Raw genomic sequence first — 57,102 nt, 5'->3', positions numbered from 1 at the left:
AGCTGACCGGCGGTCTGGCTGGCATGGCCAAAGGCCGTAAAGTGAAAGTGGTCAACGGCCTGGGCAAGTTCACCGGCGCTAACACCCTGGTTGTGGAAGGCGAAAACGGCCCAACCACCATCAACTTCGACAACGCCATCATCGCCGCAGGTTCTCGTCCGATCCAACTGCCATTCATTCCTCATGAAGATCCACGCGTGTGGGATTCTACCGATGCGCTGGAACTGAAAACCGTCCCAGAGCGTCTGCTGGTTATGGGCGGCGGCATCATCGGCCTGGAAATGGGCACCGTATACCATGCGCTGGGTTCACAGATCGACGTGGTTGAAATGTTCGATCAGGTTATCCCGGCGGCAGATAAAGACGTGGTGAAAGTCTTCACCAAACGTATCAGCAAGCAGTTCAACCTGATGCTGGAAACCAAAGTGACCGCGGTAGAAGCCAAAGAAGACGGCATCTACGTCACGATGGAAGGTAAAAAAGCGCCGGCAGAACCACAGCGTTACGACGCGGTGCTGGTGGCGATCGGCCGCGTGCCGAACGGCAAACTGCTGGATGCCGGCAAAGCCGGTGTTGAAGTTGACGAGCGTGGCTTTATCAACGTCGACAAACAGCTGCGCACCAACGTGCCGCACATCTTCGCCATCGGCGACATCGTCGGCCAGCCGATGCTGGCGCACAAAGGCGTGCACGAAGGCCACGTCGCCGCAGAAGTTATCGCCGGCATGAAGCACTACTTCGATCCGAAAGTGATCCCATCCATCGCTTACACCGAGCCGGAAGTGGCGTGGGTGGGTCTGACCGAGAAAGAAGCGAAAGAGAAAGGCATCAGCTACGAAACCTCCACCTTCCCGTGGGCGGCTTCCGGCCGTGCGATCGCTTCCGACTGTGCAGACGGCATGACCAAACTGATCTTCGACAAAGAAACTCACCGCATCATCGGTGGCGCGATTGTCGGCACCAACGGCGGCGAGCTGCTGGGTGAAATCGGTCTGGCTATCGAGATGGGCTGCGACGCGGAAGACATCGCGCTGACCATCCACGCTCACCCGACCCTGCACGAATCCGTGGGCCTGGCGGCGGAAATCTACGAAGGCAGCATCACCGATCTGCCTAACCCGAAAGCCAAGAAGAAGTAATTCTGCTGGTTTGACCGGTCATCAAGCGGCTCCTGAAAAGGGGCCGTTTTTTTTTGCTCAGATGCAGAACGCGGTTTTTTGTGGCCGCTGCGCCAAATTCCGATCCTTATGCTTATATCCACCCTAATTATATGGATATAATGTCCTGCTAGTCCGGCAGCCGATTACGCTGCGCTCAACGATTCAGCAAAGATTTAATGTTGCTTTTATGTGAACGAATTAACAACCGTTTCAAATCCTGATATGCTGGCTGAGCGGAACCGGGCACTGTACCTTACAGTCCAGGACATCGACAGCAGTGCCCCGTCAGGATAGATGGCATCAATATCGCCGTGCGCTCTACCCATCAGTCTTTCATGCTGTAACGCTGTTTGACCGTGCTTGTTTGCCCCAATCACCGTTTCGGGGCCTTTACGGGCCGATCGCCTAGCCACAGAGTGAAACCCAAAGGGTATAAACCCGGTTTGCATATACGCCAGGCACAATAAATGACAATGAGAGCGAGGAGAACGTCGTGCTAGAAGAATACCGTAAGCACGTAGCCGAGCGTGCTGCTGAGGGCATCGCCCCTAAGCCGCTAGACGCCACCCAAATGGCCGCGCTGGTCGAACTACTGAAGAATCCGCCAAAAGGCGAAGAAGAATTCCTGTTAGACCTGCTGATTAACCGTGTTCCACCGGGCGTCGACGAAGCCGCCTACGTCAAAGCAGGTTTCCTGGCGGCCATCGCCAAAGGTGAAGCGACATCCCCCCTGGTTACCCCCGAGAAAGCCATTGAACTGTTAGGCACCATGCAGGGTGGCTATAACATTCATCCGCTGATCGAAGCGCTGGACAACGAGAAGCTGGCGCCGATCGCCGCCAAAGCGCTGTCCCACACGCTGCTGATGTTCGACAACTTCTACGACGTGGAAGAGAAGGCCAAGGCCGGTAACCCGCACGCCAAACAGATCATGCAGTCCTGGGCCGACGCCGAATGGTACCTGTCGCGCCCGGAGCTGGCGGAAAAGATCACCGTCACCGTGTTCAAAGTCACCGGCGAAACCAACACCGACGACCTGTCTCCGGCGCCGGACGCCTGGTCGCGCCCGGACATCCCGCTGCACGCGCTGGCGATGCTGAAAAACGAACGTGAAGGCATCGTGCCGGATCAGCCTGGCAGCGTCGGCCCGATCAAACAGATCGAGCTGCTGAACAAGAAAGGCTTCCCGCTGGCCTACGTCGGCGACGTGGTCGGCACCGGCTCCTCCCGTAAATCCGCCACCAACTCGGTGCTGTGGTTCATGGGCGACGACATCCCGCACGTGCCGAACAAGCGCGGCGGCGGCGTGGTGCTGGGCGGCAAGATTGCGCCTATCTTCTTCAACACCATGGAAGATGCCGGCGCTTTGCCGATCGAAGTGGACGTGTCCGAGCTGAACATGGGCGACGTGATTGACGTTTACCCGTACAAAGGTGAAGTGCGCAACCACGAAACCGGCGCGCTGATCGCCAACTTCGAGCTGAAAACCGACGTGCTGCTGGATGAAGTGCGCGCCGGCGGCCGTATCCCGCTGATCATCGGCCGCGGCCTGACCACCAAGGCGCGCGAAGCGCTGGGCCTGCCGCACAGCGACGTGTTCCGCATCGCCAAACCGGTTGCCGCCAGCAGCAAAGGCTTCTCGCTGGCGCAGAAAATGGTCGGCCGCGCCTGCGGCGTCGCCGGCATTCGCCCTGGCGAATACTGCGAACCGAAGATGACCTCCGTCGGCTCTCAGGACACCACTGGCCCGATGACCCGCGATGAGCTGAAAGACCTGGCCTGCCTCGGCTTCTCCGCCGATCTGGTCATGCAGTCGTTCTGCCACACCGCCGCGTACCCGAAACCGGTCGACGTGACCACGCACCACACGCTGCCTGATTTCATCATGAACCGCGGCGGCGTCTCGCTGCGCCCGGGCGACGGCGTGATCCACTCCTGGCTGAACCGCATGCTGCTGCCTGACACCGTCGGCACCGGCGGCGATTCCCACACCCGCTTCCCGATCGGCATCTCCTTCCCGGCCGGTTCCGGCCTGGTGGCGTTTGCCGCCGCGACCGGCGTGATGCCGCTGGATATGCCTGAGTCGGTGCTGGTGCGCTTCAAAGGCAAAATGCAACCGGGCATCACCCTGCGCGATTTGGTGCACGCCATCCCTTACTACGCGATCCAGCAAGGTCTGCTGACCGTCGAGAAGAAGGGCAAGAAAAACATCTTCTCCGGCCGCATTCTGGAGATCGAAGGCCTGCCGGATCTGAAGGTCGAGCAGGCGTTTGAGCTGACTGATGCGTCCGCCGAACGTTCCGCCGCCGGTTGTACCATCAAGCTGGACAAGGCGCCGATCGAAGAGTACCTGAACTCCAACATCGTGCTGCTGAAGTGGATGATCTCCGAAGGCTACGGCGATCGCCGTACGCTGGAGCGCCGTATTCAGGGCATGGAAAAATGGCTGGCGGATCCGCAACTGCTGGAAGGCGATGCGGATGCGGAATACGCAGCGGTGATCGACATCGATCTGAACGAGATCAAAGAGCCGATCCTGTGTGCGCCGAACGATCCTGACGACGCACGCCTGCTGTCCGACGTGGCCAACAGCAAGATCGATGAAGTGTTCATCGGCTCTTGCATGACCAACATCGGCCACTTCCGCGCGGCCGGCAAGCTGCTGGATCAGCACAAGGGCCAGTTGCCGACCCGTCTGTGGGTGGCGCCGCCAACCAAGATGGATGCGGCTCAGCTGACCGAAGAAGGCTACTACAGCGTCTTCGGCAAGAGCGGCGCGCGTATCGAGATCCCGGGCTGCTCACTGTGCATGGGCAACCAGGCGCGCGTGGCGGACGGCGCGACGGTGGTTTCCACCTCAACCCGTAACTTCCCGAACCGTCTGGGCACCGGCGCTAACGTCTATCTGGCGTCTGCCGAACTGGCCGCGGTAGCGTCCCTGCTGGGCCGCCTGCCGACGCCGGACGAGTACCAGACCTATATGGCGCAGGTCGACAAGACGGCGGCGGATACCTACCGCTACCTGAACTTTGACCAGCTGGGGCAGTACACCGAAAAAGCCGACGGCGTGATCTTCCAAACCGCCGTTTAAGCCGCTATATTGCGCAACTGTTTAACGGGAGGCCTTGGCCTCCCGTTTTATTTTGCTCAGTTGCCAACTTTGCGAGCGCTCACTGAGTTAGTCCGCCATTTATGTTTACACTAAGAAAAAGGGCTCAGGAGGGCATGCTATGGATTACGAATTTCTGCGTGACGTCACCGGTCAGGTGATCGTCAGATTTTCGATGGGGCATGAGGCGATTGGCCACTGGATCAACGAAGAAGTCAAAGGCGATTTCAACCTGCTGGACCGCATTGAAGCCGGTGCGGCCGAGGTCAAAGGCAGCGAGCGTCAATGGCAGCTGGAAGGCCATGAATATACGCTGCTGATGGATGGTGAAGAAGTGATGATCCGCGCCAATCAGCTGGAGTTCGAGGGCGATGAAATGGAAGAGGGGATGAACTATTACGACGAAGAAAGCCTCTCATTCTGCGGCGTTGAGGATTTCCTGCTGGTGTTGAAAGCCTATCGTTCTTTCATGCTGAAGTACTAAGCATCAGGGCGCGGCGTGCCGCGCCCTTTCCATCACAGATGCGGAATATTGCGGCCGTAATAGATTTCCTGCATCTCTTTCCATAACAGATCGGTGATCTGCTTGCGTTCGGCGGCGCTCAACGCCTCCGGCTCCGCGTTAAACAGGTAGTGCTTCAGATCGAAGTCCTTCAGCAACATCTTGGTATGGAAGATATTTTCCTGGTAAACGTTCACGTCCATCATGTGGTACAGCGCCTTGATGTCTTCCGACATAAAGTTCTGGATCGAATTGATCTCATGATCGATGTAATGTTTCACGCCGTTCACGTCGCGGGTAAAACCGCGCACGCGATAGTCCATGGTGACGATGTCGGATTCCAACTGGTGAATTAAGTAGTTCAGCGCCTTGAGGGGCGAAATGACGCCGCAGGTCGAGACCTCGATATCGGCGCGGAAGGTGCACAACCCGCCTTCCGGATGGCTTTCCGGGTAGGTGTGCACGCAGATATGGCTCTTGTCCAGGTGCGCGACGACCGTATTCGGCAGTGGACCGGGGTGTTCCGACGTATCGACGTCTTTCGGATCGATCGGCTCTTCGCTGACCAGGATGGTGACGCTGGCGCCCTGCGGCTCGTAGTCCTGACGCGCGATGTTCAGAATATTGGCGCCGATGATCGAGCAGGTTTCGCTCAGGATCTCGGTTAACCGGTTGGCGTTATATTGTTCGTCTATGTAGGCGATATAGCCGTCGCGATCGTCCGCGGTTTTGGCGTAACAAATATCGTAAATACAAAAACTCAGGCTCTTGGTCAGGTTGTTGAAGCCGTGCAGTTTTAGCTTATGCAATTTGGGCCACCTCCTTTATCTTCTCGCTTAACGTGTTACGTTCAGGGCATTGAGCAAATATTGCGGCAGGGCAAAGCTGCCGACGTGAATTGCCGGGTTGTAATAACGGCAGTGTAGGCCGCTTTGGTTAAAGCGCTGTTGCAGGGCAGGCAGATCGCGCTGGCGCAGCGCCGGGTCCTGGCTCGCCCAGGCAAAGGTCATGATGCCGCCGTAATAGGTCGGGATCGCCGCCTGATAGAAGCTGACGTCGCTAAAGTAGCGGCTCAGTTTGGCGTGGCTGTTGACCGCCTCGTCCTGCTGCAGGAAACAGACGCCGTTCTGCGCGACGAAAATGCCGCCCTCATTCAGGCAGCGGGCGCAGCCTTCATAAAACGCCGAGGTGAACAGGCTTTCGCCGGGGCCGATCGGATCGGTGCAGTCGGAGATGATCACATCGAACGTTTCGTCGGTTTGATTCACGAAGTTGACGCCGTCGTCGATCACCAGCTTGAAGCGCGGATCGTCATAGGCGCCGGCGCTGTGGTTGGGCAGGTATTGGCGGCAGAACTCGACGACGCCGGCGTCGATCTCGACCATGGTGATCTGCTCCACGCCAGGGTGCCGGCTGACTTCGCGCAGCATGCCGCCGTCGCCGCCGCCGATGATCAGCACTTTCTTCGCCCGGCCGTGCGCCAGCAGCGGCACGTGGGTCAGCATTTCGTGATAGATGAACTCGTCACGCTCGGTGGTTTGCACCACGCCGTCGAGCGCCATCACGCGCCCCAGCTCCGGGTTCTCGAAGATCACCAGATCCTGATGATCGGTCTTCTCGCGGTACAGCACCTTCTCTACCGAGAAGTACTGGCCGAAGCCCGTATGCAGCGTTTCGTACCAAATTTCTTTCTGGGTCATGTGCGGGAAACTCCGTAATAACAGCCATGAAAAATCGGCGCAACATCATAGCTAACTCTGCCTGGCGATGCACGGTTGAATTTCAGACAGAGAGAGCGTTAAGCGGATGGGAGAAGGGGAAAGAATTAATTGGCGTAGGCCAGCAGGCTCAACGAGTCGCGCGCCAGCGATTTGCACTTCTTGGGCGTTGGAATGGCGATGCCGCTGAGATCGCGATAGCTGTCTTCGCCCAGCGCCTTCATATTGAAACTGTTGTAGTTGCTCAAATCCCAGCGGTTTTGTTGCGCGAAATAGACAATGGCGCGTTTGATTTGCGCGTTTGGCAAATCGTTGTAGCCGCAATCATTTTTCAAATAAATAAATACCGCCGTCAGATCGGCCAGATCTTCCGCCTCGGATTCATTCAGCGCCAGACTGGCGTTGGAGAAGCCCAGCATCGCCAGCAACAGCATCGATAACGTTGTTTTTTTCATCATGAAATAGGCCTGTTTGTCGTCTGCTGACGTTACCACACTTGTCTGTAAAGGCACCAAATTTTATTGCCGGCGGGCCGGCGTCGCGCTTGCCAGTCACACTCTCTTGATTGTGAGGCATAGCTTAAAATACCGCCAGGAAAGGCTTGACCTTCCGCCAGGGGGAAGGTTTAGGCTGGCGGCATTGAGTTATGTCACTGAGAAAAGGGAGTCAGCGATGTTACGCCGTGATTTTATTAAATTAACCGCCGCGCTGGGCGCGGCGAGCGCATTGCCGTTATGGAGCCGAGCCGCCTGGGCGGCCGATAGGCCGGCCCTGCCGGTACCGCCGTTGTTGACGCCCGACGCGCAGGGAAAGATTGCGCTGGCGCTGCAGGCGGGGGAAACCCGCTGGTTGCCCGGCGCCGTCACCAAAACCTGGGGATTCAACGGCGCGCTGCTCGGGCCGGCGGTGAAGCTGCAGCGTGGCCAGCCGGTGACGGTCGATATCAAAAACCGCCTGGCGGAGGCCAGTACCGTCCACTGGCACGGCCTGGAAATTCCCGGCGACGTCGATGGCGGCCCGCAGGCGCTGATCCATCCCGGCGCGACGCGCACGGTGAATTTCACCGTTGATCAACCGGCGGCCACCTGCTGGTTCCACCCGCATACCCACGGTAAAACCGGCAGTCAGGTGATGATGGGGCTGGCGGGGCTGGTGCTGCTGGAAGACGATGAAAGCGCCAAACTGCCGCTGCCGAAAACCTGGGGGCAGGATGACATTCCGGTGATCCTGCAGGATAAGCGGCTGGGCAAAGACGCGCAGATCGAATACCGCCTGGACGTGATGAGCGCGGCGGTGGGCTGGTTTGGCGATCGCATGTTCACCAACGGCGCGCAGTATCCGCAACATCTGGCGCCGCGCGGCTGGCTGCGTCTGCGTTTCCTCAACGGTTGTAACGCCCGCTCGCTGAATCTGGCTGCCAGTGACAACCGTCCGCTGTACGTTATCGCCAGCGACGGCGGTTTCCTGGCGGAGCCGGTGAAGCTGACCGAGCTGCCGATGCTGATGGGCGAACGCTTTGAAGTACTGGTCGATGCCTCGGATGGGAAAGCATTCGATATCGTGACGCTGCCGGTGAAGCAGATGGGCATGACGTTGGCGCCGTTCGATCAACCGCTGCCGGTGCTGCGCATTCAGCCCTCGCTGGCGCAGGGCATTAAAGCCATGCCGGATAGCCTGGTGAAGCTGCCGACATTGCCTGCTATCACCGGCATCCAGGAGCGCTGGCTACAGCTGATGATGGATCCGCAGCTGGATATGCTCGGCATGCAGGCGCTGATGGATCGTTATGGCCACCAGGCGATGGCCGGCATGAGCATGAATCATGGCGCGATGGGCGGTGGCGACATGAAAGGCATGGAAAAGGGCGGCATGCAGGGCATGGATCACGGCAACATGAAAGGCATGGATCATGGCAAGATGGCCGGGATGGATCACGGCGGCGCGCAGGGCAAAGCCAAACCGTTCGACTTCAGCCACGGCAACATGATCAACGGCAAGGCCTTCGACATGACCAAGCCGATGTTCGCCGCCAAACGGGGCCAGTATGAGAAATGGACCATTTCCGGCGAGGGCGACATGATGTTGCACCCGTTCCACATTCACGGCACCCAGTTCCGTATCCTGTCGGAAAACGGTAAACCGCCGGCGGCGCATCGCAGCGGCTGGAAGGACACGGTGCGCGTCGAAGGGTGGCGCAGCGAAGTGCTGGTGCGCTTCGATCATCCGGCAAGCAGCGAACATGCGTATATGGCCCACTGCCACCTGTTGGAACACGAAGATACCGGCATGATGATGGGCTTCACCGTCGCCGATTGATCGCGGTCCGGCGCTCATGTGGCGGCGCGCTCGCGTCGCCACCGGCGAAAGGCTATGCTAAACTCCGCACCTTTCTTCCGGCAACTGACCTGAATACTATGAAACACACTGTAGACGTAATGATTTCCGAGCAGGAAGTTAAGACCCGTATCGCCGAACTTGGCCGCCAGATCACCGAGCATTACCGCGACAGCGGCAGCGACATGGTGCTGGTCGGGCTGCTGCGCGGCTCCTTCATGTTCATGGCCGATCTGTGCCGCGCGATCGACGTGCCGCACGAAGTCGACTTTATGACCGCCTCCAGCTACGGCAGCGGCATGTCCACCACCCGCGACGTGAAGATCCTCAAGGATCTGGACGAAGACATTCGCGGCAAAGACGTGCTGATCGTGGAAGACATCATCGATTCCGGTAACACGCTGAACAAAGTGCGCGAGATTTTGGCGCTGCGCGGGCCGAAGTCGCTGGCGATTTGCACCTTGCTGGACAAACCTGAGCGCCGTGAAGTGCAGGTGCCGGTTGAATATGTCGGCTTCTCGATCCCGGATGAGTTCGTGGTGGGGTATGGCATCGACTACGCTCAGCGTTATCGTCACCTGCCGTACGTCGGCAAAGTGGTGCTGCTGGACGAGTAATTGGATGTGGGGCGCGGCAAGCCGCGCCCGCGGCGGGGTTATACGCCTTTATCCTGCTTCAGTTTGGCTATCGCTTTGCGGTAGCCCATCTCCAGGCTCTCGCGGCTGGTCGCCAGCACTTCCATATCGCGCAGGCGGCCGTCCTGAATGCCGTACACCCAACCGTGGATCATCACCTTCTGGCCGCGCTTCCAGGCCGATTGCATGATGGTGGAGTGGCCCAGGTTGTACACCTGTTCAATGACGTTGATCTCGCACAGCATGTCGAAACGCTGTTCCGGCGGCAGCTCGCCCAGCAGCGAGCTGTGCTTGTACCACAGATCGCGAATGTGCAGCAGCCAGTTGTCGATCAAACCCAGCTCCGGGTTTTCCACCGCCGCCTGCACGCCGCCGCAGCCCAGGTGGCCACAGATGATGATGTGTTCGACTTCCAGCACATCTACCGCATACTGCACCACCGACAGGCAGTTAAGATCGGTGTGGATAACGAGGTTCGCCACGTTGCGATGGACGAACAGTTCACCCGGCTCGAGGCCGGTCAGGCGTTCTGCGGGAACGCGGCTGTCAGAGCAACCAATCCATAAGAAGCGGGGCTTTTGCGCCTGGGCTAAACGTTCAAAAAAATCCGGGTCTTCCTGACTGATATTGGCCGACCAGGCCTGGTTGTTGGCGATAAGCTCTTCGATTTCTTTCATGGAGGTGATTGACCCGTAACGGACAGATTGCGTTGGGGTAATATAGGGTAAGCGTCACAATTTGGAAATCGGAACAGTGGTGCAGCCTCATTTAGCGCACGGATTCGACGCAGTGAAAACGTCGCCGATGCTAGGATTATCGTTAGTGTTTCAAGCCTCGCAAACAGGGGAGTGGCGGCATACTCATCGTTATAAGGTACTATTTTACATATGAATTATGCACTGGAATTAGCGCAGCTGACCAAGACTTACGCCGGTGGCGTCAAGGCGCTGCGCGGCATCGACCTGAGCGTCGAAGCGGGGGACTTTTATGCCCTGCTGGGGCCAAACGGCGCCGGAAAGTCCACCACCATCGGCATCATCAGCTCGCTGGTGAACAAAACGGCCGGCAGCGTACGGGTATTCGGTTACGACATCGATAAAGACATCGTCAACGCCAAGCGCCAGCTCGGCCTGGTGCCGCAGGAGTTCAACTTCAATCCATTTGAGACCGTGTTGCAGATCGTGGTGAATCAGGCGGGCTACTACGGTGTCACGCGGCGTGAAGCGATGGCGCGCGCCGAAAAATACCTCAATCAGCTGGATCTGTGGGGCAAGCGCAACGAGCGTGCCCGCATGTTGTCCGGCGGCATGAAGCGCCGCCTGATGATCGCCCGCGCGCTGATGCATCAGCCGAAGCTACTGATCCTCGATGAGCCGACCGCCGGGGTGGATATTGAGCTGCGTCGCTCGATGTGGGGCTTCCTGAAAGATCTGAACGCCCAGGGCACCACCATTATCCTCACCACCCACTATCTGGAAGAGGCGGAAATGCTGTGCCGCAACATCGGCATCATCCAGAACGGGGAACTGGTGGAAAACACCTCGATGAAGGGGCTGCTGGCCAAGCTGAAGTCGGAAACCTTCATCCTCGATCTGGCGGCGAAGAGCCCGCTGCCGAAGCTGGACGGTTACCACAGCCGCCTGACGGATACCTCGACGCTGGAAGTGGAGGTGATGCGCGAGCAGGGGCTGAACGGCCTGTTCGCCCAGCTGAGCGCGCAGGGCGTGCAGGTGCTGAGCATGCGCAATAAGGCGAACCGCCTGGAAGAGCTGTTTGTCACCCTGGTTAACGGCAATGGAGAGAAAGCATGACGCGTTTGTATTGGGTGGCCTTACAGAGCATCTGGGCCAAAGAGGTAAACCGGTTCGCGCGCATCTGGATCCAGACCCTGGTGCCGCCGGTGATCACCATGACGCTGTACTTCATCATCTTCGGTAACCTGATCGGCTCGCGCATTGGCGATATGCACGGCTTCAGCTACATGCAGTTCATCGTGCCCGGCCTTATCATGATGGCGGTGATCACCAACTCCTATGCCAACGTCGCCTCGTCGTTCTTCAGCGCCAAGTTTCAGCGCAACATTGAGGAACTGCTGGTGGCGCCGGTGCCGACCCACGTGGTGATCGCCGGCTATGTCGGCGGCGGCGTGGCGCGCGGCATCTGCGTCGGCGTGCTGGTGACCATCATCTCACTGTTCTTCGTGCCGCTGCAGGTGCACGCCTGGTGGGTGATTGCGCTGACGCTGCTGCTGACGGCGATCCTGTTCTCGCTGGCGGGGCTGATCAATGCGGTGTTCGCCACCACTTTCGACGACATCAGCCTGATCCCGACCTTCGTGCTGACGCCGCTGACTTACCTGGGCGGGGTGTTCTACTCGCTGTCGCTGCTGCCACCATTCTGGCAGGCGGTGTCCAAGCTGAACCCCATCGTTTATATGATCAGCGGCTTCCGCTACGGTTTCCTCGGCATCAACGACGTGCCGCTGGCGTTCACCATGGCGGTGTTGGTGGCGTTTATCGCGGTGTTTTACCTGCTGTCCTGGTACCTGATCGAGCGTGGCCGCGGCCTGCGCAGCTGATCGTATCGCGCCCTCGCTTTCCCGGCGGGGGCGCTTTTCTTGATTTGGCGCAGGCGGCGCGTAAATCAATAGAATTGCTCAAATAACCGCTAGTTCCCCGCTGTTCAAATCGTGCTATGCTGGCGCTCCACATTTCCTCCACTTTTGTCATTACGCACTCGTAAGCAGAACATCATCATGCGGTCTCAATACACGTTAACGGCTGGGTTGCTCGGCATTCTGATGTCGTTGGTTTCCCCTGTGAGCCTGGCTAGTCTGCTGTCGGAAGACAGCGCGGTTAAATCTGAATACATGGAAGCGCAGCGCGATAGCGAAGTCTATGCGTTGGTGGGCGAGCATGTGATCCCGGTAGGGGAAGTGAAGCGCGGGCAACTGCTCCAAGTCTTCCCGGCGGATGCGGAATACTACGAATTCAAATTCGGGCACGGTACCGGCTTTATCGATAAAGACGACGTGCGTGAATTGAAGAAGTCGCGCAAGGTGCAAGACGATCTGGGCGAGCTGAACAAACCGCTGACCAACCAGAATCTGATCACGCAAAAAACGATCGACGTATACACCGCAGCGGACAAGGACAGCGAGGTATTGGGCACGCTGGAAGGCAACCTGCGCTATCCGATCATCGGCAAGCTGAAGGATCGCCTGAACAACACCTGGTACGAAGTCAACATCGGCGAGCGGCTGGGGTTCATTAATGAGTTGGACTGCGAGATCGATAACGGCATACCGGTGCTGACTTACCACCACCTGCTGAAAAACGAAGAGAACAAACGCTTCCGCCACACCTCGACCACCACTTCAGACGTGGCGTTCAGCAACCAGATGACCTACCTGAAGCAGGCGGGCTACGACACCATTTCGCTGTACCAGCTGGAAGCTTACCTGAAAAATCAGATCAACCTGCCGGGCAAGGCGGTCGTGCTGACCTTCGACGACGGGCTGAAATCGGTGTATCGCTACGCTTACCCGGTATTGAAGGATTACGGTTTCCGCGCCACGGCGTTCATCATCTCTTCGCGCATCAAACGCCATCCGCAGAAATGGAACCCGGACTCGCTGCAGTTTATGAGCGTCTCGGAGCTCAAGCAGATTCAGGACGTGTTCGACGTGCAGTCGCATACCCATTTCCTGCACCGCACCGACGGTAATCGCCAGCCGATTTTGCTGAGCCGTTCGCTGCACAATATCGAGTTTGATTTTGAGCGCTCACGCCGCGCGCTGTCGCAGTTCAATCCGCACGTGCTGTATCTGTCTTACCCGTTCGGCGGCTATAACCAACGGGCGATTCAGGCGGCGCAGGACGCCGGTTTCCATCTGGCGGTGACCACGGTGCAGGGCAAGGTAAAGCCGGGGGATAACCCCTATACGCTAAAGCGGCTGTATATTCTGCGCACCGACTCGATCCAGACCATGGCGGATCGGATAGCCAACAAGCCGGGCACGGTGGTGGTGCAATAAGGAAGAACGGGCGCGCAAGGCGCCCGTTTTATTGTCAGGCGACCTGAACCGGCACGGCTTTCGCCTTGCGCTGCAGGTTGTTGTCACCTTCGAAATAGGCGACTTTCGGGTGGTGTTGGCGGGCGTCGGCGTCGGTCATTTGCACATAGGAGCAGATGATCAGTTTGTCGCCGACGCAGGCGCAGCGCGCGGCGGCGCCGTTGACCGAAATGATGCGCGAACCGCGCTCGGCGGCGATGGCGTAGGTGGAGAAGCGCTGGCCGTTATCCACGTTGTAAATATCGATCGCTTCATATTCCAGAATGCCGGCGGCCTCCAGGAAATCCTGGTCGATGGCGCAGGAGCCTTCATAGTGCAAGTCAGCCTGAGTGACTTTGACGCGATGCAGCTTGCCTTGCAGCATAGTACGTATCATAGCTTTACCTAACTGAATATCGGCCTTCACAGGCGCTGGGGTTGAACATCTCTCCTGCATCCCTGCAATCTCTATCGTCACCGATTGCTCCGCCATTGTCTACCAATGGTCAGGTATTCTGGGTGACGATAGTATAAAAAACGGCTTACAGCGTCAGGTCGACCTGCTGGTTGTCGATAAGACGCGCCTTGCCCAGCCAGGCTGCCATCAGCACCACCGCTCGCCGGCTGTCCACCGTCAGCGGCTGCAGGCTGTCGGCGTCGCGAATAAACAGCTCATCCGGCGTAAAGCCGGCGGCGCGCAGCTGCTCGGCGGTCTGCTCCAGCAGCGCTTCGATCTGGCGCTCGCCATTGGCCAGCTGTTGCGCCAGCGCGTTCATGATCTTGCTTAGCTGCGGCGCTACCTTGCGCTCTTCGGCGGTCAGGTAGCCGTTGCGCGAGCTGAGGGCCAGGCCGTCTTTGGCGCGCACGGTCGGCACGCCGACGATATCGATGTCGTAACCCATGTCCGCCACCATTTTGCGGATCAACGCCAGCTGTTGGTAATCCTTCTCGCCGAAACAGGCCAAATCAGGCTGCACCAGGTTGAACAGCTTGCTGACGATGGTGGAAACGCCGCGGAAGTGGCCCGGCCGGCTGGCGCCTTCCAGGATGGTGGAGATGCCCGGCACGTCGACGTAGGTCTGCTGCTCCAGGCCCTGCGGATAAACCGCGGCCGGGGCCGGCGCGAACACCAGATCGACGCCGCGGCGGGTCAGCTTTTCGCTGTCTTCCTGCAGCGTGCGCGGGTAGCGCGCCAGATCGTCCGGGCGATCGAACTGCATCGGGTTAACGAAGATGCTCACCACCACCACGTCGGCGCGGGCGCGCGCTTCATCGACCAGCGTCATGTGGCCGTCGTGCAGGTTGCCCATGGTCGGCACCAGCGCGATGCGTTTGCCTTCCTGGCGCCAGCGGCGGATCTGCTGACGCAGCATCGGCAGGGTTTCGATAATAATCATTGGGTGACTCCTGGAACCATCGCTTAGTTAAAAGAGTGTTCAGCCGCCGGGTAGAGGCCTTGCTCCACTTCCTGAATGTAGTGCTGCACCGCCGTGCGGATATCGCCGCTCTGCGCCAGGAAGTTCTTGGCGAACTTCGGCGTGTGGCCGCCGGTGATGCCGAAGGCGTCGTGCATCACCAGGATCTGGCCGTCGGTGCCGTTGCCGGCGCCGATGCCGATGACCGGAATGGACAGCGCTTCGGTGATCTGGCGCGCCAGCTCGGTCGGCACGCATTCCAGCACCAGCAGCTGAATGCCGGCCAGTTCCAGATTCTGCGCGTCCTGCAACAGCTGCTTGGCGGCCAGTTCGTCGCGCCCTTGCACCTTATAACCGCCGAACACGTTGACCGACTGCGGCGTCAGGCCCAGGTGGCCGCATACCGGCACCGCGCGCTCGGCGAGCATTTTCACCGTGTCGCACAACCAGCTGCCGCCTTCCAGTTTCACCATGTTGGCGCCGGCGCGCATCAGCTCGGCGGCGTTGGCGAAGGTCTGTTCCGGGGTGGCGTAACTCATGAACGGCAGATCGGCCAACAGCAGGCAGGCCGGCGCGCCGCGGCGCACGGCGCGCGTGTGATAGGCCACGTCGGCGACGGTGACCGGCAGCGTGGAGTCGTGGCCCTGCAGCGTCATGCCCAGCGAATCGCCCACCAACAGGACTTTGATGCCTTGCTCTTCAAACAGTTTGGCAAAGCTGGCATCGTAGGCGGTAAGGGTAGCAAACTTGCGTTGCTCCTGTTTCCACTGGCGCAAGTGGGTCACGGTGGTGGGTTTCATCACAACGTCTCCTGAAACGGGCCGTGCGGCGTACGCAGGCCCAGGCTGCAAAAAAGTGCAGTCATTCTACTGTAACCCGATCGGGGTGGGTAGCGCGGATCGCCATGCTTAAGCGGTTCTTAAGAACCTTGTGGTGCAATGGCGCCAAGACTCAAAAGGGATACTCATGCGAATTCTGTTGATCGAAGATGACAAACTGATCGGGGACGGCATCAAGGCCGGGCTGACCAAACTCGGCTTCAATCTGGACTGGTTCACCGACGGCGCCGTCGGCAAAAATGCGCTGGACAGCGCGCCGTACGACGCGGTGATCCTCGATCTCAGCCTGCCGGGCCTCGACGGCCTGGATCTGCTGCGCCAGTGGCGCCAGGCCGGGCAGGACGTGCCGGTGCTGATCCTCACCGCCCGCGATGCGCTGGAGCAGCGGGTCAGCGGGCTGCAAAGCGGCGCCGACGATTATCTGTGCAAGCCGTTCGCGCTGGCCGAAGTGGCGGCGCGCCTGCAGGCGCTGATCCGCCGTCGCCACGGCCAACTGATGCCGCAGCTGACGCACGGCAACGTGGTGTTCGACAGCGCCACCCGCAGCGTGAGCTGCAACGGCGAACCGGTGACGCTGACGCCGCGCGAATTGGCGGTGCTGGAGCTGTTTTTGCACAACAAAGGGCGGGTGCTGGCGCGGCCGTTGATTCAGGAGAAACTGTACAACTGGGACGACGAGGTGAGCAGTAACGCGGTGGAGGTGCATATTCACCACCTGCGGCGCAAGCTGGGCAACGGCTTCATCCGTACCATCCACGGCGTGGGTTACACGCTGGGGGATGCGCCGTGAAGCGTCTCAGCCTGCGGCTGCGTCTGATCCTGATCTTCAGCCTGCTGGCGCTGCTGACCTGGTGCACCGCCAGCGTGGTGGCCTGGGTGATGTCGCGCAACACCATCAACGAAGTGTTCGACACCCAGCAGATGCTGTTCGCCAAACGGCTGGCGACCGCCAACCTCGGCGATCTGTTGGCCGATGAAAGCGCGCGCAGCCTGCCGAAAACCAAGAAGCTGGTGCATCACGGCAAGCGCGGCGAACAGGACGACGACGCGCTGGCGTTCGCCATCTTCGATCGCCAGGGCAAGATGCTGCTCAACGACGGCGAGAACGGTGCCGACTTCCTGTTTGACGGGGAGCGTGAGGGTTTTACCGACGGCGAGCGCAAAGGCGATGACGACAGCTGGCGCCTGGTGTGGCTGACCAGCCCGGACGGGCGCTATCGCATCGTGGTCGGCCAGGAGTGGGATTACCGGCGCGATATGGCGCTGGGCATGGTGACCGGCCAACTGGTGCCCTGGCTGGCGACGCTGCCGGTGCTGATGCTGCTGATCGCGCTGATGGTCGGGCGCGAGCTGCGGCCGTTGCGCACGGTAGCCGCCGGTTTGCGCCGGCGCGCGCCCGATGATGCGACGCCGCTGGACGCGCGCCAGGTGCCGCCCGAGGTGCGCCCGCTGGTGGATGCGCTCAATGCGCTGTTTGCCCGCATCAACGCTTTGCTGGTGCGGGAGCGACGCTTCACCTCCGATGCCGCGCACGAGTTGCGCAGCCCGCTGGCGGCGCTGCGGGTGCAGACCGAAGTGGTGCAGCTGGCGGGGGACGATGCGCCGATGCGCGAGCACGCGCTGGACAATCTGACGCTCGGCATCGATCGCGCCACCCGGCTGGTGGATCAGCTGTTGACGCTGTCGCGGCTGGATTCGCTGTCGGATCTGGCCGAACTGGCGCCGATCGACTGGAACGATCTGGTGACGATGACCCTGGCGGAACAGGATCGGCAGGCGCATGCGGCGGGCGTGACGCTACGCTATGAACATCGGGGAACGCCGCCGCCGCGTCAGGGAGAAACCTTGCTGCTGTCGCTGCTGTTGCGCAATCTGCTGGACAACGCGGTGCGCTATACCCCGCAGGGCGGCGTCGTCACCGTGACGTTGAGCGAACGTTCGCTGACGGTGGAGGACGACGGTCCGGGTGTCACCACGGAGCATCTGGCGCGGCTCGGAGAGCGCTTCTATCGCCCGCCGGGGCAGGAACAGACCGGCAGCGGGCTGGGGCTCTCGATCGTACAGCGTATTGCCGGCTTGCATGGTTTACAGATCAGTTTCGCCAATCGCCCGGCGGGGGGATTTGTCGCGCGGTTGGCGCTGTAGGCGGGTCAGGATTTCGGTTTTGGCGAGTGCCACAGCGCCATGCCGTTTTCCGGCACGCGCTTGAGGCAGCTGGCGAGCGGTTCGCCATCGGGGAAAATCAGATCGGGGGCGATTTCCGCCAGCGGGTAGAGCATGAATTCGCGCTCTTTCAGGCCGTAATGCGGCACCGTCAGGCGATCGGTATGGATCACCTTGTCGCCGTACAGCATGATGTCCAGATCGAGCGTGCGCGGCCCCCAGCGTTCATCCTTGCGCACGCGACCCTGATTGCGTTCTATCGCCTGGGTATGGTCGAGCAGCTGTTCGGGCGGCAACAGGGTATCCAGCGCCACCACCGCATTGAGAAAGTCCGGCTGGTTTTGCGGCCCCAGCGGCTTGGTGCGGTAAAACGAAGAACAGGTGACCAGCCGGGTGCGCGGGAGATGCTCCAGCGCCTCCAGCGCGGCGTTAACCTGTTGCAGCGGCTGCGCCAGGTTGCTGCCCAGCGCGATATAAACGCGGATCATTATGCCCCTTCTTTACGCGGTGCCCGGCGGCGAGGGCGGCGTTGGCGCGCGCGACGCGGCGCCGGATCGTCACCCAGGGTGCTCAGCATGGCTTTCTGCCGCGCCGGCGTGGCATCCTGGAACTCGCCCCACCACTCGGCCAGACGCAGCATTTCCTGATTGTCTTCCACTTCCGCACGCAGCGCCAGCAAATCATAGGCGGCGCGGAATTTCGGATGTTCCATCAGTTTGTGCGCGCGTTTGCCCTGGCGGCGGGACAGGCGCAGCTGCAGCTGCCAGATATCGCGCACCAGCGTGGTGATGCGTTTCGGGATGGCCAGCGAGCGGCACTGCTCGTCTAGTACGTCGTTCATTGCCAGCGCGAAGGCGTCGTAGTAGGCCAGGCCGCTTTCCTGCGCCAGCTTCTGCGCGTGCTCCAGCAGCGGGTACCACAGCATGGCGGCGAACAGGAACGCCGGGTTGACGCGCATGTCGTTCTGCAGACGGTGATCGGTGTTCTTCAGCACCTGCACCAGAATGCGCTCCATCGGCGTATCGTGGTTCGGCGTGAAGTTACGGGCGATCAGCGGGAACAGCGGTTGGAACAGCTGGTATTCGCACAGCTTCAGGTAGGTCTGGAAACCGTAACCCGCCTGCAGCAGCTTGAGGGATTCTTCGAACAGACGCGCCGGCGGGATCTCATGCAGCAGCGAGGCCAGGCGCGGGATCGGCTCGGCGGTCTCTTCGCTGATGCGCATGTCCAGCTTGGCGGCGAAGCGCACCGCGCGCAGCATACGCACCGGATCTTCGCGGTAGCGAGTTTCCGGATCGCCGATCAGGCGGATCACGCCTTGCTTCAGATCGTTCAGGCCGCCGACGTAATCGCGCAGGGTGAAATCCGCCACGCCGTAGTACAGGCTGTTGATGGTGAAATCACGGCGCTGGGCGTCTTCCTCGATCGAACCGAAGATATTGTCGCGCAGCAGCATGCCGTTTTGCGCCTGCTGGGAGGAATTCTTGTCGGATTCCTGATTCTGTTCGTGGTGACCGCGGAAGGTGGCCACTTCGATGATCTCCGGCCCGAACATCACGTGCGCCAGGCGGAAACGGCGGCCGACCAGGCGGCAGTTGCGGAACAGCTTGCGCACTTGCTCCGGCGTGGCGTTGGTGGTGATGTCGAAGTCTTTCGGCTTTTTGCCGAGCAACAGATCGCGCACCCCGCCGCCGACCAGATAAGCCTCGTAGCCGGACTTGTTCAGGCGATAAAGCACTTTCAGCGCATTTTCGCTGATGTCTTTACGGGAGATCGCGTGCTGTTCGCGCGGGATCACGGTCATCGAGTCGTTGCTCTCGGCGATAGGAAAAGGCGGACGCTTGCGCGGCGTTGAGCGGCGGGCAGGGGCGTTGCTGCCGTTATCGGCGGCGCGCGGCTGCGGCGCAGGGCGGCTTGGCGCCGCGGCACGCTCTTCGCGGACTACGTTTTTATCGCCGGCCGCCGCGTCGTCGCGGGGCAGCTTGTCATCGCGGGTCAGTACCTTACGACAGAAGTTGGCTACTCGGGTAAAAATGGTACACCTCGATAGTGACTGATAAAAATGGAGCTAACAAAAAATAGCGGCTAATCATAGCTCACCATGGCTCCTTTGAGAATGCCGGCGTGTTTTCATCCAGAGGGATAGCCTCCTGACGCGGCACGTTTTCCAACCGCCAGTGTTCGATCGCCCAGCTCAATAATAATGGCAGGTCAAGATCTTGCCAGCTTTCCGGCAGCGGTTGGCGCAGAAATTTCAGCGCGGCGATCAGCACCGGGCGCGGATCGCCGGCGGGCAACGCCGGCGCATGATTTTGCTTCGACAGCTTGATGCCGTTGGCGCCCAGAGCCAGCGGCAGATGCACATAGGCGGGCACCGGCACCTGCAGCTGGCGGTAGAGGGCAATTTGGCGCACCGTCGGTTCGATCAGATCGGCGCCGCGGACAATCTCGGTCACGCCCTGAAAATGGTCGTCGATCACCACCGCCAGGTTGTAGGCGAACAGCCCATCGCGGCGGCGAATGATAAAGTCTTCCCCCGCCAGCGCCGGATCGGCGTGCAATTCTCCCTGCAGGCGATCGTTGAACCGGTAAACGGGGGCGGTCTGACGCAAGCGGATAGCGGCACCCTGCGGGCCGAGCTGCAAATCGCGGCAGTGGCCGTCGTACAATCCGCCGATGTGCTGGATGCGGCTGCGGGTGCAGGTGCAGTAATAGCTGAGCCCCTGGCGCTGCAACAGATCCAGCGCGGCGCGATAGGCGTCGTGACGTTGGGATTGATAGATGACCTGGCCGTCCCAGTGGAGACCATAATGTTCCAGCGCGGACAGGATGCGAGCGGCGGCGCCGGGGACTTCGCGCGGCGGGTCGATATCTTCGATGCGAACCAGCCACTGCCCACGTTGGGCGCGAGCCTGAAGGTAGCTTCCCAGAGCGGCAATCAGCGAACCGAAATGCAGATCCCCGGAAGGCGATGGGGCAAAGCGCCCCACATAATGACTTTCTTGCATATCAGAGGGGAGAGGTTCCCTTTTCTCTGTGCGGCGCACGCGGGTGCGCACGCCGCAGCGATAACAACGGTATTAGCCGGCCATCTGCTTTTCGCGGATCTCAGCCAGCGTCTTGCAGTCGATGCACAGATCGGCGGTCGGACGCGCTTCGAGGCGACGAATCCCGATCTCCACGCCACAAGATTCGCAGTAGCCGAAATCATCGTCTTCCACTTTCTTCAGCGTTTTTTCGATCTTTTTGATCAGTTTGCGTTCACGGTCACGGTTACGCAGTTCAAGGCTGAACTCTTCTTCCTGAGTGGCACGGTCGGCCGGATCAGGGAAGTTGGCTGCCTCTTCTTGCATATGCGATACAGTACGGTCCACTTCGTCCCTGAGCTGGTTGCGCCACGCTTCAAGAATGCGCTTGAAATGCGACAACTGGGCGTCGTTCATGTACTCTTCGCCCGGCTTCTCTTGGTACGGCTCCACCCCAGCGATGGCGAGAATGCTCAAGGACGAGGTTTTACGGTTTTGCCCTTCTTGCATGTTGCTTCTCCTACATACACACGCACTATCGAATCCCCAATGCGGGGGAAAAACAGGCCGCTATAAATAACAGAAGGAAGGTAGGTTGGCAATTATTCCTGTCGCCCGCTTGACAATCGTGTGAAGGAGGGCGTATTTGGCGATCGTGCTGGCCGGTTGTCTATTTATAGGGACCCGACTGCGCTAATCGATAAAAAACGGCAGCTTATCGCAGAGATAAATACCGTCAGGTGATAACTTTGCCCCGTAGCAAACCACTTCCACTCCCAACTGCCGGACCTGTGCCAACAGCGCCGCATAGCGCTCATCTATATGATGTGCCGGTGCGACCTGCTCAATACCGCTGTGTAACACGGCAAAGAACAACACCGCCCGTTGCCCGCTTTCAACCACGCTGAGCAACTCACGCAGGTGCTTTTGCCCTCTGAGCGTTACCGCATCAGGAAAGTAACCACGTTGTTGTTGCAGTAATGTGACTGACTTAACTTCAATATAGCAGTTAACCCGATTTTCTGCCTGTAATAACAAATCGATACGGCTGTTTTCACCGCCGTATTTCACCTCGCTGCTGATTTTACTGTAACCGGATAATTCATTGATTGAATTATGTTCAATCGCCTCGCGCACCAGCGCGTTGGCGCGCAGGGTATTGACGCAGATCCAGTGCCCCTGTTGGGTATGGGTCAACTCCCAACTGTGGGCGTATTTGCGCTTGGGATTGTCCGAGGTGGAGTACCAAACGGTGTCGCCGGGCGTGGCGCAGCCGGTCATGGCGCCGGTATTGGCGCAGTGCAGCGTAAAGGTTTCCCCTTCCGGGGTGATCACGTCCGCCAGAAAGCGTTTGTAACGTTTGATCAGCGTAGCGGAACGCAGCGGTGGAGAGAAAATCATGCGGATGCCTGTTTGGCCAGCGGCCACTGTTCGAGGTGTTGATAGCGGGTGCGGCCGTTTTCGAACACCGACTCATATAAGGAAAAGGCGTCGGCGCTGAACGCCCAGCCCGGCGTCGCCGGCGGGAGCGCCACCGGCTGAGTGGCGGCGCGCAGCAGCGTGATGTGCGGATGGAACGGCAGCGCGCTTTGATGGCAGCCGTTGCGGGCGGCCTGCGAACGCAGCAGCTCGGCCAGCTGCAGCAGCCCGCGCGGCGCGCGGCGGGTGCCGAGCCAGACCACGCCGGGGCGCGGCCAATGGCCGAGATCGTCGAGCCGCATGCTGAAGCCGGGTTGCACGATGCGGCCGGCCAGTTTGCGCAGCGCCAGTTCTTTCTGCGCGCTGACCTCGCCGAGAAACGCCAGCGTCAGGTGCAAATTGGCCGCCGCCACCGGCCGGCCGGCCCCCGGCGCAAACGCCTCGGCGCGCCAGCGGATCACCTGCTGTTGCAGGGCGTCAGGCAAGGACAGGGCGAAAAACAGGCGGCGCGAATTGGACATAAGGACTCGGCAAATGCATGACAAAACGGTCGGGAACAGCGGTAAACGTTACTGGCAGCGGCCCCGCGAGCGGCGCGGCGCACGAATGAGCTCCGTACTATAGCTAACGACGCCGCAGTTTGAAAGGCTACGGGGACAAAGCTAATGCTACACTGTACGCCGTTTAACGTTAACCACTACGGAGAATTCAGTGTCTTCATTGCCCGTCAGCGCAGTGCTCGATGAGTTGCTGGCTGCGCTGCAGTCTGCCCCGCAGGTGCTGTTGCACGCCCCGACCGGCGCCGGTAAATCCACCTGGTTGCCGCTGCAGATCCTGGCTAAGGCCGGGTTGCCGGGGCGCATTATCATGTTGGAGCCGCGGCGGCTGGCGGCGAAAAACGTCGCCTATCGCCTGGCGCAGCAACTGGGGGAGGAGCCTGGTCAGACCGTGGGCTACCGCATGCGCGCCGAAAGCAAAAGCGGGTCGCAGACTCGGCTGGAAGTGGTGACGGAAGGCATTCTCACCCGCATGCTGCAGCAGGATGCCGAGCTGCAGGGCGTGTCGTTGGTGATCCTCGATGAGTTCCATGAACGCAGCCTGCAGGCCGATTTGGCGCTGGCGTTGCTGCTCGACGTGCAGCAAGGGCTGCGCGACGATCTGAAACTGCTGATCATGTCGGCCACCTTGGATAACGCTCGCCTGTCGCAGTTGCTGCCGGAAGCGCCGGTAGTGGTGTCTGAGGGGCGCAGTTTCCCGGTTGAACGCCTGTATCAGCCGTTGGCCAGCCATCAGCGGCTGGAGGACGGCGTAGCGGCGGCGGTGAAGCGGTTGCTGGCCGAACAGCCGGGATCTTTGCTGCTGTTCCTGCCGGGCGTGGCGGAGATCAATCGGGTGCTGGAGCGATTGACCGGCGAGGTGGAGAGCGATACCGATCTTTGCCCGCTGTATGGTGCCTTGCCTCTGGCGCAACAGCAAAAAGCGATTCAGCCGGCGGCGCCTGGCCGCCGCAAGGTGGTGCTGGCGACCAACATCGCCGAAACCAGCCTGACGATCGAGGGCATTCGGCTGGTGGTGGACAGCGGCCTGGAGCGCGTGGTGCGTTACGACGTGCGCAACGGTTTGACACGGCTGGCGACGCAGCGCATCAGTCAGGCCTCGATGGTGCAGCGCGCCGGGCGCGCCGGGCGCCTGGAGCCAGGCCTTTGCTGGCATCTGTTCGTCAAAGAACAGGCGGAACGCGCGGCGGAACATGCCGAACCGGATATTTTACAGAGCGATCTCACCGGCTTCTGGCTCGAACTGTTGCAGTGGGGTTGTCACGATCCGGCGCAGCTGACCTGGCTTGATGCGCCGCCGGCGGCGGCATTGGCGGCGGCCAGGGCGTTGTTGCGCCGGTTGGGGGCTACGGATGACGGCGACAAACTCACCGCGCCGGGGCGCCAGATGGCCGCGTTGGGATGCGAGCCGCGGCTGGCGGCGATGCTGGTTGCCGGCGCGACGCTGAGCGCCGACGGCCTGGCGACGGCGGCGTTGTTGGCGGCGTTGCTGGAAGAACCGCCGCGCGGCGGGCAGATGGATATCGGTTATTGGCTGAGCCGCCCGCAAGCGAACTGGCGGCAGCGCGCCGCGCAGTTGGCCAAACGCCTGCCGCAACGTGCGGGGCAAGTCGACGTCGAGTTGGCGCCGCGCCTGTTGGCGTCGGCATTTGCCGATCGCATCGCCCAGCGCCGTGGCCAGGACGGCCGCTACTTGCTGGCTAACGGCATGGGGGCGGCGATGAACCAGGATGAGGCGCTGTCGCGCGCGCCCTGGCTGATCGTCCCCAGCCTGTTGCAGGGCCACAACAGCCCCGATGCGCGTATCCTGTTGGCGTTGCCGGTGGACATCGAAGCGCTGGCGGCGCAGCTGCCGGCGATGGTCATGCAGCGCACGGCGGTGGAGTGGGATGAAGAGAAGGGCACGCTGCGCGCCTGGAAGCGCCAGCAGATCGGCCGTCTGACGCTGCGTGCCCAGCCGCTGGCCAAACCGGCGGACGAAGAGCTGCAGCAGGCGCTGCTCGATTGGGTGCGCGCGCAGGGGCTGGCGGTGCTCAACTGGGAGGGCGCCGCCGAACAATTGCGGGTGCGCCTGCAGTGCGCGCAAGCCTGGCTGCCGGAGGCGGAGTGGCCGGCGATGGATGAAGAGCCGCTGCTGGCGGCGCTGGATCAGTGGCTGCTGCCGTCGCTGAATGGCGTGCGCGATCTGCGCGGCTTGAAGCAGGTCAACATCGCCGAGGCGCTATCCCGCCTGCTGGACTGGCAGCAAAAGCAGCGGCTGGATAATGCGCTACCCACTCATTACACTGTGCCGACCGGCAGCCGCCTGCCGATCCGTTATGAGGCCGGCAAACCGCCGGCGCTGGCGGTGCGTTTGCAGGAGATGTTCGGCGAGCAGCGCAGCCCGATGTTGGCGGAGGGTCGCATCCCGGTGGTGCTTGAGTTACTCTCACCGGCGCACCGGCCGTTGCAAATCACCGGCGATCTGGCGGCCTTCTGGCAAGGCGCCTACCGCGAGGTGCAAAAAGAGATGAAGGGCCGCTACCCGAAACACGTGTGGCCGGACGATCCGGCCACGGCGGTACCGACGCGCCGAACGAAGAAATATCAGTAGGTCGCGATCATTCAAGGTTTGGAATTCAGATGTTTCTTCTGGTCAGCGCTGCGGCGTCGGCACAGATTAAGCGACTAATCACGGCCGGCAGTGTCGGCAAGCTCGGAGAACAACAGCCATGGCTGGGGATGACCGCGAGCCCATCGGGCGCAAAGGAAAACAACCAAAAAGCACCGCGTCGCGCAAGCCGCCGCGCCGTCGCCGAGACGACGATTATGACGATTACGAAGAAGACGAGTATGACGATGATGAGTATGAAGAGGAGGAGGAACGCATGCCGCGTAAGGTAAAAGCGACTCCGCCGCGTAAAAAACGCCGCTGGCTCGGCCTGATTATCAAACTGATCCTGGTGCTCGCCGTCCTGTTGGCGATCTACGGCGTCTATTTGGATTCCCAGATCCGCAGCCGCATCGACGGCAAAGTCTGGCAATTGCCGGCGGCGGTGTACGGCCGCATGGTCAACCTGGAACCGGGCATGCCGTACAGCAAGAAGGAGATGGTCAACCTGCTGGAAGGCATGCAGTATCGCCAGGTCAGCCGCATGACGCGTCCGGGCGAGTTTACCGTACAGGCCAACAGCATCGAGATGCTGCGCCGCCCGTTCGACTTCCCGGATGGTAAAGAAGGGCAGATCCGCGCCCGCCTCGATTTCCAGAACAACCGCCTGGCGAAGATCGAAAACCTGGACAGCGGCCGCAGCTTCGGCTTCTTCCGCCTCGATCCGCGTCTTATCACCATGCTGCAGTCGCCGAACGGTGAACAGCGCCTGTTCGTGCCGCGCTCCGGTTTCCCGGATCTGTTAGTGGATACGCTGATTGCCACGGAAGACCGCCACTTCTATGAGCATGACGGCATCAGCCCGTACTCCATCGGCCGCGCGGTGCTGGCCAACCTGACCGCCGGCCGTGCGGTGCAGGGCGGCAGTACCCTGACGCAGCAGCTGGTGAAGAACCTGTTCCTGACCAACGAACGTTCGTTGTGGCGTAAGGCCAACGAAGCCTATATGGCGCTGTTGGTCGATTACCGTTACAGCAAAGACCGCATCCTGGAGCTGTATCTGAACGAGGTGTACCTCGGCCAGAGCGGCAGCGACCAGATCCGCGGCTTCCCGCTGGCCAGCCTGTATTACTTCGGCCGCCCGGTGGACGAGCTGAGCCTCGATCAACAGGCGCTGCTGGTCGGCATGGTCAAGGGCGCGTCGCTGTACAACCCGTGGCGTAACCCGAAACTGGCGCTGGAACGCCGCAACCTGGTGCTCAAACTGCTGCAGAACCAGGGTGTGATCGACGGCGAGCTGTATGACATGCTGAGCGCGCGTCCGCTGGGCGTACAGCCGAAAGGCGGCGTCATTACGCCACAGCCGGCGTTTATGCAGATGGTGCGTCAGGAACTGCAAACCAGGCTGGGCGATAAAGTGAATGACTTGTCCGGGGTGAAGATCTTCACCACGCTGGATCCGGTGTCGCAAGACGCGGCGGAAAAAGCGGTCGAAGACGGCATCCCGGCGCTGCGCGCCGCGCGTCACCTGCAGGATCTGGAGGCGGCGATGGTGATCGTCGATCGCTTCAGCGGTGAAGTGCGCGCCATGGTCGGCGGCGCCAACCCGCAGTTCGCCGGTTTCAACCGCGCCATGCAGGCGCGCCGTCTGGTCGGCTCGTTGGCCAAGCCGCCGACGTACCTGACCGCGCTGTCCGAACCGGATAAATACCGCCTCAACACCTGGCTGGCGGATGCGCCGCTGTCGCTGAAACAGCCGAACGGCGCCGTCTGGCAACCGAACAACTATGATCGCAAATTCCGCGGTCAGGTGATGCTGGTGGATGCGTTGGCCAACTCGCTGAACGTGCCGACGGTGAACCTCGGCCTGTCCGTCGGGCTGGATCAGATCAGCGCCACGCTGCAACGCCTCGGGATCCCGAAAGCGGAGATCAACCCGGTGCCTTCGATGCTGTTGGGAGCGATTGGCCTGACGCCGATGGAAGTGGCGCAGGAGTACCAGACCATCGCCAGCGGCGGTAACCGTGCGCCGCTGTCGGCGGTGCGTTCGGTGATCGCCGAAGACGGCACGGTGCTGTACCAGAGCTTCCCGCAGGCGGAGCGCATGGTGCCGGCGCAGGCCGCTTACCTGACGCTGTACGCGATGCAGCAGGGCGTGGCGCGAGGAACCTCCCGTTCGCTGTCGGTGAAGTTCCCGAACTACAACCTGGCGGCGAAAACCGGTACCACCAACGATCTGCGCGACAGCTGGTTCGCCGGCATCGACGGCAAGGAAGTGGCGATCGCCTGGGTCGGGCGCGATAACAACGGCCCGGCCAAACTGACCGGCGCCAACGGCGCGTTGACCCTGTATCGCCGCTATCTGGAAAACCAGACGCCGCTGCCGCTGATGCTGCAGCCGCCTGAAGGCATTAACCAGATGAGCATCGACTCTGCCGGCAACTTTATCTGCGGCGGCGGCAGTTGGCGCACCATCCCGGTCTGGACCGACAATCCGCAGGGATTGTGCCAGGCCAGCCAGGCGGCGGTGCAGCAACAGCAGCAACAGCAACAACCGGCGGCGGGTGAGCAAAAAGATGGCGATGGCGTCGCCGGCTGGATCAAGGATATGTTCGGCCAGTAATCGCTACCGGGGCGTCGGCCCCGGTGAAAGTTTTTTCTTTGTTATTAAGCCCGTAACCTTGGTTGCGGGCTTTTTTATTTTTCCGCTCGTTTTATTTCCCTGTTAACTGCAAGGCTAAGCGCCTAATCCTTAACCTATTTGCCCTATGAATTCGGCTTGCAGTTTAATTTGGCTTCTGCATAAAATGTGACGCTTATAATAATTATTATCGTTTACATTCGTCATTTAATAATTCATCAGAGAAATAAATCATGCTGACCAAGCGTCTTTCATCATCCGCGGCCAAGCAGGGCCGTCTCCCCGTCAGCGCGTTAGCGATCACCGTCGCCGCGGCGCTGGGCACGCTGGCGATGCCGGCCTTTTCCGCCGACGCCAAGGAAGACACGATTACCGTTGTGGGCGGTAGCAACACCGCCCAGCAGGAAAGCGCCTGGGGGCCGGTTGGCACCTATGTCGCCAAGCGCAGCGCCACCGGCACCAAAACCGATACGCCGATCGAGAAGAACCCGCAGTCCGTTTCCGTGGTAACGCGTGAAGAGATGGACATGCGCCAACCGGATACGGTGAAGGGCGCACTGGCCTATGCGCCGGGCGTATTCGCCAGCCGTGGCAGCTCCACGACCTATGACGCGGTGGCAATCCGCGGCTTCCCGGCCACCAACACCACCCAGTATCTGGATGGCCTGCGGTTGCTGGGCGACAACTACAGCGAAGCGTCCATCGATCCTTATTTCCTCGAACGCGCCGAACTGCTGCGCGGCCCGGTCTCGGTGCTGTACGGCAAAAGCAACCCGGGCGGTTTGGTCTCGATGGTCAGCAAGCGGCCAACCACCGAGCCGCTGCGCGAAATCCAGTTCAAGATGGGCAGCGACAACCTGTTCCAGACCGGTTTCGATTTCAGCGACGCGCTGGACGATCAGGGCATCTATTCCTATCGCCTGACCGGTCTGGCGAAAGACAGCGATACGCAGCAAAACATGAGCAAAGAGAAGCGCTATGCGATCGCGCCGTCCTTTAGCTGGCGCCCGGATGACAAAACCAACTTCACGCTGCTGGCCAACATTCAAAACGATCCCTATACCGGTTATTACGGCTGGCTGCCGAAGCAGGGCACGCTGATCCCGTTGCCGGACGGCAGCAAACTGCCGACCGATTTCAACGAAGGTGAAGCCAGCAACTATATGGCGCGCAAGCAGCGGATGATTGGGTACAGTTTCGAACACGCCTTCAACGATACCTGGGCGGTGCGCCAGAACCTGCGTTATATGCAGGTGGACACCGATATGAAGAGCATCTACGGATTTGGCTTGTCATCACCGACGACGATCAATCGCGCTTATGTTCAGTCGAAAGAGCACCTGAACAATTTTGCGGTTGATACTCAGGCGCAGGCGAAGGTGAAAACCGGCGATATCGACCATACGCTGTTGTTTGGCGTAGATTATTCGCGTATGCGCAACGATATCAATTCCGACTATGGTTCCGCAGACGGCCTGAGCATGACCCAGCCGCAGTATGGCAATGATGTGGTCAATATCAACTTCCCATACAAGTATTTGAACCGTCAGGAGCAAACCGGCCTGTATGTGCAGGAGCAAGGGGAGTGGAACCAGTGGCTGTTGACGCTGGGCGGGCGCTATGACTGGGCGAAAACGTCGGCCAATAACCGCGTTCTCGGGTACACCAACGAACGCTCCGATGGGCAGTTTACCTGGCGCGGCGGATTGAATTACCTGTTCGACAACGGCGTGACGCCGTATTTCAGCTACAGCGAGTCGTTTGAACCGACCCTCGATACGTCAATCAACGGCCAGACCTTTAAGCCCTCTATCGGCAAGCAGTATGAAGCCGGTGTGAAATACGTGCCGAAGGATCGCCCAATCGTGCTGACCGGCGCGCTGTACCAACTGACTAAGAACAACAACCTGACGCCGGATCCGGATAACGCGCAGTTCAGCGTGCAGAGCGGCGAGATCCGCTCGCGCGGCGTGGAGCTGGAAGCCAAGGCGGCGTTGAACGCCAACGTCAACCTGATCGCCTCCTATACCTATACCGATGCGAAGTACACCAAGGACAACACTTACCAGGGTAAACCGACCGTCGAGGTGCCGAAACACATGGCTTCGCTGTGGGCGGATTATACCTTCCACGAAACGGCGGTGAGCGGCCTGACGCTGGGCTCCGGCGTGCGTTATGTGGGTTCCAGCTCGAGCTTCAACAGCGATAACTCCGCCTTTAAGGTGCCGGATTACACGCTGGTGGACGCTACCATTAAATACGATCTGGCGCGCTTTGGCCTGCCGGGTTCGTCCGTGGGCGTCAACATCAACAACCTGTTCGACAAGACCTACGTATCGAGCTGCTACCGCGACTACGCCTGCTACTGGGGCGCAGAACGCCAGGTGGTCGCCACCGCAACCTTCCGTTTCTAACCGGATAGCCGGGGCGGCGCCGCGTCGCCCCGGACAAAGCAGGATCTATGCAGGACAAACTTCTTAATCCCGGCGCGACCTTCGCGCTGGATAACGCCAGTTTCGCCGTCCCCGGCCGGGTGCTGCTGCAACCGCTGTCGCTCAGTTTTCCCCAGGGCAAAGTCTGTGGCCTGATCGGCCATAACGGTTCCGGTAAATCCACCCTGTTGAAACTGCTCGGGCGGCACCATGCGCCCAGCGGCGGCCAGGTCTTGCTCAATCAGCAGCCGTTGGTGCAGTGGGACAGCAAATCCTTCGCCCGCCAGGTGGCCTACCTGCCGCAGCAGTTGCCGGCGGCGGAAGGCATGACGGTGCGCGAGCTGGTGGCCGTCGGCCGTTATCCGTGGCATGGCGCGCTGGGGCGTTTTGGCGCCAACGATCGTCAACAGGTGGAAGAGGCCATCGCGCTGGTGGGCTTGAAGCCGTTCGCCAACCGGCTGGTGGACAGCCTTTCCGGCGGCGAGCGCCAACGCGCCTGGCTGGCGATGATGGTGGCGCAGGACAGCCGCTGCCTGCTGCTCGACGAACCGACCTCGGCGCTGGATATCGCGCACCAGGTCGAGGTGCTGGCGCTGATCCAGCGCTTGAGCCGCGAACGCGATCTTACGGTGATCGCCGTACTGCACGACATCAACATGGCGGCGCGCTACTGCGACCATTTGGTGGCGCTGCGCGGCGGTGAAATGATCGCCCAGGGCGGCCCGCTGGAGCTGATGCAGGGGCCGGTGCTGGAGCAAATTTACGGTATTCCTATGGGCACGTTGCCGCATCCGAGCGGCGGCGCGCCGGTGAGTTTTGTCTACTGATGTCCTCTGCATTCACTTCTTCTCACGATCCGCTGCGCCGCCGTTTGTTGATGGCGCTGGCGCTGTCGCCGCTGTTGGGTTCGTTGCCCGGCCGAGCGGCGGATGCGCCGCCGGATATCGCGCGCGTTGCGGCGCTGGAATGGTTGCCGATCGAGCTGCTGTTGGCATTGGGCGTGACGCCGCTGGCGGTGGCCGATGTGCATAACTATAACCTGTGGGTGGCGGAGCCAAAGCTGCCGGCGACGGTGGTCGACGTCGGCCAGCGTACCGAACCGAACCTCGAACTGCTGCAGCAACTGCAGCCTTCGCTGGTGTTGTTGTCGCAAGGCTATGGCCCGACGCCGCGCAAAATCCAACCCATCGCGCCAACCATGAGCTTCGGCTTCAACGACGGCAGCGGCAAACCGCTGACCGTCGCCCGCCAGTCGCTGCTGGCGCTGGGTCAGCGGTTGGGCATAGAAAGCCGGGCGGTAAACCACCTGGCGCAGTTCGACAGCTTTATGCAGGACGCGCGTCAGCGCCTGCAAAGCTACACCCGGCAACCGCTGCTGTTGTTTTCTCTGATCGACACGCGCCATGCGCTGATCATCGGCCAGAAAAGTCTGTTCCAGGAAGCGATGGATCAACTCGGCATTCGCAATGCCTGGCAGGAGCCAACCGACTTTTGGGGCACGGCGGTGGTGGGGATTGAACGATTGGCCACGGTGCGTAACGCCCGGGTCATTTATCTCGATCACGGCAATCAGGCGATGATGGACAAGGTCAGCGCGACGCCGCTGTGGCAGTCGTTGCCCTTCGTGCGGCAAAACCAGCTGCGGCAGGTGCCGGCGGTGTGGTTCTATGGCGCTACGCTGTCGACGATGCGGTTTTGCCGCCTGTTGGCGCAGGCTCAGGAGAGTGCGTCATGAATGCGGGCATCCGGAAATTGCCGCTGACGCTGATCTTGCTGTTGCTGGCGGCGGCAGGCGGTTTGACGATATATAACCTGGTGCAGCAGCTGCCGCCGGCGCAATGGGTGCGGGCGCTCAGCGCGCCGGACATCGACGACGTGCGGCAAATGCTGTTCCATTACAGCCTGCTGCCGCGGTTGACGGTGTCGCTGTTGGCCGGCGCCGGTCTGGGGTTGGTTGGCGTGCTGTTCCAGCAGGTGTTGCGCAATCCGTTGGCGGAACCGTCGACGCTCGGCGTGGCCGCCGGCGCGCAGCTCGGCCTGACCATCGCCACGCTGTGGGTGCTGCCGGGGGGCGAGTTCACCCGCCAGTTGGCCGCTATGATGGGGGCGATTGTGGTGGGCGGGCTGGTGTTCGGCGTCGCCTGGGGCAAGCGGATGTCGCCGGTGACGCTGATTCTGGCCGGGCTGGTGCTGGGACTTTACTGCGGCGCGGTCAACAGCCTGCTGGCGCTGTTTCATTACGATCAACTGCAGGGCATGTTCCTGTGGGGCACCGGCGCGCTGAACCAACAGGACTGGAGCGCGGTGCAGTTCCTCCTGCCGCGTTTGCTGGTGGCCGGTGCGCTGGCGGCGCTATTGCTGCGCCCGCTGACGCTGCTGGGACTGGACGACGGCGTGGCGCGCAACCTGGGCCTGGGGCTGTCGATGGCGCGCTTCTGCGCCCTGGGGCTGGCCATTATCTTCAGCGCCATGCTGGTGAGCGCGGTGGGCGTTATCGGCTTTATCGGCCTGTTTGCGCCGCTGATGGCGAAGATGCTGGGCGCGCGCCGTCTGGCGCACCGCATGATGCTGGCGCCGTTGCTGGGGGCGCTGTTGCTGTGGCTGACCGATCAGGTGATGCTCGGGGTCACGCAGGTGTGGCGCGAGATCCCGACCGGTGCGGCCACCGCGCTGTTCGGCGCGCCGCTACTGCTGTGGCTGTTGCCGCGTTTGCGCAGCGCCGCCACGCCGCCGCCGATGAACCTTGGCGACAAGGTGCCTGCCGAGCGCGGGAATCTGCCCGGCTGGATCCTGCTGGGTGGCCTCGTATTGCTGATCGGCCTGACGCTGGCGCTGATGCTGGGCAAAAATGCTGGCGGCTGGCACTGGAGCCTGGGGGCGGAGCTGGACTCCCTGCTGCCGTGGCGCTGGCCGCGGGTGCTGTCGGCGTTGGCGGCGGGCATGATGCTGGCGGTCGCCGGCACGCTGATCCAGAAGCTGACCGGCAACCCGATGGCCAGCCCGGAAGTGTTGGGCATCAGTTCCGGCGCCGCTTTTGGCGTCGTGATGATGTTGTTTATGGTGCCGGGCGACGCCTTCGTTTGGCTGCTGCCCGCCGGCAGTCTGGGGGCGGCCGTTACGCTGCTGATCATCATGATCGCCGCAGGCCGCGGCGGTTTCTCGACGGAACGCATGCTGCTGGCCGGCATCGCGCTCAGCACCGCCTTTACCACCGTCATCTTCCTGCTGTTGGCGAGCGGCGATCCGCGTATGGGGGGCTTGCTGACCTGGCTCTCCGGCTCGACCTATTCGGTGGAGCCAGCGCAGGCGCTGCGCACCGCGCTGGTGGCCGCCGGCCTGATGGTATTGGCGCCGCTGTGCCGCCGTTGGCTGACCATCCTGCCGCTCGGCGGCGCTACCGCTCGTTCGGTGGGGATCGCCTTGACACCTGCGCGATTGACCATCCTGTTGCTGGCCGCCACGCTGACCGCCATGGCGACTCTGACCGTGGGGCCGCTGAGCTTTGTCGGGCTGATGGCGCCGCATATGGCGCGCATGCTGGGCTTCCGCCGCGCGCTGCCGCAGATGGTGATCGCCGCGCTGCTGGGCGGCTTGCTGATGGTGTTTGCCGACTGGTGCGGGCGGATGCTGCTGTTCCCGTATCAGATCCCCGCCGGGTTGCTGGCGACCTTTATCGGCGCGCCGTACTTCGTTTATCTGTTGCGCAAGCAGACGTCGTAAGCCTCTCTCCCACCTTGCTTTCTCCGCCATCAAGGGCCCAGCGTTGCTGGGCCTTTTTCAACGCCTTGCAAGGCGCTGCGTGTCGCTGCGCAAGAAAGATATTTAACGTGAAAAGGAACGCGGGAAGAGAGGGGGAGGCGAATATACTGCGCGCGGGTGCTCTGGATCTTTGTCTCTGGAGCCCGTGCGAAAGATACAAAGAGAAAAGCCCCGAGTCGATATTCATCAACCCGAGGCCTACTCTAACGCACGACAACGTTAAGTTAGCCTCTTACCCGCCGCGAGGCAAGGAGAAGAAGGCATGATGCCGAACAAACGGAGCCTGTTAAAATTGGTGGTTATTTGTGCCACGGTAATATCACTGGCATGGATAACCCGCAGCTCGCTGTGTGAGCTGCGGATCCGATCGGGCACTACGGAGGTTGCGGCCATTTTGGCTTACGAATCCGAACGGTAAGGCAACCCGGCGGCGGGGGCTTTGCCTCCGCCGCCGGCAGTCGATGCGTTGATCCGGGAGCACCCATCCGCTCAAAAAAAACGGCGAGCCTTGGCTCGCCGTTTTTCATGTTGATGTCGGGGCTTATTTCAGGCCGGCGGCATCGCGCAGCAGCTCAGCCTTGTCGGTCGCTTCCCACGGGAAGTGCTCGCGGCCGAAGTGGCCGTAGGCGGCGGTTTCGCGGTAGATCGGCTGCAGCAGATCCATCATCTGGATCAGGCCGTATGGGCGCAGATCGAAGAATTCGCGCACCAGCAGCGTCAGCTGTTCGGTTGGCACTTTCTCGGTACCGAAGGTTTCCACCATGATGGAAGTCGGTTCCGCTACGCCGATAGCGTAAGAAACCTGGATCTCGCAGCGATCGGCCAGGCCGGCGGCGACGATGTTTTTCGCCACGTAGCGCGCCGCGTAAGCCGCGGAACGGTCAACCTTGGACGGATCCTTACCGGAGAAGGCGCCGCCGCCGTGGCGAGCCATGCCGCCGTAGGTGTCGACGATGATCTTACGGCCGGTCAGGCCGCAGTCGCCCATCGGGCCGCCGATAACGAAACGGCCGGTCGGGTTGATGTGGTATTTGGTACCCGCCGTCAGCCATTCAGCCGGCAGTACCGGCTTGATGATCTCTTCCATCACCGCTTCTTGCAGATCTTTCAGCGCGATGTCTTCGGAATGCTGAGTGGACAGCACCACGGCGTCGATGCCGATGATTTTGCCGTCGTCGTATTGGAAGGTCACCTGGCTCTTCGCGTCCGGGCGCAGCCACGGCAGGGTGCCGTTTTTACGCACTTCGGACTGGCGCTGCACCAGACGGTGCGCGTAGGTGACAGGCGCAGGCATCAGCACGTCGGTTTCGTTGGTGGCGTAGCCAAACATCAAGCCCTGATCGCCGGCGCCCTGCTCGAGAGGATCGGTACGGTCAACGCCCTGATTGATATCCGGGGATTGCTTGCCGATGGCGCTCAATACTGCGCAGGAGTTGGCGTCAAAGCCCATGTCCGAATGAACGTAGCCGATCTCGCGCACGGTCTTGCGGGTGATCTCTTCGATATCGACCCAGGCGCTGGTGGTGATTTCACCGCCGACCAGGACCATGCCGGTTTTCACGTAGGTTTCGCAGGCGACGCGCGCCTTCGGATCTTGTTCCAGGATGGCGTCGAGGACGGCATCGGAGATCTGATCGGCGATTTTATCGGGATGCCCTTCGGAGACGGATTCGGACGTGAAGAGGTGTTTAGCCATTGTGTTCTTTACCTTGCATAAGACGGGTTAGAAATTACTGCACAGCGCTGGAGATCCGGCATCGAAGCGAAGGGTCTTCCGCTGATGGCGCGAGATGCATCCTGCAACGCCCCTCAGGCAAAGCCGTTAAGCAGTTTATCAGTTAACCAGTATAGATGGATTAACATCTGGACGTCTATTTTAGGTCAGGGTTTAGCCAGATTGCCAGTAATTTTTTGCGCTTTCGCTCTTTTGCGCAAACGGGTTGGCGCCATTTTCATCGCTTGAAACAGTTTTCGGCGAATTTTCATTTTGCTTTTTCACCTGCTTACCGGTATAAACTGCGCGCGCGGTTCATTTGCTGCACAGTACGGCGGTCTGGCGTGGGGGAAGGTACGATAAACTTCCGCTTTGCATTCGCCGGCATTGCGCTATTATCCGTCGCGGGCGTTCGCCATGGCGCCGCCGCTTCATCGAACGGTCACGTTCTTACACTATTTTAGAGGCTGGGTCGTTCACTCCGAACGGCGCGCGTGGAGGTGGTTGGATTAATGATCCGTTGTCTACCGGTTGTTGGTTCTCAACAGCAGTGCCGTTCTGGCGCACATTCTTCTGCTATTTCCCGTCTTGTCTCTCTGTCACTTACCAGGTGCGATAAACACTTGGCCGCTACTCAGGATTCTCGGGCCGGCTAACGGTCGTCTGAAGAACTGAACAAGGGTAGCCTGCAGCCTTCCTGTGGGATGTTTCTTGGCCCGATTCACGAGGTTTGAACAGGGTGTCTTACAATTATATGAGTGATAAACCGATCGCTGACCGCGAACGGCAGTTCTCTTCGCTGCCGCCGGCGCGGCTTGTTGGGTTGTTCTCGCGGGTTGTAGCTGCGATAGTGGCTGACGGTTTCGTCAGTACGGAATGTGAGGCGAACCATGTCTGATGATCTGTTGATTCACCGTCCGCCGGTTGCGGGCGAGTCTTTATCTTTGCGCTCCATGCAGGAGGTTGCCATGAATGATCGTAATGCCAGCAAGATGCTGCGTACTTATAACGTCGCCTACTGGGGCAACAATTACTATGACGTCAACGAGCTGGGCCATATCAGCGTGTGCCCGGATCCGGATGTCCCGCAGGCGCGCGTCGATCTGGCAGAACTGGTGAAAACGCGCCAGCAAGATGGCCAACGTCTGCCGGCGCTGTTCTGCTTCCCGCAGATCCTTCAGCATCGCCTGCGTTCGATCAACGCCGCGTTCAAACGCGCGCGCGAGTCCTTCGGTTACCAGGGCGGCTATTTCCTGGTGTATCCGATCAAGGTGAACCAACATCGCCGCGTGATTGAATCGCTGGTGAATTCCGGCGAACCGCTGGGGCTGGAAGCCGGCTCCAAGGCCGAGCTGATGGCGGTGCTGGCGCATGCCGGCATGACCCGCTCGGTGATCGTCTGTAACGGTTATAAAGATCGTGAATACATTCGCCTGGCGCTGATCGGGGAAAAACTGGGGCACAAGGTGTACCTGGTGATCGAAAAGATGTCCGAGATCAACCTGGTGCTGGAAGAAGCCGAACGCTTGAACGTCATACCGCGCCTGGGCGTGCGTGCGCGTCTGGCGTCGCAAGGCTCCGGCAAATGGCAGTCGAGCGGCGGCGAAAAGTCCAAATTCGGTCTGGCGGCGGTGCAGGTGCTGAAGCTGGTGGAGACCCTGCGCGAAGCGGGCCGTCTCGACAGCCTGCAGTTGCTGCACTTCCACCTGGGCTCGCAGCTGGCCAACATTCGCGATATCGCCACCGGCGTGCGCGAATCGGCGCGCTTCTACGTTGAGCTGCACAAGCTGGGCGTCAACATTCAGTGCTTCGACGTGGGCGGCGGTTTGGGCGTCGACTACGAAGGCACCCGTTCGCAGTCCGATTGCTCGGTCAACTACGGCCTGAACGAATACGCCAACAACGTGATTTGGGGCATCGGCGACGCCTGTAACGAACACGGCCTGCCGCACCCGACGGTGATCACCGAGTCCGGCCGCGCCGTGACCGCGCACCACACGGTGCTGGTCTCCAATGTGATCGGCGTAGAGCGCAACGAATTCAGCGAACCGCAGCCGCCGGAAGCCGATGCGCCGCGCGCGCTGGAAAGCATGTGGGAAACCTGGCTGGAAATGAACGAGCCGGAAAACCGCCGCTCGCTGCGCGAATGGTTGCACGACAGCCAGATGGATCTGCACGACGTGCATACCCAATACGCGCACGGCATGCTGGACCTGACCAAGCGCGCCTGGGCCGAGCAGCTGTATCTGAACATCTGCAACAAGATCCAGCAGCAGCTCGATCCGAGCAACCGCGCGCACCGCCCGATCATCGACGAATTGCAAGAGCGCATGGCGGACAAGTTCTACGTCAACTTCTCGCTGTTCCAGTCGATGCCGGATGCCTGGGGTATCGATCAACTGTTCCCGGTGCTGCCGCTGGAAGGGCTGGATAAGCCGCCGGAAGGCCGTGCGGTGCTGCTCGACATCACCTGCGATTCCGACGGCACCATCGACCATTACGTCGACGGCGACGGCGTGGCGACCACCATGCCGATGCCGCCGTACGATCCGGAGAACCCGCCGGCGCTGGGCTTCTTCATGGTCGGTGCGTATCAGGAGATCCTCGGCAACATGCACAACCTGTTCGGCGACACCGCCTCGGTTGACGTGTACGTGTTCCCGGACGGCAGCGTCGAGACCGAATTGTCCGACGAGGGCGACACCGTGGCGGACATGCTGGAGTACGTGCAGCTCGATCCGAGCGCGCTGCTGTCCAAATTCCGCGATCAGGTCAAAGAAACCGATCTGGACAGCGAGCTGCAGGCGCAGTTCCTGGAAGAGTTTGAAGCCGGCCTGTACGGCTACACGTATCTGGAAGACGAGTAACCGCCCTCTTCAGGGGGGCGATGTCGGCCCCCTTGAAGCACGAACAAAATGCGGCCATAATCTGCCGTATCGGTAGCACCGAAACACACATCGAATAAATCCCTTTCTCGTCGGGCTAACGACGCGGGAGGGATTTTTTTTTGTAACGGCCCGGCGTCTGCGCCCGGCAACTTGTTGAACTACGAGGGTTTACTATGAGCACCTTAGGCCATCAGTCCGATAATTCATTAGTGTCCAACGCCTTTGGTTTCCTGCGCTTTCCGCTGAACTTCATGCCTTACGACAGCGATGCAGAGTGGGTCATCACCGGCATTCCGTTTGACATGGCGACCTCCGGCCGCGCCGGCGGCCGTCATGGCCCGGCGGCCATCCGTCAGGTGTCCACCAACCTGGCCTGGGAAGGCAATCGTTGGCCGTGGAGCTTCGATCTGCGCGATCGCCTGAATGTGGTTGACTGCGGCGACATCGTGTTCAACTTCGGCGATGCGCAGGACATGAGCGACAAGCTGCAGGCGCACGCGGAGAAACTGCTGAAGGCCGGTAAGCGGATGCTCTCGTTCGGCGGCGACCACTTCGTCACCCTGCCGCTGCTGCGCGCGCACGCCAAGCATTTCGGCAAGCTGGCGCTGGTGCACTTCGACGCCCATACCGATACCTACGCCAACGGCAGCAAGTTCGACCATGGCACCATGTTCTATCATGCGCCGAACGAAGGCCTGATCGATCCGCATCACTCGGTGCAGATCGGCATTCGCACCGAGTTCGATCATGACAACGGCTTTACCGTACTGGACGCCGCGCAGGTGAACGATCGCAGCGTGGACGACCTGCTGACGCAGATCAAAGGCATCGTCGGCGATATGCCGGTGTACCTGACCTTCGATATCGACTGTCTGGATCCGGCGTTCGCACCGGGCACCGGCACGCCGGTGATCGGCGGGCTGACCTCCGATCGCGCGCTGAAACTGGTGCGCGGCATGCAGTCGCTGAACATTGTCGGCATGGACGTAGTGGAAGTGGCGCCGGCTTATGACCAGTCCGAGATCACCGCGCTGGCCGCGGCGACGTTGGGTCTGGAGATGCTGTACCTGCAGGCGGCCAAGAAACACGCCTGACGCCAGGCCACGCCTCGCTGAAAAAGCGGCTCCCATCGAATTGGGGCCGCTTTTTTTATTTCGTTTGTCGCCATCCGCGCGGCGATTTTCAGCCTGTTGCAACGCCTTTGCGCAATCCTGCGCAGAAATGAAAAAGAGTCAGGAAAAAGGGAGCCGGGATAGCGGGGTGGATGAATATACTGCGCGCGGGTGCTCTGGATCTTTGTATCTGGAGCCTGCGTGAAAGGTACAAAGAGAAAAGCCCCGAGTGATATCCATCAACCCGAGGCCTACTCTAACGCCCAACAACGTTAAGTTAGCCTCTTACCCGCCGCGAGGCAAGGAGAAGAAGGCATGATGCCGAACAAACGGAGCCTGTTAAAATTGGTGGTTATTTGTGCCACGGTAATATCACTGGCATGGATAACCCGCAGCACGCTGTGTGAGCTGCGGATCCGATCGGGCACTACGGAGGTTGCGGCCATTTTGGCTTACGAATCCGAACGGTAAGGCAACCCGGCGACGGGGGATGTCCCCCGTCTGCTGGTTGTTGGCGTCCAGATCCCTGAGCACCCTCTCAACGCTTTCGGTTTTTCCTCCCTTGCGGTCATCAACAGAAAGTTAATAAATTAATTTTATTTGTTTTTTATACGTTTCTCTGTGCAAGCCCAGCAATGGCATGAGGTTTGTCATCAATCTCCGCTTTTTTTATTTCGTTTGTCGCCATCCGCACTGCGATTTTCAGCCTGTTGCAACGCCTTTGCGCAATCCTGCGCAGAAATGAAAAAGAGTCAGGAAAAAGGGAGCCGGGATAGCGGGGTGGATGAATATACTGCGCGCGGGTGCTCTGGATCTTTGTCTCTGGAGCTTCTGCGAAAGATACAAAGAGAAAAGCCCCGAGTCGATATTCATCAACCCGAGGCCAACTCTAACGCCAGACAACGTTAAGTTAGCCTCTTACCCGCCGCGAGGCAAGGAGAAGAAGGCATGATGCCGAACAAACGGAGCCTGTTAAAATTGGTGGTTATTTGTGCCACGGTAATATCACTGGCATGGATAACGCGCAGCACGCTGTGTGAACTGCGTATCCGATCGGGCACTACGGAGGTTGCGGCCATTTTGGCTTACGAATCCGAACGGTAAGGCAACCCGGCGACGGGGGATGTCCCCCGTCTGCTGGTTGTTGGCGTCCAGATCCCTGAGCACCCACTTAAAGCATTCGGTTTTCCGCTACGGAGGAGAGGGGAACGGGGTTATGCCCGCTTCACCTGCCGCGCCAGCAACATGCGGCCAAACAACGCGCCGCCGGCCAGCAGCGTCAGCAGCTGCGAAGCGATCAGCACCGCAAAGCCTGAAGACACCTTACCCTGGCTGGCCATCACCATGCCCATCACCATCGGCACAAACGCCGAGAACAGATTGCCGATGCCGTTGATCAGCCCATAGGCGCTGCCGACCGCCTCCGGCCGCGCATAATGCTGCAGCAGCGTGGGGATCGCCGCGCCCTGCACGCCCCAACAGGCGTTGGCCGCCAGCAGAAAGAAGGCGATCCAGCCAAGCTGATGGCTGTTCATTACGCCATAGATGCACAGTGCGGTCGCCGCGCCGCCAAAGACGAAGATCAGCGGTGCCTGATAAGGACGGATGCGATCGAGCAACGCGCCGCCGAGGTATTTGGAGGCGATGCTGACGATGAAAGGCAGCGCGGCCATCCAGCCCATTTGCTTGATGGAGAACCCCTTTTCATCTGTCAGGTAAGCCGGCAGCCAGGCGCTGGAGCCCCACAGGTAACTGAGCGTGGCGATCTCGATCAGCAGGATCCAGCCGAGCATCGGCGTGCGCCAGGCCAGCGCAAAGGTGTGCCAGACGCGGCTTAGCACCGGTTGCGGATCGGCGGGGCGTGAAGATGAAGATAAGGCGAGCGGATGAACGAACAGCCGCACCAGCATCAGGCCCAACAGCAGGTTGAGCAGAGCCAGCAGGTGAAACGACATCGCCCACCCGAAGTGCGCCATCAGAAAACTCACCAGCGGAAAGCCGATCACCAGCCCCAACGAGACGCCCAGCGCGCTGACCGCGTTGGGCTTGCCGCGCTCGTCGGCGGCGAAATGATCGCTGATGTACATGGTTTTCAGCGAGAACAGCGGCCCTTCGCTGACGCCAAGCAGCGCGCGCACCACGCACAGCAACAGCAGCGATCCCGCCAGCGGCGAGGCGGCGGTGAGCAGCGCCCACAGCACCACGCTCAGCGTCAGCGCGCGGCGGTAACCCATCAGCGTTTCCAGAAACGGCGTCAGCAACATGGCGGAGAGGCCGTAACCGAGTAAAAACACCGTCATCAGCGTGCCCTGGTGAGCGCGGTCACCGCCGAGTTGAAAGTGTTGCAGGAAGTCGGGATTGACCAACATCACGGCGATATTAACTCGATCCGCATAGGCGATAACGATCAGAAACAGCAGGGCGATCACCCCAAACCAGCGTTGACGTTGTTGCACGGCGCGTTCCTCAGTGCGAGCGGTTGACGAATTCAGGCAGCAGTAAACTCACCCGAGGATGCCATTTGGCGCAAACGCGGGGATGGGGCTGATTGATGTAAATTTATTGTTATCAAATAGGGTGTAAAAGACGAGAGAAAACACTTTTACGCGCAATACGCCGCCGGGATCAACGCATTTTTTGCCATAAATTAGCGAGGGAGCGCACAACTGACATAGGTTTTTCATATCGGTGCATGATTTCGTGATCTTTCCCGCATTTGTCATTTTTAAACAACCTTTCATTAACATTTGCTGTTCCGCTCGCTTGACGAAAGTTTCGCCAGACTTATAGTGGCTGTATTAAATAAGAAACTGAGTTTCATATATGAAACAATCAGATAGAGGATAAAAGCAATGAGCTGGAAGAATGTGTGCGAAGTGTCTCAGGTGAAAGAAGATTTTCCTTTCTCCGGCAAAGTGGAAGGAAAGGAGATCGGGGTGTACCTGCTCGACGGTAACTACTACGCGCTGGAAGACGTCTGCCCGCATGCTTATGCCTTGCTCAGCCAGGGGTTTGTAGACGACGGCAAGGTTGAGTGCCCGCTGCACGAAGCGCTGTTTGACGTGCGTACCGGCCAGTGCCTGCGCGAGCCGGGCGGCCGCGATCTGCAAACCTATCCCACCCGGGTGGTCGACAACCAAATCCAGATCACTTTTATCGCGGAGGAGTAATCATGCAGCACATCACCGATTTCAATCCCTGGCTGCCGGACACCCAACAGGTGACGCCGGCCCGCGAAGGCGGCAACGGTCAAATCCATCAGCCGGGCCAGTTCCGCAATGTCATCTGGCAAAACCGCGCCCGGGTGCCGGACGGCTTCGAAACCGCCCTGGTGGCGGCGCTGGAAACGATCTTCGATCAGGGGGCGGAAGAGCTGGAGCAGATCGTCAGCGCGTTGAATCAGCGTCGTCTGTTCGATCGCAGCGGCCAGCCGTGGAATGAGGCGACGTTCCGCGAATTCCTTCACGTTAACGGTTTCTGAGCGACACCCGGGAGAAGACAATGACAGCAAACACAACATCCTCCGAACAGAGCTTGCAGGACTATCTTGACCAGGGGCTGCGCGGCATGTGGTATCCGGTGCTGGCCAGCTGGGAAGTGGGCAACAACCCGGTTGGTATCACCCGCCTGGAGCAGCAAATCGTGGTGTGGCGCGACGCTGAAGGCCAGATCCATGCGCTGGAAGACCGCTGCCCGCACCGTGGCGCGCGGCTTTCCATGGGGTGGAACCTCGGCGATCGCATCGCCTGTTGGTATCACGGGGTGGAAGTCGGCGGCGACGGGACGGTGAAAGACGTGCCGGCGGTGGATCGCTGCCCGCTGGTGGGGCAAAAATGCCTGCGATCTTACCCGGCCAAAGAAGCCTATGGCGCGGTGTTCCTCTATTTCGGCGTGACGGCGGATGAAGCGCCGGCGGAGCTGACTTTCCCGCAAGAGCTGGCGGACGAAGCGTCGTACAGTCATTTTCTGTGCACCGCCAGCTGGAACTGCAACTACCAGTACGCCCTGGAAAACGTGATGGATCCGATGCACGGCACCTACCTGCACTCCTCTTCACACTCGATGGCGGAAGGGGATCGCAAGGCGGACATGGCGCTGGAGCCGACCGACAGCGGCTTCATCTTCAAGAAAAACGGCCAGATCGGCGTCAACTTCGACTGGGTGGAATTCGGCAACAGCGGCGCGTATTGGATGCGCCTGTCGATCCCGTACAAGAAGCGCTTCGGGCCGGGCGGTCACTTCTGGATCATCGGCATGGTGGTGCCGGAGGACAAGGATCACTGCCGGGTATTCTTCTGGCGCATTCGTAAGGTCAAGGACTGGCAGCGCGACATGTGGCGCTTCATGTACCGCAATCGTCTGGAATCGTTGCATTGGGACGTGCTCGAGCAGGATCGCATCGTGCTTGAGAACATGGCGCCTAACGCCCGCGGCCGCGAATATCTGTACCAGCACGACGTCGGTCTTTCTCGTCTGCGCCGCCTGATGCAGAAAGAGGCGCAAAAACAGCTGGCGACGCTGCGCGAGCGGGAGGCGGCGCAGTGAACGGCCTGCTGAACGGTAAACGCATCGTGGTCACCGGCGCGGCGCGCGGCCTGGGCTACAGCTTCGCCACCGCCATCGCCGCTGCCGGCGCGCAGGTGGTGATGTGCGACATTTTGGCGGATGAGCTGGCGGCGAGCGGCGCCGCGCTGCGTGAGCAGGGCGCTCAGGTGGAAACGCAAACCATCGATCTGGCGTCACCGGATTCGATCCGTTCGGCGTTCGAGAAGATCGCCGCCGGCGGCGGGATCGACGGCCTGGTGAACAACGCGGCGCTGGCGACCGGCGTCGGCGGCAAAACCATGATGGAATACGATATCGAACTGTGGGATCGGGTGATGCAGGTCAATGTGCGCGGCACCTGGCTGGTGAGCCAGGCGGCGGTGCCGCTGCTGGCGCGCAACCCGCACGCCAAGATCGTCAACGTGGCGTCGGACACCGCGCTGTGGGGCGCGCCGCGCCTGATGGCCTATGTCGCCAGCAAAGGCGCGCTGATCGCGATGACCCGATCGATGGCGCGTGAGCTGGGTCCGCAGGGCATCTGCGTCAACGCCATCGCGCCGGGCCTGACGCGGGTGGAAGCTACCGAGTATGTCCCCGCCGAGCGCCACCAGCTGTACGAGCAGGGGCGCGCGTTGGCCGGGGCGCAGCACCCGGACGATGTGAACGGTACGGTGCTTTATCTGCTGTCGCCGCTGGCGGATTTCGTCACCGGTCAACTGCTGCCGGTCAACGGCGGCTTCGTATTCAACTGACGGCCCGCAGGGCAGGCGCACAGCGCAGGAGCGAGAGATGGCGGACGAGCAAGCATGTAAATATCTGATCCCGGGGCTGGATCGCGGGTTGCAGTTGCTGCTGGCGTTTGGCGAGCAGCATAAGGAGATGACTTTCGCCGAGTTGCATCGCCTGGTCGATATGCCGAAGGCCACCGCTTATCGCGTGGTGCAGACGCTCGAACACCTGGGCTTTCTGGAGCGCAATCCGCGCACCAACACCTTTGCGCTCGGCATCAAGGTGCTGCGCCTCGGCTTCGAATATATCGCGTCGCTGGACGTGGCGCAGGCCGGCCAGCCGGTGATCGAGCAGTTGCGCGATCGCAGCCAGTGCAGCAGCCATCTGGCGATCCGCGACGGGCGTGACGTGATCTATATCGCCCGCGTCAGCGCCGCCGGTTCGCAGATCAATCAGGTCAGCGTCGGCACCCGCTTGCCGGTGCACCAAACCTCGCTCGGCCGCATGTTGTTGACCAGCGCGACTCGCAGCGAGTTCGAACAACTGTATCCAGACGCGCAGCTGCCGGGCAATGCGCCGGGCACTCCGGCGGATCGCGAAACGCTGTGGCAGATGGTGCAGCAAGACAAGGCGCGCGGCTATGTGATCGGCGAATCGTTCTTCCGCCACGGCATCTCCTCGATTGTCTACCCGATCTTCAACCGCGAGCAGCGGGTCGAGGCGGTGGTCAGCATCATGGTGCCGTCCGATGAGATCCCGAAAGCGGATCGCGAGCGGCTGCGCATGGAAGTGCGCGACGCGGCGGAGAAAATTTCCGGCTTCCTCGGCGCGCCGCCGCAGGCCAACGTCGGCTAACCGACAGGACCGACTCTTTTACTCAGGCAGGGACAAGCCCCGTAGCAAACAGGGGCCGGGGTTCACTCATGCCTGAAAACCGTATGCAGCGAGAACGTGAGGCTGAACAATGAGCGTAATCGGAATCGAAAAACTGGAATTTGGCGTCGAAGATCTGCCAACCTGCGAAAAATTCATGCAAGACTTCGGCCTGCAGTCCGCCACGCAACATTGGGGCGAAGCGCAGCGCGAATTCACTACCCTGAGCGGGGCGCGGGTTGTCCTGCATCCGCTGCAAAGCGCGGCGCTGCCTGCGGCGTTTGAAGGCGGTTCCACCCTGCGCCGCATGACCTGGGGCGTGGCCTCGCCCGCCGATCTGGCGCGCCTGCAGCCGCGTTTGGCGCTGATGCCCGGCTTCCGTCAGGTGGGAGAAGAGCTGGAGTGCCTCGATCCCAACGGCATGACGCTGCGCTTCGTCGTCAGCCGCCAGCAGGCGGTCGAGGTGCCGGTCACGCCGATCAACCAATGGGGCGACGTGCGCCGCATCGATCAACCCAGCCCGGTCTATTCGCAGGCGCAGCCGATCAACATTGGCCACGTGGTGTTCTTCGTTGAAGATCTGGCGGCGACCGAGCGTTTCTACCGCGAGCTGTTGGATTTCCAGGTTTCCGATCGCTATATCGATCGCGCCGTCTTCCTGCGCACCCAGGCGCGCGGCGGCCACCATAACCTGTTCCTGCTGAAGCTGCCGAACCGCCCACGCGGCCTGAACCACGTGGCGTTCACCGTGCGCGATATCCATGAAGTGATCGGCGGCGGCATTGCCATGAACAAAGAGCAGTGGAGCACCTTTATCGGCCCCGGCCGTCACCCGATCTCCTCGGCCTATTTCTGGTACGTCAACAGCCCGACCGGCGGCGCGTTCGAGTACTACACCAACGACGATTATCTGACGGAAAACTGGCAGCCGCGCGAGCTGGAACATTCGCTGGTCTCCTTCACCGAATGGGCGGTAGAGGGCGGCATCGATCACGACACGCGCCGCCAGCATAAAAAGGCGGAGGCTTTATGAACCGGCCGGAGCAGGCGGGCATCGTCATCGTCGGCGGCGGCCAGGCCGGCGGTTGGGCGGCCAAGACGCTGCGCGACCGGGGTTACAGCGGCCGGCTGACGGTTGTCAGCGACGAACCCTACGATTTTTACGAGCGGCCGCCGCTGTCGAAAGCGGCGCTGCTGGATGCCGCGGCACCCCTCAGCCGGCTGTTCAGCGAACAGACGGTGGCTGAGCTGAATATCGACTGGCGCCGCCCGCTGCGCGCCGAGTCCATCGACGCTGAACAGCAAATCGTTACGCTCAGCGACGGGCAACGGCTGCAGTTCGAGCAGTTGCTGATCGCCACCGGCGGGCGGCCGCGTTTGCCGAGCGCCGCCTGGGCGCAGCACTCGCGCGTGATGACGCTGCGTTCCTGGGACGATGCGGCCCGGTTGCGGCAGGGGCTGCAGGGCTGCCGTCGCCTGGCTATCGTCGGCGGCGGTTGGATCGGGCTGGAGATCGCCGCTTCCGCGCGCCGTCTCGGCGCCGAGGTGACGGTGTTTGAACGCCAGCCTGCGCTGTGCATGCGCAGCGTCGGCACCGATGTCTCACAGGCGTTGCTCGAACTGCATCGCCGGCAGGGCGTCACGGTGCTGTGCGGCTGCGGCGAGATCTCGCTGGAAGATCGCGATGGCGCCGCCTGGATCGGCAGTGAAGCCAGCGATCCGCAAACCTTCGATCTGGTAGTGGTGGGGATCGGCGTCGAGCTGAATCTCGAACTGGCGCGCAGCGCCGGGCTGGCGATCGAGTCCGGCATTGTGGTCGACGGCCAGGGGCGCACCAGCCATCCGGCGATCTTCGCCGCGGGCGATGTGGCGCGTCACCCGACGCTTGGCCTGTGCCTGCAGTCCTGGGCCTACGCGCAAAATCAGGCCATCAGCACCGCCTGCGCGATGCTCGACGCCTTCGCCGCCCCGTATGACGACGTGGCCTGGCTGTGGTCGGATCAATATGACGTCAATATCCAGATCCTCGGCGTGCCGAGCGGCGGTGTGCACCATGTGGTGCGCCGCACGCCGCAGTCGCAGGTGTTCTTCACGCTGAACGCCGATCGGCAGCTGGTGCAGATGGTGGCGTTCAACGACGCGCGCACCATCAAGCTCGGCAAGCGTTGGTTGGCGAGTGGCCGGGTGCTGGATCCGCAGCAACTGGCGGATGCGGAGTTTTCTTTGATGGCGTTGAAATAACGCCCGAACCTCGGGAGCGTTTTATGACTACGCAAGACATTGACGCCCGCGCTGGACGGGCGGGGGAAACCGTTGCCGAAAATCCGCAGCAGCGGGTGCGCTGGTCGGTACCGATCGCGCTGTTTGCCTGCGTGCTGCTGGCTTTTTTCGACAAGATCAGCATCGCGGCGCTGTTTTCCGACGCCGAGTTTCAGCAGGCGTTGGGCATCGGTTTTGACCCGGCGCGGCTGGGCTTGCTGATGAGCGCGTTTCTGTTCTCCTACGGCATTTCCTCCATGCTGCTCAGCGGCATCGGCGATCGGCTTAATCCGGTCAAGGTATTGATTGGCATGATGGTGGTGTGGGGCGTGCTGATGGTGTTGATGGGGCTGGTGCGTTCCTATCACGCCATGATGACGCTGCGCATCCTGCTCGGCATCGCCGAAGGGCCGCTGCTGCCGATGGCCTACGCCATTATTCGTCAGGCTTTCCCGCCGCAGCTGCAGGCGCGCGCCACCATGCTGTGGTTGCTCGGCACGCCGCTGGGGGCCGCGCTCGGCTTCCCGGTCACCCTGTACATCCTCAATACCTTCGACTGGCAGGCCACCTTCTTCTTTATGGCGTTTCTGACGCTGCCGGTGATGTTGCTGGTGCTGTTCGGCATGCGCCACCTGAACGTCGCGCGTCCGGCGGCGGCGGCCAAGCCGGCGGTGTCCGAACGCAAACAGCACCGCCGCGAGCTGTTGCGCAGTCCGCATTTCTGGATGATTTGCCTGTTCAACATCGCCTTCCTGACCTACCTGTGGGGCATGAACGGCTGGCTGCCGAGCTACCTGATCAAGGGCAAAGGCATTCATCTGGAGCATGCCGGTTACCTCTCTTCGCTGCCGTTCATCGCCATGCTGCTCGGCGAAGTTCTGGGCGCCTGGCTGTCGGACAAGCTGGATCGCCGCGCGCTGGCCTGCTTCCTGTCGCTGTGCGGTGCCGGCCTCGGTCTGGCGGTGGTGTTGCACCTGCAGGGTACCTACAGCGTGATCGCCGCCATGGCCTTCAGCACCTTTATGTGGGGCGCCGGCGCGCCGAATATTTTCGCGCTGTTGGCGAAGGCCACCAGCAGCAAGGTGAGCGCCACCGCCGGCGGCATCTTCAACGGGTTGGGCAATTTTGCCGGTGCGCTGGCGCCGGTGCTGATGGGGGCGCTGATCGCCGCCACCGGCAATATGGATAACGGCCTGCTGTTCCTGGTGGTGATGGCTTTCGTCGGCTGCCTCATTCTGCTGCCGTTGCTGAGAAAGTACTGATTAATCAATCGATTCAACAGAGGAGTGACAACATGTCTCAGGTTGAGAACAAAGCCGGCGTCAAGCCGCAGGATCTGTCGATGGAAAACTGGGTGGAGTCGCGCATCGCCCGTTTCGAGGGCCGCAAATATGACTGGAACGCGCTGAAATTCCAGGCCGACTTCGACCCGAAATACCGCCGCGCGCAGATGCGTTACATCGGCACCGGCGCCACCGGCGTGGCCAGCGATGCCAACACCATTCCGGCAGGCAACTTCACCTTCTCCACCATGGTGTTGCCTTCGAAGTGCGAGGGCCCGCTGCACCTGCATGACGACGTGGAAGAAGTGTTCTTCATGCTGAAAGGCAGCATCACGCTGATGATTCAGGATGGCGAAGAGTATTACGAAACCAGGCTGAAAGAGCGCGATCTGATCTCGGTGCCGGCGGGGGTGTATCGCGGCCTGTTCAACCACGGCGAGGAAGAGGCGCTGATGTGCGTGATGCTCGGCACCGCCAAGCCGGAGATCCCGACCTATCCGGCGGATCACCCGCTGTCCAAAGTGAAGCGCAACTGATGAACGGCCTGGCGCAACGCCAACGGGCGCGCTGCGGGGCGTACACCCTTAGCTGGCGCGAGGCCGGGCAGGGGCGGCCGGTGGTGTTGCTGCATGGCATCAGCTCCGGATCCGCCTCGTGGATCAAGCAGTTCAACGACAGCGGCCTGACGGACGGCCACCGTCTGGTGGCGTGGGATGCGCCGGGCTACGGCGGCAGCCTGCCGTTGGCGGATCCGCAGGCCGATGCCGCCGGTTATGCGGCGGCGTTGGCGGCGCTGATTGATGAGCTGCAGCTGGTGCAGCCGCTGATCGTCGGCCATTCGCTGGGGGCGCTGATCGGCAGCGCCTATGCCGCCGGCTATCCGGATGGGCTGTGCGGGCTGGTGTTGGCGGATCCGGCGCAGGGCTATGCCACGGCGCCGGAGGAAAAGCGTCGGCAGGTGTACGGCCAGCGCCAGCAGATGATAGAGACGCTGGGGCCGGTGGGCTACGGCGAGCAGCGGGCGGCGGCCTTGCTGCGTGAAGGGGCGGATCCGCAGGATATCGCCTGGGTGCGCAACGGCATGCAGCAGCTCGATCCCGACGGTTTTCTGAGTGCCGCCTGGATGCTGGCCAACGATGATATCGGCCGCTATCTGGCGCGCTATCGCGGCCCGCTGGAGGTGTGGTGCGGCGAACAGGATCGCATTACGCCACCGGAGAAGGCGGCCGAGCTGGCGGGTGAACAGGACGCGGCGCTGCGTCTGATCGCCGCCGCCGGTCATGCCAGCTACCTCGATGCGCCGGCGTGTTTCAACCGCTATCTGCGGGACTTTACGGGAGCAATCCAACGATGAATTTTCAGCTTGAGGATCGGGTGGCGGTGGTGACCGGCGGCTCGTCGGGCATCGGTTTCGAAACCCTGAAGCTGCTGCTGGCCGAAGGGGCGAAAGTGGCGTTCTGCGGCCGCGATCCGGACAAACTGGCCGGCGCAGCAGCCAGCCTGCGCGCGGACTTCCCGCAGGCGGATATCCTGGCGCTGCGCTGTGACGTACTGGACGCGCAGCAGGTGGCGCAGTTCGCCGCTCAGGTGACGGCGCATTTCGGCGGCGTGGATCTGCTGATCAACAACGCCGGTCAGGGCTTCGTCGCCCATTTTGACCAGACGCCGCGCGAAGCCTGGCTGCATGAGGCCGAGCTGAAGCTGTTCGGCGTGATCAACCCGGTGCAGGCGTTCTTACCGGCGCTGGAACGATCGGCGATCGCGTCTATCACCTGCGTCAACTCGCTGCTGGCGCTGCAGCCGGAAGAGCACATGATCGCCACCTCGGCGGCGCGTGCCGCGCTGCTCAACATGACGCTGACGCTGTCGAAAGAGTTGGTGGGCAAAGGCATTCGCGTTAACTCGATCTTGCTGGGGATGGTGGAGTCGGGCCAGTGGCGCCGCCGTTTCGACGATCGCAGCGATAAAGATCAAAGCTGGGAGCAGTGGACGGCGGCGATCGCCGAACGCCGCGGCATCCCGATGAAGCGCCTCGGCAAGCCGCAGGAGCCGGCGCAGGCGCTGCTGTTCCTCGCTTCACCGCTGGCTTCCTTTACCACCGGCGCGGCGCTGGACGTTTCCGGCGGCTTTAACCGTCATGTGTAACAGGGGCCGAAAAAGATGAAGAAGATCATGATGATTGGCTATGGCGCGATGGCGAAGGAAGTGATCGCCCGTTTGCCTGAAGGCGTGGAGGTCGGCTGGATCCTGGCGCGCGCAGCTCATCATGCGGCGATCGCCGAGGCCTTTGGCGGGCGGGTGCAGGCGCTGACCCATCCGGAGCAGTGTTCGCAGCGGCCGGATTTGGTGCTGGAGTGCGCCAGCCAGCAGGCGGTGGCGGAGTTTGGCGAGGCGGTGCTGCAGCGCGGTTGGCCGCTGGCGGTGATCTCGACCGGCGCGCTGGCGGACGCCGCATTGCAACAGCGGCTGCAGCAGGTTTGCCGCAGCCATCACGGGCAACTGATCGTGCTGTCCGGCGCGGTGGCGGGGATGGACGGGCTGGCGTCGGCGCGTGAAGGCGGGTTGGAGAGCGTGACCTATCAGGCCAGCAAGAGCCCGGCCAGCTGGCGCGGCAGCCCGGCGGAGCAACTGATCGACCTCGATGCGGTGCGCGAGGCGCAGGTATTTTTTGAAGGCTCGGCGCGCGAAGCGGCGCGTTTGTTCCCGGCCAATGCCAACGTGGCGGCCACTATTGCGCTCAACGGTCTGGGGATGGACGCCACCCGGGTGCGCCTGCAGGTCGATCCCGCCACCCGGCGCAATACCCATCGCCTGCAGGTGTGCGGCGACTTTGGCGAGTTTCACATTGAGCTGAGCGGTAACCCGCTGGCGAGCAATCCCAAAACATCAACCCTGGCGGCGCTGAGCGGGGTACAAGCCTGCCGCCGTCTGGTGGACGGCGGTTTTATTGCCTGAACGGCAGGAGCGGAGCATGGAACGATTGAATATTTTTGTCGCCGGGCGCTGGCGTGAAGGGCGTGGCGAAGAGATGGCTTCGGTATTCCCGGCCGATGGCAGCGTCAACGCGCGGCTGCGCGCCGCTAACGTCGAGGACGTGAACGAGGCGGTGGAAGCGGCGGAACGCGCCTGGCGCGCGCCGGAGTGGCGCGGACTGGTGCCGCACCAACGCGCCTCGATTCTCTACCGCGTCAGCAACCTGATCCTGGCGCAGCAGGAACAGCTGGCCGAGCTACAGACTCGCGACAACGGCAAACCGCTGGCGGAAACCCGCGGCCTGGTGGCCAGCGCGGCGGCGACCGCGCGCTATTTCGCCGCCGCCTGCGAGGTGTTGGAAGGCGAGCTGCCGACCCCGCGCAGCGCCGAGGTGATGACCCTCAGCCAGTATCAACCGATGGGAGTGATCGCCGCCATTACGCCGTGGAACTCACCGATCGCCAGCGAAATGCAGAAGGTGGCGCCGGCGCTGGCGGCGGGCAACGCGGTGGTGCTCAAACCGGCCGAAGCCACGCCGCTGATGGCGCTGAAGCTGGCCGAGCTGTTCGAACAGGCGGGACTGCCGGCCGGGCTGCTCAGCGTGTTGCCGGGCAAAGGTTCGGTGATCGGCGAGGCGTTGGCGCGCCATCCGCTGGTGAAGAAGATTTCCTTTACCGGCGGGACCAGCACCGGGCGCCATTTGGCGCACATCGCCGCCGACAAGCTGATCCCCACCTCGCTGGAGCTGGGGGGCAAATCGCCGACCATCGTGCTGGAGGACGCCGATCTGGAACAGGCGGCGCGCGGCATCTGCTACGGCATTTTCAGCTCCGCCGGCCAGGCGTGCATCGCCGGCTCGCGCCTGTTCGTACACCGTTCGCTGTATCAGCCGCTGCTGGCGCGCTTGACCGAACTGAGCGCGGGATTGCGCATCGGCAACCCGCTGGTGCCGGGCGTGCATCTTGGCCCGCTGATCAGCGCCAAACATCGGCAAAGCGTGGCGGACTACGTGGCGCTGGCGCGGCAGGAGGGCGGCCGGGTGGTCATCGGCGGCGAAGCGCCGGCCGATCCGCAACTGGCGAGCGGCAGCTATTACCTGCCGACCATTATTGAAGGCTTGAACAACGACGCCCGCGTTTGCCAGGAAGAGATCTTCGGCCCGGTGCTGGTGGCGCTGCCGTTCGACGACGAGCAACAGCTGATCGAACAGGCCAACGACTCGGTGTATGGCCTGGCGGCCGGCATCTGGAGCCGCGACTTCCCTCGCGCGATGGCGCTGGCGGAGCGGCTGGAAACCGGCACCGTCTGGGTCAATACCTACAAAACGTTCTCGATTTCCACGCCGTTCGGCGGTTTCAAGGAGAGCGGGTTGGGCCGCGAAAAGGGCCTGAACGGCATCAAGGCCTACATGCAGCAGAAAAGCGTGTATCTGGCGCTGAGCCATCAGGTGAACCGCTGGAGCGACTAGGCCGACACCTCTACGCATAACCCTAATAACGATTACCCTAAGAAGGCAGATGATGAGCGATAAAATCACGGTTGGCGAGGCGATAGCCCGGACTCTGGAACAGTACGCGGTGTCGGCGATGTACGGCATCATTTCGATTCATAATCTGCCGATCGCCGATGCGGTGGGGCAGCGCGATAAAATTCGCTTCGTGCCGGCGCGCGGCGAAGCGGGGGCGGTCACCATGGCCGACGCGCACGGGCGCTTCTCCGGCCTGGGCGTGGCGTTGACCAGCACCGGCGCCGGCGCCGGCAACGCGGTGGGGGCGATGATTGAGGCGCTCAACGCCAACACGCCGCTGTTGCATATCACCGGCCAGGTGGAAAAAGCCTATCTGGATGCCGACGCCGGTTTTATTCATGAAACCCGCGATCAGCTCGGCTTCCTGCGCGCCTGCTCCAAGCGCGCTTACCGTGTAAATTCGCCGGAGCAGGCGGTGGCGGTGATCCAGCGAGCGATCCTGGATGCGCAAACCGTGCCCTGCGGCCCGGTGGCGGTCGAGATCCCGATCGATATTCAAAGCAGCCTGGTGTCCCGTTCGGTGCTGACCGAGCCGTTGGCGCCGGCGCCATTGCCGAAGGCGGACGATGCGGCGGTGGAACGGCTGCATCAGCGGCTGAAACAGGCCAAGCGTCCGCTGCTTTGGTTAGGCGGCGGCGCCTTGGCCTGCGGCGATGCGGTGCGCAAGCTGGCGGACGCCGGCGTGGCGGTGATCTCCAGCACCCACGGGCGCGGCATTCTGCCGGACAGCCATCCGCGCAGCCTGCGGGCGTTCCACAACTCGCCGAGCATCGAGGCGATCCTGACGCAGTGCGATCTGACGCTGGTGGCCGGTTCACGGCTGCGCAGTAATGAAACCCGCACCTGGACGCTGCCGCTGCCGCGCCCGCTGGTGCAGATTGACATCGATCCGGCGGCGGCCAACCGCAACTACCTGGCCGATGAGCAGATCAACGGCGACTGCGCGGCGCTGCTGGCGGCGCTGGCGGCGCGGTTGGCCCCCGGCGAAAAGGTCAACGCCGAGTGGGATGCCGAAATCGCGGGGGCGGTGCAGCAGGCGGAGAGCGCGCTGCGCCAGCAGTCCGGTGAATACGCCAAACTCAATGACGCCATCGACGCCGCACTGCCGCAGGACGGATTGCTGGTGCGCGATATCACCGTTTCCGGCAGCGTCTGGGGCAGCCGTCTGTTCCGTGCGATCTCGCCGCTGTGCAACATTCACTCGCTGGCCGGCGCTATCGGCATGGGGCTGCCGATGGCGATTGGCACCGCGATTGCCAACCCGCAGCGCAAGGTGGTGGGGCTGGTGGGCGATGGCGGTTTGGCGCTGGGCCTGGGGGAACTGGCGACCATGGCGCAGGAACAGGTGAACATCACCCTGCTGATCATGAACGACGGCGGCTATGGCGTGATGCGTGGCATTCAGGACAAGTATTTCGCCGGGCGCCAGTATTACAACGAGCTGCATACGCCGGCCTTTACCCAGATCGCCGAAGCGATGGGGTTGAAAGCCTGGAAGGTGGACGCGGCGTCGCAGTTCAACGGCGTGCTGGCCGAGGCGATCAATTACCCGGGACCGTCGGTGGTCGAGGTGGACATGAAGCAGGTCGGGCCGCTGACCTTCGCCGGGCCGCCGCAGAAAACGCTGTATTGAGACGATAAAAAAACGCCCGGCGGTTGCCGGGCGTTCTCGTGGTTATTTCTCTGCCGCGATGCGATCGCGAATGTGCTGCGCGCGCGCTTGGGAAGACGGGTGATCGTCGAACATGCTGCTCTGACGACCGGCTTCCATTTGGGCCAGTTTTTCGAAGCTGGTGGCCAGGCCGTTCGGATCGATACCGCGTTTTTTCAGCAGATCGAACGAGTAATCATCCGCTTCGCTTTCCTGCTTCTGCGAGAACTGGGCGCTGACCAGCTTCTCGCCGATATCCGCCAGCTGCGACTGCGACAGCGAGCCGATGACGCCGCCGGCGGAGGACGCCGCGGTGCGCAGCGCCACGGTGCCGTAAGCCACCTGCATCGCTTTACGGGTGTGGCCCAGCGCCACGTGGCCCATTTCGTGGCCCAGCACGCCTTCCACTTCGTTGTCGTTCATGATGTCCATCAGGCCGCTGTAGACGCGAATGCAGCCGTTGGCCATCGCCCAGGCGTTGACGTCTTTGGTCACGTAGACCTTGTAGTTGGCCGGGGTGCCGTTGATGTTGTCGCCCAGTGCCGCAGCGATTTTGTTGAGGCGCTTGGCATAGGTGCTGTCGGCCGGCGCGATTTGTGCCTTGCTGTCCATCTCGGCGCAGGATTTATCACTCAGGGCCTTAACGTCGTTGTTGCTCAGGGTCGCCGCCTGGAACGCCTGCGCGCCGGACTGCATCAGGGTTTCGGTATTCAGGTTTTGACAGCCGGTTGCCAGGGTGGCAATGCCCAACGCAATCAAAGAGGTACGAATTTTCATAACGCCATCTTCCTGTGAAGGTAACAAGGTAAAAGAGTCATTTTGCCTGGAGGAAATCGTGTCGCAAGAGCCTAGTGTACGCCAGCCGGAGCGAGAATGGTGTTATTCCGAAAAAGCGTCCAATCGTGCTAATAAGTGGTGAACTCGCTCTCATTTGGCATTAGGGATTGCCGTTGTGATGTGGAGTCTGAGAAAATAGGGAACTTGACTGCTTTTTTTATCCGACCTGGAGTAAAACATGTCCTCTCGTAAAGAGCTTGCCAACGCCATCCGCGCACTCAGCATGGACGCCGTACAAAAAGCAAATTCCGGCCACCCGGGGGCCCCTATGGGCATGGCGGACATCGCCGAAGTCCTGTGGCGTGACTACCTCAACCACAACCCGACTAACCCGCACTGGGCTGACCGCGACCGTTT

General features: G+C 61.3%; 52 protein-coding genes (1 of these 52 only partly in view). 36 read left to right on the top strand and 16 right to left on the bottom strand.

From position 1 onward, the window contains the following. The 3 genes from lpdA to yacL all read left to right on the top strand — a co-directional run. Window positions 1–1,139: the 3' portion of a dihydrolipoyl dehydrogenase gene (lpdA, locus tag ACOWVD_RS14160; RefSeq protein WP_004937500.1), read on the top strand. 286 nt of this gene lie to the left of the window's left edge; the window shows 1,139 of its 1,425 coding nt (coding positions 287–1,425); its start codon lies beyond the left edge, outside the window; it ends in the stop codon at window positions 1,137–1,139. A gap of 514 nt (window positions 1,140–1,653) precedes the next feature. Further along, window positions 1,654–4,251, top strand: coding sequence for a bifunctional aconitate hydratase 2/2-methylisocitrate dehydratase (acnB, locus tag ACOWVD_RS14155; protein ID WP_004937504.1), 2,598 nt, complete (start codon window positions 1,654–1,656; stop codon window positions 4,249–4,251). 139 nt (window positions 4,252–4,390) lie between these two features. Then, window positions 4,391–4,753, top strand: coding sequence for a protein YacL (gene yacL / locus ACOWVD_RS14150; protein ID WP_004937507.1), 363 nt, complete (start codon window positions 4,391–4,393; stop codon window positions 4,751–4,753). 32 nt (window positions 4,754–4,785) lie between these two features. On the opposite strand, the gene speD is transcribed toward yacL, so the two are convergent. The 3 genes from speD to ACOWVD_RS14135 all read right to left on the bottom strand — a co-directional run bounded on the left by speD (window position 4,786) and on the right by ACOWVD_RS14135 (window position 6,944). Further along, complete coding sequence (gene speD / locus ACOWVD_RS14145) at window positions 4,786–5,580, bottom strand: adenosylmethionine decarboxylase (protein WP_004937510.1); 795 nt, start codon at window positions 5,578–5,580, stop codon at window positions 4,786–4,788. Window positions 5,581–5,607: 27 nt separating this feature from the next. After that, the gene (speE, locus tag ACOWVD_RS14140) at window positions 5,608–6,471 is read right to left on the bottom strand and encodes a polyamine aminopropyltransferase (protein ID WP_004937512.1); all 864 of its coding nucleotides are present in this window, start codon (window positions 6,469–6,471) and stop codon (window positions 5,608–5,610) included. Between the two features lie 125 nt (window positions 6,472–6,596). Then, entirely contained in the window at window positions 6,597–6,944 is a 348-nt protein-coding gene (locus ACOWVD_RS14135; protein WP_004937515.1) for a YacC family pilotin-like protein, read from the bottom strand. Window positions 6,945–7,161: 217 nt separating this feature from the next. On the opposite strand from ACOWVD_RS14135, the gene cueO reads away from it, so the two are divergent. Continuing rightward, the gene (gene cueO, locus ACOWVD_RS14130; protein WP_049239912.1) at window positions 7,162–8,805 is read left to right on the top strand and encodes a multicopper oxidase CueO; all 1,644 of its coding nucleotides are present in this window, start codon (window positions 7,162–7,164) and stop codon (window positions 8,803–8,805) included. 98 nt (window positions 8,806–8,903) lie between these two features. Then, a complete protein-coding gene (gene hpt, locus ACOWVD_RS14125) occupies window positions 8,904–9,440 on the top strand; it encodes a hypoxanthine phosphoribosyltransferase (protein ID WP_048234659.1) in 537 nt (178 codons plus the stop codon). Between the two features lie 38 nt (window positions 9,441–9,478). Here the strand turns inward: hpt and can are convergent, their stop codons facing one another. Continuing rightward, the gene (gene can, locus ACOWVD_RS14120) at window positions 9,479–10,135 is read right to left on the bottom strand and encodes a carbonate dehydratase (RefSeq protein ID WP_015379031.1); all 657 of its coding nucleotides are present in this window, start codon (window positions 10,133–10,135) and stop codon (window positions 9,479–9,481) included. A 210-nt stretch (window positions 10,136–10,345) separates the two neighbouring features. Between can and ACOWVD_RS14115 the strand changes: the two genes are divergently transcribed. The 3 genes from ACOWVD_RS14115 to ACOWVD_RS14105 all read left to right on the top strand — a co-directional run bounded on the left by ACOWVD_RS14115 (window position 10,346) and on the right by ACOWVD_RS14105 (window position 13,494). Continuing rightward, the gene (locus ACOWVD_RS14115) at window positions 10,346–11,269 is read left to right on the top strand and encodes an ABC transporter ATP-binding protein (RefSeq protein WP_021504747.1); all 924 of its coding nucleotides are present in this window, start codon (window positions 10,346–10,348) and stop codon (window positions 11,267–11,269) included. Next, window positions 11,266–12,036: an ABC transporter permease gene (locus ACOWVD_RS14110; RefSeq protein ID WP_004937535.1), complete on the top strand. Its 771-nt coding sequence runs from the start codon at window positions 11,266–11,268 to the stop codon at window positions 12,034–12,036. The genes ACOWVD_RS14115 and ACOWVD_RS14110 overlap by 4 nt, the downstream gene beginning before the upstream one ends. 177 nt (window positions 12,037–12,213) lie before the next feature. Continuing rightward, a complete protein-coding gene (locus ACOWVD_RS14105) occupies window positions 12,214–13,494 on the top strand; it encodes a polysaccharide deacetylase family protein (protein ID WP_015379029.1) in 1,281 nt (426 codons plus the stop codon). A gap of 34 nt (window positions 13,495–13,528) precedes the next feature. Here ACOWVD_RS14105 and panD read toward each other — a convergent pair whose 3' ends face one another. The 3 genes from panD to panB form a co-directional block, all read right to left on the bottom strand. Then, complete coding sequence (gene panD / locus ACOWVD_RS14100) at window positions 13,529–13,909, bottom strand: aspartate 1-decarboxylase (protein ID WP_004937544.1); 381 nt, start codon at window positions 13,907–13,909, stop codon at window positions 13,529–13,531. Between the two features lie 145 nt (window positions 13,910–14,054). After that, window positions 14,055–14,909 carry a pantoate--beta-alanine ligase gene (gene panC / locus ACOWVD_RS14095; protein WP_048325348.1) on the bottom strand — a complete coding sequence of 285 codons (855 nt, stop codon included), beginning with the start codon at window positions 14,907–14,909 and terminating at the stop codon, window positions 14,055–14,057. Window positions 14,910–14,932: 23 nt separating this feature from the next. After that, the gene (gene panB, locus ACOWVD_RS14090) at window positions 14,933–15,727 is read right to left on the bottom strand and encodes a 3-methyl-2-oxobutanoate hydroxymethyltransferase (RefSeq protein ID WP_004937548.1); all 795 of its coding nucleotides are present in this window, start codon (window positions 15,725–15,727) and stop codon (window positions 14,933–14,935) included. 166 nt (window positions 15,728–15,893) lie between these two features. Between panB and qseB the strand changes: the two genes are divergently transcribed. Both qseB and qseC read left to right on the top strand, forming a co-directional pair. Then, window positions 15,894–16,556: a quorum sensing response regulator transcription factor QseB gene (gene qseB, locus ACOWVD_RS14085; RefSeq protein ID WP_004937550.1), complete on the top strand. Its 663-nt coding sequence runs from the start codon at window positions 15,894–15,896 to the stop codon at window positions 16,554–16,556. Then, window positions 16,553–17,911, top strand: a complete 1,359-nt coding sequence (qseC, locus tag ACOWVD_RS14080) for a quorum sensing histidine kinase QseC (protein ID WP_049239911.1) — start codon at window positions 16,553–16,555, stop codon at window positions 17,909–17,911. Before qseB ends, qseC begins: the two co-directional genes overlap by 4 nt. 5 nt (window positions 17,912–17,916) lie before the next feature. Here the strand turns inward: qseC and folK are convergent, their stop codons facing one another. The 6 genes from folK to thpR form a co-directional block, all read right to left on the bottom strand. Beyond that, window positions 17,917–18,417, bottom strand: coding sequence for a 2-amino-4-hydroxy-6-hydroxymethyldihydropteridine diphosphokinase (gene folK, locus ACOWVD_RS14075; protein ID WP_004937558.1), 501 nt, complete (start codon window positions 18,415–18,417; stop codon window positions 17,917–17,919). Beyond that, a complete protein-coding gene (pcnB, locus tag ACOWVD_RS14070; RefSeq protein ID WP_075201870.1) occupies window positions 18,417–19,964 on the bottom strand; it encodes a polynucleotide adenylyltransferase PcnB in 1,548 nt (515 codons plus the stop codon). Before pcnB ends, folK begins: the two co-directional genes overlap by 1 nt. A gap of 61 nt (window positions 19,965–20,025) precedes the next feature. Beyond that, window positions 20,026–20,937, bottom strand: coding sequence for a tRNA glutamyl-Q(34) synthetase GluQRS (gene gluQRS, locus ACOWVD_RS14065; RefSeq protein WP_164095568.1), 912 nt, complete (start codon window positions 20,935–20,937; stop codon window positions 20,026–20,028). A gap of 72 nt (window positions 20,938–21,009) precedes the next feature. Then, window positions 21,010–21,465 carry an RNA polymerase-binding protein DksA gene (gene dksA / locus ACOWVD_RS14060; RefSeq protein ID WP_004937569.1) on the bottom strand — a complete coding sequence of 152 codons (456 nt, stop codon included), beginning with the start codon at window positions 21,463–21,465 and terminating at the stop codon, window positions 21,010–21,012. A gap of 183 nt (window positions 21,466–21,648) precedes the next feature. Next, a complete protein-coding gene (gene sfsA, locus ACOWVD_RS14055; RefSeq protein WP_164095566.1) occupies window positions 21,649–22,356 on the bottom strand; it encodes a DNA/RNA nuclease SfsA in 708 nt (235 codons plus the stop codon). After that, on the bottom strand, window positions 22,353–22,895 hold the full coding sequence (gene thpR, locus ACOWVD_RS14050; protein WP_015379023.1) for an RNA 2',3'-cyclic phosphodiesterase: 543 nt from the start codon (window positions 22,893–22,895) through the stop codon (window positions 22,353–22,355). The genes sfsA and thpR overlap by 4 nt, the downstream gene beginning before the upstream one ends. Window positions 22,896–23,085: 190 nt before the next feature. Between thpR and hrpB the strand changes: the two genes are divergently transcribed. From hrpB to ACOWVD_RS14015, 7 genes are all read left to right on the top strand, one after another. Then, window positions 23,086–25,524, top strand: a complete 2,439-nt coding sequence (hrpB, locus tag ACOWVD_RS14045; protein WP_421105636.1) for an ATP-dependent helicase HrpB — start codon at window positions 23,086–23,088, stop codon at window positions 25,522–25,524. Window positions 25,525–25,642: 118 nt separating this feature from the next. Beyond that, window positions 25,643–28,144, top strand: coding sequence for a bifunctional glycosyl transferase/transpeptidase (mrcB, locus tag ACOWVD_RS14040; RefSeq protein WP_016930056.1), 2,502 nt, complete (start codon window positions 25,643–25,645; stop codon window positions 28,142–28,144). A 251-nt stretch (window positions 28,145–28,395) separates the two neighbouring features. Next, window positions 28,396–30,576 (top strand): ferrichrome porin FhuA, encoded by a 2,181-nt coding sequence (gene fhuA, locus ACOWVD_RS14035; RefSeq protein ID WP_342134897.1) that lies wholly within the window; start codon window positions 28,396–28,398, stop codon window positions 30,574–30,576. 47 nt (window positions 30,577–30,623) lie between these two features. Beyond that, window positions 30,624–31,421, top strand: coding sequence for a Fe3+-hydroxamate ABC transporter ATP-binding protein FhuC (gene fhuC / locus ACOWVD_RS14030; RefSeq protein ID WP_049239906.1), 798 nt, complete (start codon window positions 30,624–30,626; stop codon window positions 31,419–31,421). Continuing rightward, entirely contained in the window at window positions 31,421–32,329 is a 909-nt protein-coding gene (fhuD, locus tag ACOWVD_RS14025; protein WP_021504740.1) for a Fe(3+)-hydroxamate ABC transporter substrate-binding protein FhuD, read from the top strand. The genes fhuC and fhuD overlap by 1 nt, the downstream gene beginning before the upstream one ends. Continuing rightward, complete coding sequence (gene fhuB / locus ACOWVD_RS14020) at window positions 32,326–34,314, top strand: Fe(3+)-hydroxamate ABC transporter permease FhuB (RefSeq protein WP_164095565.1); 1,989 nt, start codon at window positions 32,326–32,328, stop codon at window positions 34,312–34,314. The genes fhuD and fhuB overlap by 4 nt, the downstream gene beginning before the upstream one ends. 304 nt (window positions 34,315–34,618) lie before the next feature. Next, window positions 34,619–34,771 (top strand): Hok/Gef family protein, encoded by a 153-nt coding sequence (locus tag ACOWVD_RS14015; RefSeq protein ID WP_004937594.1) that lies wholly within the window; start codon window positions 34,619–34,621, stop codon window positions 34,769–34,771. 123 nt (window positions 34,772–34,894) lie between these two features. Here the strand turns inward: ACOWVD_RS14015 and metK are convergent, their stop codons facing one another. Beyond that, window positions 34,895–36,049 carry a methionine adenosyltransferase gene (gene metK / locus ACOWVD_RS14010; RefSeq protein WP_049241925.1) on the bottom strand — a complete coding sequence of 385 codons (1,155 nt, stop codon included), beginning with the start codon at window positions 36,047–36,049 and terminating at the stop codon, window positions 34,895–34,897. 908 nt (window positions 36,050–36,957) lie between these two features. Here metK and speA point away from each other — a divergent pair. From speA to ACOWVD_RS13990, 4 genes are all read left to right on the top strand, one after another. Continuing rightward, window positions 36,958–38,934, top strand: a complete 1,977-nt coding sequence (gene speA / locus ACOWVD_RS14005; protein WP_004937600.1) for a biosynthetic arginine decarboxylase — start codon at window positions 36,958–36,960, stop codon at window positions 38,932–38,934. Between the two features lie 194 nt (window positions 38,935–39,128). Then, window positions 39,129–40,049, top strand: a complete 921-nt coding sequence (speB, locus tag ACOWVD_RS14000) for an agmatinase (RefSeq protein WP_004937606.1) — start codon at window positions 39,129–39,131, stop codon at window positions 40,047–40,049. 336 nt (window positions 40,050–40,385) lie between these two features. Then, the gene (locus ACOWVD_RS13995; protein ID WP_004937610.1) at window positions 40,386–40,538 is read left to right on the top strand and encodes a Hok/Gef family protein; all 153 of its coding nucleotides are present in this window, start codon (window positions 40,386–40,388) and stop codon (window positions 40,536–40,538) included. A 480-nt stretch (window positions 40,539–41,018) separates the two neighbouring features. Next, entirely contained in the window at window positions 41,019–41,171 is a 153-nt protein-coding gene (locus ACOWVD_RS13990) for a Hok/Gef family protein (protein ID WP_004937610.1), read from the top strand. 110 nt (window positions 41,172–41,281) lie between these two features. Here the strand turns inward: ACOWVD_RS13990 and ACOWVD_RS13985 are convergent, their stop codons facing one another. After that, complete coding sequence (locus tag ACOWVD_RS13985; protein WP_197764068.1) at window positions 41,282–42,523, bottom strand: MFS transporter; 1,242 nt, start codon at window positions 42,521–42,523, stop codon at window positions 41,282–41,284. 396 nt (window positions 42,524–42,919) lie between these two features. Here ACOWVD_RS13985 and ACOWVD_RS13980 point away from each other — a divergent pair, with 396 nt between their 5' ends. The 14 genes from ACOWVD_RS13980 to ACOWVD_RS13915 all read left to right on the top strand — a co-directional run bounded on the left by ACOWVD_RS13980 (window position 42,920) and on the right by ACOWVD_RS13915 (window position 55,890). Next, a complete protein-coding gene (locus tag ACOWVD_RS13980) occupies window positions 42,920–43,237 on the top strand; it encodes a non-heme iron oxygenase ferredoxin subunit (protein ID WP_004937614.1) in 318 nt (105 codons plus the stop codon). 2 nt (window positions 43,238–43,239) lie between these two features. Further along, window positions 43,240–43,548 carry a recombinase-like helix-turn-helix domain-containing protein gene (locus ACOWVD_RS13975; RefSeq protein ID WP_004937617.1) on the top strand — a complete coding sequence of 103 codons (309 nt, stop codon included), beginning with the start codon at window positions 43,240–43,242 and terminating at the stop codon, window positions 43,546–43,548. A 20-nt stretch (window positions 43,549–43,568) separates the two neighbouring features. Beyond that, a complete protein-coding gene (locus tag ACOWVD_RS13970; protein ID WP_033632121.1) occupies window positions 43,569–44,612 on the top strand; it encodes an aromatic ring-hydroxylating oxygenase subunit alpha in 1,044 nt (347 codons plus the stop codon). Continuing rightward, complete coding sequence (locus ACOWVD_RS13965; RefSeq protein ID WP_049243188.1) at window positions 44,609–45,364, top strand: SDR family oxidoreductase; 756 nt, start codon at window positions 44,609–44,611, stop codon at window positions 45,362–45,364. Before ACOWVD_RS13970 ends, ACOWVD_RS13965 begins: the two co-directional genes overlap by 4 nt. 37 nt (window positions 45,365–45,401) lie before the next feature. Continuing rightward, complete coding sequence (locus ACOWVD_RS13960; protein ID WP_004937625.1) at window positions 45,402–46,196, top strand: IclR family transcriptional regulator; 795 nt, start codon at window positions 45,402–45,404, stop codon at window positions 46,194–46,196. Window positions 46,197–46,305: 109 nt separating this feature from the next. Continuing rightward, entirely contained in the window at window positions 46,306–47,247 is a 942-nt protein-coding gene (locus tag ACOWVD_RS13955) for a VOC family protein (protein ID WP_164095831.1), read from the top strand. After that, window positions 47,244–48,455, top strand: a complete 1,212-nt coding sequence (locus ACOWVD_RS13950) for an NAD(P)/FAD-dependent oxidoreductase (RefSeq protein ID WP_421105635.1) — start codon at window positions 47,244–47,246, stop codon at window positions 48,453–48,455. Before ACOWVD_RS13955 ends, ACOWVD_RS13950 begins: the two co-directional genes overlap by 4 nt. Window positions 48,456–48,478: 23 nt before the next feature. Then, on the top strand, window positions 48,479–49,735 hold the full coding sequence (locus tag ACOWVD_RS13945) for an MFS transporter (RefSeq protein WP_015379009.1): 1,257 nt from the start codon (window positions 48,479–48,481) through the stop codon (window positions 49,733–49,735). Between the two features lie 32 nt (window positions 49,736–49,767). Further along, complete coding sequence (locus ACOWVD_RS13940) at window positions 49,768–50,292, top strand: cupin domain-containing protein (RefSeq protein ID WP_004937634.1); 525 nt, start codon at window positions 49,768–49,770, stop codon at window positions 50,290–50,292. After that, window positions 50,292–51,110, top strand: a complete 819-nt coding sequence (locus ACOWVD_RS13935) for an alpha/beta fold hydrolase (protein WP_075686191.1) — start codon at window positions 50,292–50,294, stop codon at window positions 51,108–51,110. The genes ACOWVD_RS13940 and ACOWVD_RS13935 overlap by 1 nt, the downstream gene beginning before the upstream one ends. Continuing rightward, complete coding sequence (locus ACOWVD_RS13930) at window positions 51,107–51,901, top strand: SDR family oxidoreductase (protein WP_004937639.1); 795 nt, start codon at window positions 51,107–51,109, stop codon at window positions 51,899–51,901. Before ACOWVD_RS13935 ends, ACOWVD_RS13930 begins: the two co-directional genes overlap by 4 nt. Before the next feature lie 15 nt (window positions 51,902–51,916). Next, on the top strand, window positions 51,917–52,711 hold the full coding sequence (locus tag ACOWVD_RS13925) for an aspartate dehydrogenase (protein ID WP_421105634.1): 795 nt from the start codon (window positions 51,917–51,919) through the stop codon (window positions 52,709–52,711). A gap of 16 nt (window positions 52,712–52,727) precedes the next feature. Beyond that, a complete protein-coding gene (locus ACOWVD_RS13920; protein WP_004937646.1) occupies window positions 52,728–54,197 on the top strand; it encodes an aldehyde dehydrogenase in 1,470 nt (489 codons plus the stop codon). A gap of 52 nt (window positions 54,198–54,249) precedes the next feature. Beyond that, the gene (locus ACOWVD_RS13915; protein ID WP_021504733.1) at window positions 54,250–55,890 is read left to right on the top strand and encodes a thiamine pyrophosphate-binding protein; all 1,641 of its coding nucleotides are present in this window, start codon (window positions 54,250–54,252) and stop codon (window positions 55,888–55,890) included. Window positions 55,891–55,932: 42 nt separating this feature from the next. Here ACOWVD_RS13915 and ACOWVD_RS13910 read toward each other — a convergent pair whose 3' ends face one another. Then, the gene (locus ACOWVD_RS13910; protein ID WP_004937650.1) at window positions 55,933–56,685 is read right to left on the bottom strand and encodes a M48 family metallopeptidase; all 753 of its coding nucleotides are present in this window, start codon (window positions 56,683–56,685) and stop codon (window positions 55,933–55,935) included. A 238-nt stretch (window positions 56,686–56,923) separates the two neighbouring features. Between ACOWVD_RS13910 and ACOWVD_RS13905 the strand changes: the two genes are divergently transcribed. Then, on the top strand, window positions 56,924–57,102 hold a 179-nt coding region (locus ACOWVD_RS13905), incomplete at its 3' end, for a hypothetical protein (RefSeq protein ID WP_181421390.1).

The organism is Serratia sp. SA088, assembly GCF_049065515.1.
Classification (GTDB): domain Bacteria; phylum Pseudomonadota; class Gammaproteobacteria; order Enterobacterales; family Enterobacteriaceae; genus Serratia; species Serratia nematodiphila.
The sequence above is the reverse complement of the archived record's forward strand: the minus strand, read 5'-3'. Positions and strand labels throughout refer to the sequence as shown.

What these genes read in the sequence shown, in the direction of transcription:
- yacL (WP_004937507.1), top strand. Translation starts at nt 4,391, where the DNA reads ATGGATTACGAATTTCTGCGTGACGTCACCGGTCAGGTGATCGTCAGA.
- speE (WP_004937512.1), bottom strand. Translation starts at nt 6,471, where the DNA reads ATGACCCAGAAAGAAATTTGGTACGAAACGCTGCATACGGGCTTCGGC.
- ACOWVD_RS14135 (WP_004937515.1), bottom strand. Translation starts at nt 6,944, where the DNA reads ATGAAAAAAACAACGTTATCGATGCTGTTGCTGGCGATGCTGGGCTTC.
- cueO (WP_049239912.1), top strand. Translation starts at nt 7,162, where the DNA reads ATGTTACGCCGTGATTTTATTAAATTAACCGCCGCGCTGGGCGCGGCG.
- hpt (WP_048234659.1), top strand. Translation starts at nt 8,904, where the DNA reads ATGAAACACACTGTAGACGTAATGATTTCCGAGCAGGAAGTTAAGACC.
- can (WP_015379031.1), bottom strand. Translation starts at nt 10,135, where the DNA reads ATGAAAGAAATCGAAGAGCTTATCGCCAACAACCAGGCCTGGTCGGCC.
- ACOWVD_RS14115 (WP_021504747.1), top strand. Translation starts at nt 10,346, where the DNA reads ATGAATTATGCACTGGAATTAGCGCAGCTGACCAAGACTTACGCCGGT.
- ACOWVD_RS14110 (WP_004937535.1), top strand. Translation starts at nt 11,266, where the DNA reads ATGACGCGTTTGTATTGGGTGGCCTTACAGAGCATCTGGGCCAAAGAG.
- ACOWVD_RS14105 (WP_015379029.1), top strand. Translation starts at nt 12,214, where the DNA reads ATGCGGTCTCAATACACGTTAACGGCTGGGTTGCTCGGCATTCTGATG.
- panD (WP_004937544.1), bottom strand. Translation starts at nt 13,909, where the DNA reads ATGATACGTACTATGCTGCAAGGCAAGCTGCATCGCGTCAAAGTCACT.
- panC (WP_048325348.1), bottom strand. Translation starts at nt 14,909, where the DNA reads ATGATTATTATCGAAACCCTGCCGATGCTGCGTCAGCAGATCCGCCGC.
- panB (WP_004937548.1), bottom strand. Translation starts at nt 15,727, where the DNA reads ATGAAACCCACCACCGTGACCCACTTGCGCCAGTGGAAACAGGAGCAA.
- qseB (WP_004937550.1), top strand. Translation starts at nt 15,894, where the DNA reads ATGCGAATTCTGTTGATCGAAGATGACAAACTGATCGGGGACGGCATC.
- folK (WP_004937558.1), bottom strand. Translation starts at nt 18,417, where the DNA reads ATGATCCGCGTTTATATCGCGCTGGGCAGCAACCTGGCGCAGCCGCTG.
- gluQRS (WP_164095568.1), bottom strand. Translation starts at nt 20,937, where the DNA reads ATGCAAGAAAGTCATTATGTGGGGCGCTTTGCCCCATCGCCTTCCGGG.
- dksA (WP_004937569.1), bottom strand. Translation starts at nt 21,465, where the DNA reads ATGCAAGAAGGGCAAAACCGTAAAACCTCGTCCTTGAGCATTCTCGCC.
- sfsA (WP_164095566.1), bottom strand. Translation starts at nt 22,356, where the DNA reads ATGATTTTCTCTCCACCGCTGCGTTCCGCTACGCTGATCAAACGTTAC.
- thpR (WP_015379023.1), bottom strand. Translation starts at nt 22,895, where the DNA reads ATGTCCAATTCGCGCCGCCTGTTTTTCGCCCTGTCCTTGCCTGACGCC.
- mrcB (WP_016930056.1), top strand. Translation starts at nt 25,643, where the DNA reads ATGGCTGGGGATGACCGCGAGCCCATCGGGCGCAAAGGAAAACAACCA.
- fhuA (WP_342134897.1), top strand. Translation starts at nt 28,396, where the DNA reads ATGCTGACCAAGCGTCTTTCATCATCCGCGGCCAAGCAGGGCCGTCTC.
- fhuC (WP_049239906.1), top strand. Translation starts at nt 30,624, where the DNA reads ATGCAGGACAAACTTCTTAATCCCGGCGCGACCTTCGCGCTGGATAAC.
- fhuD (WP_021504740.1), top strand. Translation starts at nt 31,421, where the DNA reads ATGTCCTCTGCATTCACTTCTTCTCACGATCCGCTGCGCCGCCGTTTG.
- fhuB (WP_164095565.1), top strand. Translation starts at nt 32,326, where the DNA reads ATGAATGCGGGCATCCGGAAATTGCCGCTGACGCTGATCTTGCTGTTG.
- ACOWVD_RS14015 (WP_004937594.1), top strand. Translation starts at nt 34,619, where the DNA reads ATGCCGAACAAACGGAGCCTGTTAAAATTGGTGGTTATTTGTGCCACG.
- metK (WP_049241925.1), bottom strand. Translation starts at nt 36,049, where the DNA reads ATGGCTAAACACCTCTTCACGTCCGAATCCGTCTCCGAAGGGCATCCC.
- speA (WP_004937600.1), top strand. Translation starts at nt 36,958, where the DNA reads ATGTCTGATGATCTGTTGATTCACCGTCCGCCGGTTGCGGGCGAGTCT.
- speB (WP_004937606.1), top strand. Translation starts at nt 39,129, where the DNA reads ATGAGCACCTTAGGCCATCAGTCCGATAATTCATTAGTGTCCAACGCC.
- ACOWVD_RS13995 (WP_004937610.1), top strand. Translation starts at nt 40,386, where the DNA reads ATGCCGAACAAACGGAGCCTGTTAAAATTGGTGGTTATTTGTGCCACG.
- ACOWVD_RS13990 (WP_004937610.1), top strand. Translation starts at nt 41,019, where the DNA reads ATGCCGAACAAACGGAGCCTGTTAAAATTGGTGGTTATTTGTGCCACG.
- ACOWVD_RS13980 (WP_004937614.1), top strand. Translation starts at nt 42,920, where the DNA reads ATGAGCTGGAAGAATGTGTGCGAAGTGTCTCAGGTGAAAGAAGATTTT.
- ACOWVD_RS13975 (WP_004937617.1), top strand. Translation starts at nt 43,240, where the DNA reads ATGCAGCACATCACCGATTTCAATCCCTGGCTGCCGGACACCCAACAG.
- ACOWVD_RS13970 (WP_033632121.1), top strand. Translation starts at nt 43,569, where the DNA reads ATGACAGCAAACACAACATCCTCCGAACAGAGCTTGCAGGACTATCTT.
- ACOWVD_RS13960 (WP_004937625.1), top strand. Translation starts at nt 45,402, where the DNA reads ATGGCGGACGAGCAAGCATGTAAATATCTGATCCCGGGGCTGGATCGC.
- ACOWVD_RS13955 (WP_164095831.1), top strand. Translation starts at nt 46,306, where the DNA reads ATGAGCGTAATCGGAATCGAAAAACTGGAATTTGGCGTCGAAGATCTG.
- ACOWVD_RS13950 (WP_421105635.1), top strand. Translation starts at nt 47,244, where the DNA reads ATGAACCGGCCGGAGCAGGCGGGCATCGTCATCGTCGGCGGCGGCCAG.
- ACOWVD_RS13945 (WP_015379009.1), top strand. Translation starts at nt 48,479, where the DNA reads ATGACTACGCAAGACATTGACGCCCGCGCTGGACGGGCGGGGGAAACC.
- ACOWVD_RS13940 (WP_004937634.1), top strand. Translation starts at nt 49,768, where the DNA reads ATGTCTCAGGTTGAGAACAAAGCCGGCGTCAAGCCGCAGGATCTGTCG.
- ACOWVD_RS13935 (WP_075686191.1), top strand. Translation starts at nt 50,292, where the DNA reads ATGAACGGCCTGGCGCAACGCCAACGGGCGCGCTGCGGGGCGTACACC.
- ACOWVD_RS13930 (WP_004937639.1), top strand. Translation starts at nt 51,107, where the DNA reads ATGAATTTTCAGCTTGAGGATCGGGTGGCGGTGGTGACCGGCGGCTCG.
- ACOWVD_RS13925 (WP_421105634.1), top strand. Translation starts at nt 51,917, where the DNA reads ATGAAGAAGATCATGATGATTGGCTATGGCGCGATGGCGAAGGAAGTG.
- ACOWVD_RS13920 (WP_004937646.1), top strand. Translation starts at nt 52,728, where the DNA reads ATGGAACGATTGAATATTTTTGTCGCCGGGCGCTGGCGTGAAGGGCGT.
- ACOWVD_RS13915 (WP_021504733.1), top strand. Translation starts at nt 54,250, where the DNA reads ATGAGCGATAAAATCACGGTTGGCGAGGCGATAGCCCGGACTCTGGAA.
- ACOWVD_RS13910 (WP_004937650.1), bottom strand. Translation starts at nt 56,685, where the DNA reads ATGAAAATTCGTACCTCTTTGATTGCGTTGGGCATTGCCACCCTGGCA.